We start from the raw sequence: 47,435 nt of genomic DNA, 5'->3' as shown, positions 1-47,435 counted from the left end.
CGCCTCCGGCGCCCTCGTCCAGCAGAACTCCTGCGACTCGGTCGCCACCAAACAGTGGACCCTCCAGCCCACCGGCTCCATCCCGAGCGGGACGCCCACCAGCACCCCGACCTCCACCCCCACGGGCGGCCCCACCACTCCGCCCACCACCGGGCTGGTCGGCTGGGCGACGCAGGGCGGCGGCACCAGCGGCGGTGCCGGCGGCCCGGCGACGACGGTCACCTCGCTGACCGCGCTCACCGCCGCCGTGAAGGGTGACACCGCGAAGACCGTCCAGATCAACGGCAACTTCACCTGCTCCGAGGACGTACGGGTGGGCGGCAACACCACCCTCGTCGGGGTCGGCGCGAACTCCGGGCTGACCGGCTGCGGCGTCAACATCCGCGACGTCTCCAACGTCATCGTGCGGAACCTGAAGATCTCCAAGGTCCCGGCCGGCAACGGCAACGGCGACGCGATCCACCTCGACAACGCCAAACGGGTGTGGCTCGACCACAACGACCTGTCGAGCGACACGAGCCACGGCACCGACTACTACGACGGCCTGCTCGACATCACGCACGGCTCCGACTACGTCACCGTGTCCTGGAACAAACTCCACGACCACGTCAAGTGCTCACTCGTCGGCCACAGCGACAGCAACGGCTCCGAGGACACCGGGCACCTGCGGGTGACATACCACCACAACGCGTTCCAGACCTGCGCCCAGCGCAACCCGAGAGTGCGCTTCGGCAACCCGGTCCACGTGTTCAGCAACTACTACTACAAGAACCCGTCGTACACGGACTACAGCTACGGCATCGCCTCCACCTGCGGCGCCGGGGTGCTCGTCGAGGGCAACTACTTCGAGAACGTCGCCGAGCCCACGCACACCTCCGAAGGCTCCTCGCCGGGCGGCTCGATCGTCGCCCGCAACAACTACCTCGTGAACTCCGGCACGCCGCAGACCTCCGGCAGCGTCGCCTCCATCCCGTACTCGTACACGGTCGACAACCCGAGCGGCGTGAAGGCGAACGTCCTCGCCAACGCCGGCACCGGCAGGATCTAGTTCCAGACGCGCAGGAGGCCGCGGCCACCCCGCCGCGACCTCCGTCACGCCTGTCCGCGCCCCACCGGCCGCTGGTGCTTCGAGGCCCGGTACGCCTCAACGGACTTGCGTGAGGGGCCTCCTCATGCCAGATGTCGTCCCAGCTCCTGGGCCTCCCGCGGGTTGGGCAAGCCGCCGAGCCGGTCGTTGAGTTCGGCGAGCGCCATGCCCAGACGTGCGTATACCGTGGTCCGGCTCGGCCTGCCTCTGCCCGCCACCTGGCAGCCTCTTCCATTTTGATAAGCCTCACCAGCAGCTAATTGAACTTATCAAGCCGCTACCCATTGCGGTGGCAGGGTTGCACAAAGTGACGAGCACCGGACTGGATCGTCGGCCCGTCGGCGCGGTCAGGGCGGCGGTAACGACCGGTCAGAGCTCCCCTAAGATCAACCGTCATGATTTCGGACAGGTTTTCTGTAAGCCGGAGGAACACCCTGCGCCTGCTGGCGGGCGGCGCCGCGGCGGGGCTCGCCGCCGGGCTGCCCGCGTCGCCGGCGGGCGCGGCGGCCCGCGTGTGGAGCGTCACCGGCCGCGGCGCGACGTCGCTGAAGCCCTTCGACGACACGCTGAAGCGCTTCATGCAGGCACGGACGATCCCGCACGCGTCCCTCGCCGTGGTCCGCAAGGGCAAGCTGGTGCTCGCCCGGGGCTACAACTGGACGGCGGACACCTCGTTCGCGGCCGGCCCCACCTCGCTGTTCCGCGTCGCGAGCCTGAGCAAGCCGATCACCGCCGCCGCGGTGCTGAAGCTGGCGCAGGACGGCAAGCTCAGCCTCTCGGCCAAGGTCGCGCCGCTGCTGAGGCTGAGCACGGCCGCCGATCCGCGCCTCGCCGCCGTGACCGTGACCCACCTGCTCCAGCACCTCGGCGGGTGGGACTCCGAGGTTTCGGGCGACCCGATGTTCAGGGACCGGGTCATCGCGGCGGCGCTCGGCGTCCCGCTGCCGATCACGCAGGCGCAGATCATCGCGCACACGTCCGGTCTCAAGCTCGACCACGCCCCCGGCACGACGTACGCGTACTCGAACTACGGATACGTCCTCCTTCAGAAGATCATCGAGAGGGTGAGCGGCGTCTCGTACGCGAGCTACGTCCAGAGCAAGGTGCTGACGCCCCTCAAGATCAAGCGGATGGCGCTGGGCAGGACCGCGAAGAGTCTCCGCAAGTCGGGCGAGGCACCGTATTTCTCGCAGTACACCGGCAAGAGCGTGATCGACACCTCGAACTCCGTGCTGCCCTTCCCCTACGGCGGGTTCAACCTGGAGAACATGGCCGCCCACGGCGGCTGGCTCGCCACGGCCGTCGACCTGGCCAAGTTCACCACCCTCTTCGACGCGGCCGGCGTGCTGACCTCGGCGTCGATCTCCAAGGCGTTCGCCAAGCCGTCGATCGGGGTCAACTCCGACGGCTGGTACTACGGCCTCGGCTGGCAGGTCCGCCCGGTCACCGGGGGCCGCAACACCTGGCACACGGGGTCGCTGGCCGGCACCTCCACGCTCATGGTCCGGCGCTACGACGGACTGAGCTGGGTGGTGCTGTTCGACCAGCGCGACGACGCCTCGGGACTGAACTACGGGGACATCGACGCCCTTCTCCACACCGCCGCGAACTCGGTGAAGTCGTGGCCCACCACCAGCCTCTTCTCCGCGTACGGTCTGTGAATGTGGACGACGTGTGGGACCTCGTGGTGGTGGGCGCCGGACCGGCGGGCTCCGCCGCCGCGCTGCGGGCCAGGCAGCTCGACCCCGGCTGCCGGGTGCTGCTGCTCGACCGGGCGGCCTTCCCGCGGGACAAGCCCTGCGGCGACGGCATCGCGGCGCACGCGCGGCAGGAGCTCGCGCTGCTCGGCCTGCCCGATCTCCTCTCCGACCACCGGCCCACACCGCGCCTGGCGGTGACGTCGCCCGGCGGGGTCCGGGTCTCGGCCGCGGTCGCGCGGCCCAACCACGTGGTTCCCCGCCGGGTCTTCGACGCCCGGCTGGTCGAGGCCGCCGCGGCGCGCGGCGTGGAGGTATGCCGCCACCGGGTGCGCACGCTGGCCGTCCGCGACGGGCTGGTCGTGCTCGACGGCGAGGTGGCGGCGCGGGTGGTCGTCGCCGCCGACGGCGCCAACTCGGCCGTACGGCGGCTGATCGGCGTCCCGCCGAGCCCGGACCGGCACACCGCCATCGCGGTGCGCGGGTACGCCGACGTGCCGCCGGACGACGACGTGCAGGTCATCGTCATGCGGAGCGAGGGCTGGCCGGCCTACGCCTGGTCGTTCCCGGTGGGCGACGGCACGGCCAACGTCGGCTACGGGCTGCTGCTGCCGATGCTGAGACAGACCGGCCGGCCGGGGCGCGAGATCCTGCACGGGCGGCTGGACCGGCTGCTGCCCCTGCTCGGCGAGATCAGGTCGCCCGTCCGCGACCTGCGGGCCCACCATCTGCCGCTGTCGAGCGGGCGGCCGGTGCCGGGGGCGGGCCGGGTGCTGCTGGCGGGCGACGCGGCGAGCCTTGTCAATCCGCTGACCGGCGAGGGCATCTACTACGCACTGCTGTCGGGGCGGCTCGCCGCCGAGGCCGCGACCGGCTCGCCGGCGGACCCGCTGCGGGCCTACCGGCGGGCCCTGCGCCGGGCGCTCGGGCGGCACCTGCGCACCACCGACGTGCTCTCCCTGGCCGCCCGCTCCCCCGGCTTCATCGACGCGGCGATCTCGGTGGCCGCCCGCCGCACCGAGGTGTTCGACCTGCTCGTGGACGTCGGGCTCGGCGCGGGCACGGTGCCGCCCCGCCTGGCCGGCGCGGTCGCCCTCCGCTGGCTTCGAGACCTCACCTGAGCCGGTTCGCTCAGGCGGACGCCCAGAGGTCCTTGTCCGCGTCACCGGCGGCCTGGGGACCCATGAGGCCGAGCCCTCCGTCCACGAAGACCGACGCGCCGGTGACGTACGACGAGGCCGGGCCGGCCAGGAAGGCGATCACCTGGGCGACCTCGCGGGCGTCACCGGGCCTGCCCAGTGGATAGCCGGGCCGGGTGCCGGGCCGAGGCGGCCGGTCCTCCTGGCCGGTCATCGGAGTCGCGATCTCTCCGGGGGCCACGGTGTTGACCGTGATGCCGTGCCTGGCCAGCTCCAGCGCGAGCGTGCGGCTGAGCATCCGCAGGCCGCCCTTCGCCGCGCAGTACGGCCCCGCTCCCAGGCGGGGATACTCCTCGTGGACGCTCGTCACATTGATGATCCGCCCGCCCGCGCCGCGCTCGATCATCCGGCGGGCGGCGCGCTGGGAGCACAGGAACGGCCCGTCCAGGTCGACCGCCACCACCTCTCGCCACCGGTCGTACCCGATGTCGAGCAGCGGCTCGGCCGTTCCGGTGCCCGCGTTGTTCACCAGCACGCCGAGGCCGCCTAGTTCGCCGGCGAGTTCGTCGATCACCTCGGCGGCGGTGACGGGGTCGGTGAGGTCGTGCCGCCGGACGGCCGCGCGGCGGCCCTGCTCCACCACCTGCCCGGCCGTCTCCCGCGCGCCCTTCTCGTCCTGGTGGTAGGTGACGCCGACGTCGAACCCGTGCGCGGCGAGCGCCACCGCGGTGGCCCGCCCGATCCCCGAGTCGGCTCCGGTGACGATCGCCACCTTGTCGTAGTCGAAGCGCGAGATCGGCGCCGTCGCCTCGCTCATGGGCCTCCCCCTCCGTGGGCGTACGGCGTACCCGGGAGGCCCTCCTTCACACGCCCCTTCAGCCGCGGCGGGCGCGGGCCAGGGCGGCCAGGCGCACCTTCTGCTCGGGGGTGAGCCGGGCCAGCCGCTCGCGCGGGACCGGCCGCCGCAGGATCTCGTCCGCGCCGATCAGGGCCTCCGCGTGGTCGGCGGCGACCCGTACGCCGTCCTCCGACGCGGCGTCGGCCGCGAGCGGGGCGATCCGCTCGCGGTACCCGTCGTCGGCGAGGGCACGGGCGAGCAGCCCGGCGGCGCGTTCCTCGTCCCAGTGGGAAACGGGCAGCCACTCCGCCACACCCGCGCGGTCGAGCCGCTCCGCGTTGTCGGGGCGGTCGACTCCGTGGGCGAGCAGCACCTGCGGGGTCGACGATGCCAGCGCCCGGGCGAGCGTGCCGATCCCGCCGTGGTGGACGACGGCCGCGACACGAGGCATGAACGAGGCGAACGGCGCCGAGGGCACCCACTCCACCCCGTCGGGCAGCGACTCCGGCTGGAACGTCGGGTGCCGGTTCACCAGCAGGGCCCGCCTCCCGATCCGCTGGCACGCGGCGGCCGCCACCTCGTAGAACCGGTCGTGCAGCACCTGGCCGGTGCCACCGGTGATCAGCACGGGCGGCTCGGCCCAGTCGGGGACCGGCCCCTCCGCCGTGTCGCCGAGCACGAACCCGCAGCGCACGGCGTTCGCGGGCGCCGGCTGGCCCGCGGCGTCGAACCACTCCGGCCACAGCACTAGCTGGACCGGGGCGTTGTTCAGGTAGGCGGCCCAGTCGCGGACCGGGCGCAGACCGAACGTCCGGTAGACCTCGTCGTACCCCTCACCGAGCACGTGCCGGAAGAGGTTGGCGAGGACCGGCAGCGAGACGTACTGGTGGGGCGTGACGGACGCCAGCGCCACCGGGACCCCGTGCAGCTCGGCGGCCATCAGCGCGGCGATGCCCGAGGTGTGCCGGGCCACCACCACCGTCTCCCCCGGCCGGTAGTGCGCCTCGATCATGCGCACCTCCTCGACCAGCAGCTCGAAGAGGCCGTTGCGCCGGTAGAGCCGGAGCACGCCGTCCGGGTCCTTCAGCGGGTCGAGCATGTAGCGCCGGGCGTCGTCCAGGTGCCGGTCGTAGCCCTCCGCGGTGTCGATCGGCAGGTGCCGCAGGCCCGCGGCCGCTATCCGGTCGGCGAACCAGGAGTGTGTGAGCACGGTGACCTCGTGGCCGCGCTCCGCCAGCTCACGCCCGATCCGTATGAAGGGGAGCACGTCGCCGTTCGTGCCGTGGGTGCTCAGCAGCATCGTGGCCATGCGGATCAGCCGTTCCCCGATTCGAGCCCTGATTCGAGCAGGGCGTCGATCTCCTCGTCCGACAGGCCCGCGAGCTCGTCGAGCAGCCCGGCCAGCTCCTCGTCGCCGGTCTCGGCGAGCTGCCGCTCCTCGATCACCTTGGCGACCTCGGCGATGGTGAACGAGGTGGTGTAGAGGGTGTCGAAGGGCAGCTCGACCCCGAACTCGGCGCGCACCCGCGCCATGAACTGCACGAGCCGCAACGAGTGGCCGCCCAGCTCGAAGAAGCCGTCGTTCACCGAGGTGGGCGGCTTGTCGAGCAGCTCCGCCCACCACCGCATGACGGTCGCCTCGACGGGCGTCGCCCCGGCCGCCTCGGTCGCCGGGCGCGCGGCCCGCATCGCGTCCAGGATCTCCTCGGGGCGGGTGAGCCGGGTCGCGATCCGCTCGACGGCCGCCCATCCGGCGGGTACGGCCGTCGGATCGATCCGGACGGGCCCCGCTGCCCTCTCCTCAGCAGGGTCCGATGGGTGGACAGGTGGGTGGACGGGTGAGTGGACGACGGCCGCGGCGTCGGCCGCGGCGAGGACGTACCACGCCGCCTCCTCGCCGTACGGCTCGGCGGTGGCGGGCAGGGCGGCGAGGAAGTCCCTGGCGGGCTGGTTGCGCTCGGTCGCCCGGAACGACAGCGCGACCCGGGCCAGCCCGCGGTCGCGCGCGAGCGCGCCCAGGTGGGCGAGCATGCGGTGCTCGACCCCGCGCCCGAGCGCGCGGCAGCTCAGCAGGAACGCGCCGGCGCGCAGCGTGTCCCCGTCCGTCCGCACGTCGGTGAGGCCGACGACGCCGTAGTCGCCGAACCGGTCGCTGACGTCCACGACGAACGTCTCGTCGCCGTCCAGACGCCGGGTTCCCGAGAGGTTGAACTGGTTGGTCCGCTCGGCGAGCTGGGCGGCCCGCGCCTCGTGTGCGGGGCCGGCCGGGGTGATCGTCACCCGCAGGTCGAGCGTGGCGAAGAAGTCGGCGAGGGACATCTCGCCCCTGGCCTGCTCGCGCCGCCGTTCCTCCTGGTAGCGCCGGGTGCGCTCGCGGTCGGCTTCGGTGACCGCGGCGAGGTCGAGCGGCCAGCAGTGCCGCAGGAAGGCCGCCGCCTCCGCGGCGCGGGGCGGCATCTGGAGGGTCAGCACCTCGGGGCAGCCGGCCCGGACCTCGGCGCACTCGACCGGGCTGTCGTCGAGGAAGACGAAGGAGTCGAGCCCGAGGTTCAGCTCGTCGGCCAGCGAGCGCAGGGCCTGCGACTTGGCCTCCCAGCCGACGCGCATCGCCGTGACGTCGTCCAGGCCGAACGGCAGCCCAGGATGCCGGGCGAAGACCTCGCGGACGTCCTTCTCCTCGTTCTTGCTGCACAGGCACAGCAGCCGGCCCGCCGCGACCTGCCGGGCCAGCTCCCGCCAGATCTCCTCGTGCTCGGGGCCGATCACGACGCCGTCCGGGCCGTCCTCGCCGACCACGCCGTCCCACAGCGTGCCGTCGCAGTCGGCGACGACGACCTTGGGACGCGGGGTGGTCACGGCCTGCAGGCGGCGCACGACCGCCGCGGCGAGCGCGGCGAAGTAGTGGTCGGTGTAGGGGACGTTGCCGGTCCGGTCGGCGAACGCGTCGTGGACGGCCTCCGGGTCCGCCGGCTCGTACGGCTCGGCCGAGGTGAGCACGGCGACCGCGCGGTCGTCCTCCAGCGTCTGGGCCAGCCTGGCGGTCAGGCGCGCGTGGGCGCCGGTCGAGCCGTGTTCGGGCGAGGCTGGGCAGACGGCGACGAGGTGGGGGGTGCCCGCCGCGGCCGCCGACGTCCGGAGCGCGGTGGCCAGGTCGTCCGCGGCGGCGTCGAGAGCGGCCCAGTCCCCGCCGGCCGCATCCGCCACGCCGGCCGTGAGGTCTTCGGCGCGGACGAGGACGACCACGGCGCCGGCCCGGCCGAGCACGCTGCCCGGGTCGAGCAGCGAGGGGAAGACCTGGTCGTACGGAGCGAAGGCGACGTCCCCCTCGGTCCCCAGCTCGGCGAGCCAGAATCTCAGGGCGTCCCCGAGCGGCTCGGCGGTGAAGGTCGCGGCGACCCCCAAAGCGATCTTGCTCACTGCGGATCCCCTCTCAGCCGGAGACGGCTTGGAAGTCGGAGACGGCTTTCGGTCGGCCGTGCTCTCAGTCGGACGGGGCGTTCAGTCGGACATGGCGACGAGGACGCGGCGGGAGCCGGTGAAGGGCCGGCGGCCGTGACCGACGAGCACGTTGTCGATCAGCAGCAGGTCGCCACTCCGCCAGTCGACGTCAACCGCGTTGTCCAGGCCCCGGTCGCGCGCCTGAATGACGTAGTCGCCGGGGATCGGCGCGCCGTCGGGGAACGTCACGGACTGCGGCAGCTCCTCCGGCGGCATGAGCTCGGCGAGCATCGCGGCGGTCTCGTCGCCGAGCGAGGCGGGGTGCCACTGGTCGGCCTGGTTGAACCACACCTCGGCCCCGGTCACGGGGTGCCGGGTGGTGGACGGCCTGATCTGCGAGACCCGCACGCCGCCGTCGGGCCGCCACTGCCAGTCGGCTCCGATGCCGTCGAGGAACTCGGCCACCTGGTCGCGGTCCTCGGTCTCGAACGTCTCCTGCCAGCTCTTGCCGAGCCCCCGGCCGGCGTGCAGGTTCTGGGTGTAGCGCACGCCCTTGGCGAAGGCCTCCCTGACCTCGTCGTCGAGCGACTCCAGCCAGCGCACGCCGTCCACCACCGGGGTGGCCCCACCGGTCTCGGCCGCCTTCTCGCAGAAGAACAGCAGCCGGGAGGGCCAGGTGGCGGAGTACGACAACTCGTTGTGCATCGAGATCGTGTACTCGGGCGGGTACTCGGTGGAGGTGTAGACGTTGCCGCCGACCTTGGTGCGGGGCGAGTTGCCGTGGACGTACGCCAGCCGGTTGGGCAGGAGCATGTCCATGACCGGGTCCAGAGTCTCGGGCGTGACGCCGAAACCCCGGAAGACGAGGGCCTTCTCCCGTACGAGCAGATCGCCCACGTCCAGCCCGCGCAGGCGCTCGACCAGCCCTTCGGGAGTGGCGGGGCCGTCCGGGTTTATCTCCAGGGGCGTCCAGCCGTCGTTCATGCGTCCTCCTGCTGAGCGATATCCGGCCGTGATCGGCCACGACGACAAGTCGAATTGAGGAGGCAGGCGGGCCCTCGAATAGGCGGCGCCCCTGCGGAAATTCATTCCGGCGGCCAACATAGAACCCCGATAGGGTGCCGCGCAAGAAACAAGTTCCAGGCCTTTTCCGACCACCTCAGTCAGGTTATTCGACACCTCGCTGTAGCACTCGGCAAGGCCTGTGCGGCCGAACCTTCCCTCGTCTGCGCATGATCACGGAAGGTCGATTTCCTCTTACCGAATGTGGCCAACGGCAGGTCAATGTAAGGCTTGCGTTACCAGGGTGTATCACGTATCGTAATAATCCTTTCGTGGGAGCGCTCCCATTCCTCCCGCCGCCAAAAGTGGCGAGATACGCGGCGACCCCTGCGGAATTCAACGTTCAAGCGTTTCTCGATCAACCACTTTTCCGTCTGGTCAGTTGGCGCCTGCGCATTTGTGCGCAGAGAGGAGAACGCTCGGTGACGATAACGCCGACGACTGACAACGAGCATCTAATAGCGTCGCTTTCCCCACGCAGGCAGGAGGCGCTGCGCCGGCTGCTCGCCGCCCGGGCGGCCGCCGCGGACGCGATCACGCCGCGCGGCGCGGGGCCCGCCCCCTGCTCCTACGAGCAGGCCCAGATGTGGCTCGGCGCCCGTTTCGCCGAAGGCGCCCCGGCGCCGAACGCCACGATCGGCCTGCGGCTCGCCGGCCCGCTCGACGTCCGGGCGCTGACCATCGCCCTGGACACCCTGGTCGAACGCCACGAGATCCTGCGTACGGTCTACGAGGGCGACGGGCCCGAACCCCGGCAGGTCGTCCTCGACCCCGGGCCCGCGCCTCTCGACGTCGTCGACCTGCGCGACCTGCCCGAGTCCGAACGGGAGGAGCGGGCCCACGAGATCACGTCCCGGGCCGCGGTCGAGCGCTTCGACCTGGAGACCGGACCGGTCCACCGCACGACGCTGGTCCAGTTGGGCGACGAGGACCACGTGCTGATGTTCGTCTGCCACCACATCGCCTGCGACGGGTGGTCGGTCGGCATCATCGTGGACGAGCTCACCACCGTGTACGCCGCCGCCCACGAGGGCCGCCCCGCCGGGGTCGCCCCTCCCCCGCTCCAGTACGCCGACTACGCGGCCTGGTCCCGGCGTGAGCTGACCGGTGAGCGGCGGGAACGGCGGCTCGCCTACTGGCGCGACCGGCTCGACGGCGCCGCCTCCGTCGAACTGCCGATCGCCAGAACCGACCAGGCCGTCCCCGAGGGCAGGCGGAGCGACTGCCACCTGTTCACGCTGCCGGAGGAGGTCCTGCGGGCGCTGCGTGAGGCGGGCGGCCCCGGGACCACGCCGTTCGTGGCCCTGCTCACGGTCTTCTCGATGGCGCTGGCCCGCTACACCGGCCAGGACGACCTGACGATCGCCACCGTCGACGGCGGGCGCCGCCGGGTGGAGCTGGAGCCCGTGCTCGGCTGCTTCGTCAACGCCCTCCCACTGCGCGCCGACCTGTCGGGCAACCCCTCCTTCCGCGAGGCCGCGGCGGGGGTGCGGCGCCGGCTCGGCGAGGCGCTCACCAACCACCTGCCGTTCTCCGAGCTGGCGGGGGCGCTGCGCGACCGGGACGCCCGCAACTTCTCGCTGTCGACCGTGGGCTTCTCGCTGCGGGTCTTCCGCGACCAGCGCGGGCGCTGGCCGGGGCTGGAGGCGTCGGTCTGGGCGCACGAGGTCGACGACTTCACCTACGACCTCGCGCTGCTGGTGCACCTGAACGGCGGCGGCGACCCCGAGCTCTACCTGACCTACCAGAAGGACCGGTTCGACGCGGACGCGGTCGCCCGGCTCGCCGGGCACTACCGCGCGCTGGCCGAGCGGATCGCCGCCGCCCCGGACACCCCGCTCGCCGACCTGGACCTGCTGACCGACGCCGAACGCGACCTCGCGCTGGGCGCCTGGAACGACTCGGCCCGGCCGTACCCGGACGTGGCCCTGCCCGAGCTGCTGGAGCGGCACGCGGACTCCGACGCGGTCGCGGTCGCGTTCGAGGACCGCACCACGACGTACGCCGAGCTGCACGCCCGCGCCAACCAGGTCGCCCACCTGCTGCGCGAGCGGGGCATCGGGCCCGAGGACACGGTGGGCGTGCTGCTCGACCGGAGCCCGGAGCTGATCGCCTGCCTGCTCGGCGTGTGGAAGGCCGGCGCGGCGTACCTGCCGATGGATCCCAAGTTCCCCGCGCAGCGCGTCTCGGACATGCTGTCGATCGCCGCGACCCCGCTGGTCCTGACCTCAGCGGGGTACGCGCACCTGTTCGACGGCGTCGACGCGCTGGACGACGTGGTCGACGTGGGGAGCGGCGTGCTCGACGGCCTGCCCGCGGACCCGGTGGGCGTGCCGTACGACATCGACCGGCTGGCGTACGTGATCTTCACCTCGGGGTCGACCGGGAAGCCGAAGGGCGTGCAGGTCACCCACCGCGGCCTGGTGAACCACGTGTGGTGGGCCGTGGAGGACCTGGCGAGTCAGGGCGACGGCGGGGCGCCGCTGTTCGGCTCGGTGGCGTTCGACCTCGTGGTCCCCAACCTGTGGGCGCCGCTCGTCACCGGCCAGCGGGTCACCGTGCTGGCCCAGGACTTCGACATGGGCGAGCTGGGCGCGCTGCTCGTCGCGGGCGGGCCGTACAGCTTCATCAAGTGCACGCCCGGGCATCTGGAGGTGCTCGGCCACCAGATCGACGCCCGGCAGGCCGAGGCGCTCGCCGGCACGATCGTCGTGGCGGGCGAGGCGCTGCCCGGGTCGATGGCCAACCGGTGGATGGAGATGCTCGGCCCGGGGCGGCTCGTCAACGAGTACGGCCCCACCGAGGCGTCGGTCGGCACCTGTATCTACCCGGTCCGGGACGCCCAGCTCGTGGAGGTCGTGCCGATCGGGCGTCCGCTGCCCAACATGCGGATGTACGTCCTCGGCCCGAACCGGCGGCTGCAGCCGGTCGGCGTGCCGGGTGAGCTGTACGTCGGCGGCGTGGGCGTCACCCGCGGCTACCTGAACCGGCCCGACCTCACCGAGGAGCGGTTCCTGGCCGATCCCTTCGTGCCGGGCGGGCGGATGTACCGCACCGGCGACCGGGTCGCCTGGGCCCGCGACGGGAACGTGGTCTTCCTCGGCCGCTTCGACGACCAGGTGAAGATCCGCGGCTACCGCATCGAGCTGGACGAGGTCAGGGCGGCGGTGCTCGACCACCCCGGCGTGCGGGACGCGGTCGTCGTCGTGCACGCGTTCACGCCCGAGGACAAGCGGCTCGTCGCCTACTACGTGCCCGAGGCGCAGGAGCCCGGAGACCTCGCGGACCACTGCGCGGCGCGGCTGCCGGAGTACATGGTCCCGTCGATGTTCGTGCCGCTGGAGAGCATCCCGCTCAACGCGAACGGCAAGGTGGACCGCAAGGCGCTGCCCGACCCGGTCGTCCGGGCGACGGAGGACCTGGCGGAGCCGGAGACCGAGACCGAGATCGTGGTGGCCGGGGTCTGGCGGGAGGTCCTCGGCATCGAGGCCATCTCGATCGACAGCGACTTCAACGCGCTGGGCGGCCACTCGCTGCTGCTCATCCGCATGGTCGCCAAGCTGCGCCAGGCGCTGCCCTCCGACGGCTACCAGGTGACCGTGCTCGACGCGATCGCCAACCGCACCGTACGGGAGCTGGCCGCACTGATCGACAGGGCCAACGGCACCCCGGAGGGCGCCGCGGGCGAGGGCGCGCGGGGGCTGCTGGTCGAGCTGACCCGGCCGGTGAAGACGCCGACGCTGTCGCTGGTCTGCATCCCGTACGGCGGGGCCAGCGCGATGGTCTACCAGCCGCTGGCCGACGCGCTGCCGGCCGGGCACTCGCTGTTCTCGGTCGCCCTGCCGGGCCACGAGCTCGGGGTCGAGGAGAGCCCGATCCCGTTCCACGAGGCCGCGCAGCGGGTCTGCGACGAGGTCGTCGAGCGGGTGCGCGGCCCGGTCGCGCTGTACGGCCACTGCGTCGGCAGCGCGCTGACCGCCGAGATCGCCCGCAGGCTGGAGGCGGCGGGGCGGCGCGTCGAGGCCGTCTACACGGGCGGCAGCTTCCCGTTCGCCACCCCCACGAAGGGCCTGAACGGCCTGCTCGGCCGGATCTTCCGCAGCAAGGCGCTGGACAACGCCAACGCGCACGCCAACTGGCTGCGCGCGATGGGCGCCGACCTGCAGGACCTCGACCCCGAGCAGGTCGACCACATCATCAGCACGATGCGGGTGGACGCGCGGGCCGGTGAGGACTATTTCAGCGAGCTGGTCGAGCAGCAGAGCCCGCAGCTACGCGCCCCGGTGATCTCCATCGTGGGCGACCGCGACGCGCTGACCGACTTCTACGAGGAGCGCTACCGCGACTGGCACTGCGTCTCCGAGACCACCGCGCTGGTCGTGATGGCCGAGGCCGGGCACTACTTCCTCCGGTACCGCACCGAGGAGCTGGCCGCGATCGTCACCACCGCGCACACCTCCGTGGACCGTCCCGAGGAGTGGCACGTCCCGGCGCCCGGTGACACGGCCACCTGGTGGCGGGAGGCCGTCTCGTCCGACCGGAAGGCCGTAACGGACGGGCCGCAGCCCAGCCTCGGCCGGTTCTTCACGGTGGCGACCGGCCAGATCGTCTCGATGATCGGCGCGGTGATGACCGAGTTCGCCGTGCCGATCTGGGCGTACCTGAAGAACGGCTCGCTGGTGCAGTTCGGCCTGTTCGCCATCGTCGGGCTGGTGCCGGGGCTGATCCTCGCCCCGCTGATCGGCGCGCTGGTCGACCGGTACGACCGCAAACGGGCGATGCTGGTGGCCGACGGCATGTCCCTCGCCGTACAGGCCGGGCTGCTCGCGCTGATGGTCTCCGACACCCTGAACATGCCGCTGCTGTACGGCCTGCTGGTGCTGCTCTCCATATCGGTGACCCTGCAACGGGTGGCCTGGCAGTCGGCGGGCCCGCAGCTCGCGCCCAAGGCCTACCTGCACCACGTGGGAGGGGTCGTCCAGCTCGGCAACGCCGTGGCCCAGCTGATGGTGCCGCTGTTCTCCGTCGCCGTGCTGGCGCTGATCGGCATCGAGGGCATCCTCACGGCCAACGTGGTCTGTTACGCGGCCGCGTTCACGGTGACCCTGCTGGTGCGCTTCCCGGCCAGCATGGCCTGGCGGCGCCGGGAGACCGTCTCCGCCGAGATCCGCAACGGCTTCCGCTACCTGCTCCGGCGGCGGGGCCTGCGGGCGATGGCCTTCACGATGTTCATCGTGAACTTCTTCCTGTTCACCGGGTTCATCATGATCCCGCCGCTGGTGCTGTCGGTCGGCGAGCTGGCCGACACCGGGCGGGTCGCGCTGCTCGCGGGCATCGGGGCGGTCTGCGGCGGCCTGGTCATCACGCTGTGGGGCGGCCCGCGCGACCGCCGGATGTTCGGCATGCTGGCCGCCGCCGGAGTGCTCGGGATCTTCTGCGCCATCGCCGGTCTGCGGCCGTCGCTCATCCTGATCACGCTCGGCGCGTTCGGCATGTCGCTGATGATGACGATCAGCGACGGCATCTGGCTGACGATCATCCACTCGAAGGTGCCGCAGCGTTACCACGCCCGCGTCATCTCGATCAACCGGATGCTCGCGCTGTCGACCCAGCCGGTCGGGCTGGCCGTACAGGCCTGGCTGGTGGGGCTGGTCTTCGAGCCGCTGATGCGGCCGGACGGCGCGCTGGCCGGCTCGGTCGGCAAGGTCCTCGGGGTCGGCGAGGGGCGTGGGATCGGCCTGCTGTACGTGGTCTGCGGGCTGGCCATCGCCCTCACGATCACGATCGCCCTGCGTCACCCGGCGCTGGCGCGGTTCGACCAGGAGACCCCGGACGCCGAGCCCGACGACCTGGTCGGCCTGGAGGCGCTGCGCACCCGCGCCGAGGCGCCGCCCGCGGCGGTCGAGGTCAAGGCCTGACGAAGAGGGGCTCGCCGGCCGCCGGTCGCGGCGGCCGGCGGCCCGCACGGTGGTTCACAGGTCGGCTCACAGGTCCGCGACGAGCAGCCGGTAGCCGGCGTCGTACTCCTCCAGGCCCAGCAGGTCGCGGTGCCGCTCGTGCCAGCGGCCCGACTCCAGGTCGGCCGCGAGCCGGTCGAGGGCCGGCCGTACGATCTCCGGGCCGAGCTGGCCGAACACCGACATGCCCGATTGGGCGACCGGGTCGAGATAGGCCCCCGGGCGGCGCCAGTAGGCGGCGCCGAACCCGTCGGCGCAGTCGTGCGGGACCGGCACGGCCTCCACCCTGGCGCCGCCGAGCATCCGGCCGAGCTCGGCGATCGAGGGGGTGCGGCCCTCGTCCAGCGCCACGCCCTCGGGCAGGTACTCGGCGAGGAACCAGTAGTCCCTGGTGACCTCCTGGTCCCAGGTGAGGATCACCACGCGGCGCCGGGCGACCCGGCGCATCTCGGCGATCCCGGCCGCGAGGTCCGACCAGTGGTGCACGGTCAGGATCGCCATCGCGGCGTCGGCCACGTCGTCGGCGAGGGGCAGGGCCTCGGCCCGGGCCCGCACCACGGGGGCCGCCCCCGGCGGCCGCTGCGCGATCATCACCACGCTCGGCTCGACCGCGAGCAGGGTCCGCGGCGGCTCGTACGACCCCGCGCCCGCTCCCACGTTGACGACCGTGGCGGCGTCCCCGATCGCGGCGGTGATCCTGGCCGCCACCCTCGGGTCCGGCCTGCGGACGGCGCTGTACGTCGTGCCGATCTCGTCGTAAAGCGTCATGATCCCAGTATCGGCATCCCCAGTATCGGCTTGGCGGTATCGGCCCTCGGCATCCGCCGCCGGCCACTCGGTCAGGCGAGCCAGTCCAGCCACTCGCCGTGCGGGCCGGTCATGGCGAGCGGGCGGCCGTCGAGCGCGGTCAGGAACGTCAGCCGGTCGCCCGGCAGGGCGGCCGTCAGCCCCGCGAGCACCGAGGGCAGCCGGGGCGCGCCCTCGTTGGAGATCCACCGCACCGGAAGGCCGTGGGCCCGCAGGCCGCGTACCAGTGCCACGAACCGGTTCCGCGCTCCGGCGTCGAGGTACGGCATCAGCGCGCTGTGGAAGACGACCACCGTCGCCCCGGCGGGGGCGGCGGCGACGAGATCGGGCAGGGCGGCCGAGGCGTCTCCTCGCACCAGGCGCGGCGGGTCCCGCCTCGCCATCCGCACCGCCCCGCGCAGCCGCGCCAGCCGGTCGTCCTGTCCCGGCCAGACCAGGCACTCCAGCCAGCGCACGGCCTCGTCGTCGCGTACGTCGACGGGGTCGAGGTCGATCCCGGCCCGCCACACGATCTCCGGCGGGTGGTCCGGCACCGGCACCCCGCCGTTCGTCCGGCAGGTGAGCAGGACCGGGCTCGCGGCCGGTCCGATCTCCCGCCCACGGCCGGCAGGGTCGTCGTAGCGGTAGCGGTAGCGGTCCGGGTAGAGGCACAGCCCCGCCGACGCGCCCACCTCGATGAGGGCCAGCGGCCGCGGCAGCGCCGCCAGCACGGGCAGCAGGCTCGCGCACCGGCCCGTCTCGTTGGTCTGCGTCCGCCGGGCGAGCACGGTCTCCCGCACGCGGTCCCAGTGCCGTACGGTCCAGGCACGGAAGCGGCCGAAGTCGTCGTACGGCCCGCCGAGGAAGCGCACCGCGGCGAGCAGCAGGTTGGGCTGCCGCTTCGGCTCCGGCAGGCCGTCGATCAGTTCGAGCAGCCCGGGGTCGGCGGCCACGGCGAGGCCCAGCGCCTCGTAGACCGGGCTGTGCCCCCTGGCCTCCCGCTCCGCGAAGTACCGGTACCACTCCGCCGTCTCCACGCCTGTCTCCTCCCGGCGACGCCGAGGACTCCATCGAACCAGGCCGGAGCGACCCGAGACTAGGCGGCCTTCGGCGGCTCGGGAGGACGGCGGATCACCCACAACGGGTAGGGACGTCCGGACAGCCGGTTGACGACGACGAGCACACCGCTCGTGGTGATCACCGCGGCCATGAGGACGAGCAACTGGCCGGGCGTGCGCAGCAACCCGAGCGCGACGATGAGCGTCGTCGCGCCGCCGGGCGGGTGCCACACGCCGGCGGACATCATGCCTGCCAAGGCCAGCAGCAGGGCCACCGCGACGGCGGCGACCCTGCGCCCGTCGGGATGGGAGAGATTCACCCCGGCACGCGTGAGACCGGTGACCGCCAGCGCGCCGTACCCGGCCGTCGCGCTCACCAGGTGACCCAGGACGGTGTTCCGGGGGCTCGCGGTGGGGGCGGAGGAGGCGGTCAGCGCCAGGAAGATCGTCGGTCCCAGGGAGGGGAAGACGAACGGCTCGCCGGTCAGGCACGCGATCACGGCGGGGACGGCGATGCACAGGGCGGCCTGGATCGCCGTGCCGGCCGCCTGCCGGGCGGCCTTCCACCGTTGCGACACGACGCGAGGCGAGGGCATGGCTCACCGCGCGACGCCGCGACCGGCGCCCACGCCGGCGGACGCGCCGCGTGATCGATAGACGATGTACGGCCGCACGAGGTAGCCCAGCGGAGCCGCGAAGGCGTGCACCAGCCGGCTGAACGGCCACAGCGCGAACAGCAGCATGCCGAGCGCGGTGTGGAACTGGAACGCGAACGGCGCGTGCGCCATGGCGGGCACGTCGGGGTCCAGCACGAACAGCGAGCGGAACCACACCGAGACCCCGAGGCGGTAGTCGTAGGAGCCGGTGGCCGCCCCGGCCAGGGTCGTCCACAGCCCAGCCAGCAGGACGGTCGCCAGCACCGGGTAGAGCAGGCGATCCCCGCGGCTGGTGGTCCGGCGCACCGCGGGCACCCGCAGCCGCCGCCACAGCAGGATCCCCAGTCCCGCGACGGCGGCCAGGCCGGCCGCGCCGCCGGCCACCAGCGCGTTCTCCCGGTAGACGGACTCGGGCAGCCGCAACGCGTTCGTCACGCTCTCGGGCACCAGCATCCCGACGACATGGCCGGCGACGACGAACAGCAGCCCGAAGTGGAAGACCGGGCCTCCGACGCCCAGCAGCCGGCTCTCGTGCAACTGGGTGGAGCGTGTCGTCAGCCCGAAACGGTCGTAGCGATAACGCCAGGCCGATCCCGCCACGAACAGGACCAGCACCAGGTAGGGCAGGACTCCCCACAGGGCGATCTGCAGGTGTTTCACCGGTGGCCTCCTCGCGGTCCGGCGGAGCGGACGTCCAGTCCCACGCGCTCGACCGGCGGGGCTGCCTCGGCGGTGGTCTCCCGAGCCCGGCGCCGCACGTGCGCCGGCTCGGGCAGAGTGGTCAGCACCGCCCCCACCACGTCGGCGTAGGGGCTGCGGAAGTCCTCCAGCGCCGACCTCAGCCGGTGGAGACCCGGGAGGTGCTCCCGGAGGAGCCCTTCTCCGGGCTCGGGGCAGCGGGCGGAGAACTCGAGCATAAGGGGCAGGAAATCCGGCAGCTCGGCGTCGTCGGGCCGCCAGCCGGCGGCCAGGTACACGGACTTGACCCGGGCGAGCGACATGCCCCGCCTGCGGGTGTCGCCGTCGGCGTAGTAGGTCATGTGCAGGGTGCGGCGGCGGCTGCGATCGAAGGTGGCCACATAGTCGGCGGCGAACCGGAGCGGGTCGGCCCCGGCGGCACCCGCGCAGAACCCGCCCAGCGCCTCGGCCGCCGGGCGGGGCAGCGAGCCGAGCGTCCGCTCCACCAGCGACAGCCGCCACGGCCAGTCGTCGCCGGGGTAGACGAGCAGCAGGGAGGCCGCCTGGCGTACGGCGGGCCGCGTCACCGCCCGCCCTCCGCGCGCGGCGGGAACAGGCCCGCGGGGAGCCCCTTACCGTCCCAGTTCAGCAGGTTGATCCGCCCGCGCAGCCGGTCGTCGGCGGCGGTGCCCGGCGGAGCGTGGAAGGCGGCGACCCCGGCACCCGTCTCCAGCATTCCGGGCCCTCCGGGCGCGTCCAGGCCGCACCCGGCGACGGCGTCGCCCGCGCCAGCCCCGGCGGCGTACGCCGTGGGTATGACGTATCGCTCGTCGTACTTGGCCAGCGCCAGCAGGCGGTACATCCGCTCGATCTGGGCCGGTTCCATGTCCACCCGCGCCGCGATGGCCGGGTCCGCGTCCTCGCCGAGGTTGAGTCTGCGCATGTGCGCCCGCATGGCCGCCAGCCTGCGCAGCGCCGCCTCCACCGGCGCGATGTCGCCCGCCGTGAACAGCCCGGCCAGATAGCCGAGCGGAATGCGCAGGGACTCGATCGCGCCGAACAGGTTCCCCACCTCCTCGCCGTCGTGGCCGGTCTCGGCCAGCGCGTCCACGATCGGCGACAGCGGCGGCACGTACCAGACCATCGGCATGGTCCGGTATTCCGGGTGCAGCGGCAGTGCGACGCGGTAGCGGGAGATGAGCGAGTACACCGGTGACCTGCGTGCCGCCTCCACCCAGTCGTGCGGTATGCCGGACGCCTCCGCGGCCGAGGCGACCGCCGGGTCGCCGGGGTCGAGGAAGCAGCCGAGCTGGGCCGGGTAGAGATCCTCCTCACGCGGCACCGAGGCCGCCTCGCCCACCCTGTCGGCGTCGTACAGCATGACGCCCAGGTAGCGCAGCCGGCCGACGCAGGTCTCCGAGCACACCGTCGGCTCCCCCGCCTCCACCCTCGGGTAGCACATCGTGCACTTCTCGGCCTTGCCGGTCTGGTGGTTGAAGTACACCTTCTTGTACGGGCACCCGGTCACGCACATGCGCCAGCCCCGGCACCGGTCCTGGTCGACCAGGACGATGCCGTCCTCCACCCGCTTGTACAGCGCGCCGGACGGGCAGGCGGCGACGCACGACGGGTTGAGGCAGTGCTCGCAGATGCGCGGGAGGTAGAACATGAAGGACTGTTCGTACTGCAGCCGCACATCGTCGCCGATCTTCCGCAGCACCGGGTCGCCCGCCAGATGCCCGGGCCCGCCGCCCAGATCGTCGTCCCAGTTCGGACCCCAGGTGACGGCCATCGGCCGCCCGTCCACCAGCGAGCGGGGCGGCGCGGTGGGCACGTCATCACCGAGCGGCGCGGTGGTCAGGTTGTCGTAGTCGTAGGTCCACGGCTGGTAGTAGTCGTCCAGCAGGGGAAGCTCGGGATTGGCGAACAGGCGGGCCAGCCGCCGGACTCTGCCCCCGGCCCGGGGCACCAACCGGCCGTGCGCGAGCCGCCAGCCGCCCTTCCATCTGTCCTGGTCCTCGTAGCCACGCGGATACCCCTGCCCCGGGCGAGTCTCGACGTTGTTGAACCAGACGTACTCGGTGCCCGCGCGGTTGGTCCAGGTCTGCTTGCAGGTCACCGAGCATGTGTGACAGCCGATGCACTTGTCCAGATTCATCACCATCGCGATCTGGGCCATCACCCGCATCAGTAGCTCACCTCCTGGGAGCGGCGGCGGACGACGGTCACCGCGTCACGCTGGTTGCCCGTCGGGCCGTAGTAGTTGGGGGCGAAGCACAGCTGGCCGTACCCCCCGATGAGATGGCTCGGCTTGATCAGCAGCTTGGTCAGCGCGTTGTGCACCCCGCCGCGCCGGCCGGTGGCCTGCGACTTCGGCACGTTCACCAGGCGCTCCTGCACGTGGTACATGAACACCGTGCCCTGGGGGATGCGGTGCGAGACCACCGCGCGGGCGACCACGACGCCGTTGACGTTGACCGCCTCGATCCAGTCGTTGTCCGCGACCCCGATCGCCTCGGCGTCCGGCACGCTGATCCAGATGACCGGGCCGCCGCGGGCCAGCGTCTGCATCAGCAGGTTCTCCTGATACTCGGAGTGGATGGACCACTTCGAGTGCGGCGTCAGGTAGCGGACCCGCACGGAACGCCCGTCGCCGGACGCGCCCTGCCCGGACTCGCCCAGCGCCGCCAGGTCCAGGGGCGGCCGGTAGACCGGCAGTTGCTCGCCGAGCTCGGCGATCCAGTCGTGATCGAGATAGAAGTGCTGACGCCCGGTCAGGGTGTGCCACGGCTTGCCGTGTTCCACGTTGATGGTGAACGGCGCGTACCGGCGGTCCGGCGCCTCCTTGCCCGACCACTCGAAGCTCGTCCCCGCGAACACCGGCCGGTCCTGCGTGTCAGAGAAGACCGTCCTGCGCTCCGCCACCGAGGCGCCCAGCTCCGCCAGCTTCGACGACGTTCCGCAGCGGTGGTCCAGCGCGGCGAGACCCTCCGCCGCGATGCGCCCGTTCGTGGTGCCCGACAACGCCAGGATCGCCTCGCAGAGCTTGACGTCGGTGTCGAGCAGCGGCCTGCCCGCGGCCGGTCCCGTCTCCGCCCGGCCGCACCGGGCGGCCAGCCAGGCCGCCTCCGGCCCCGGCCGGACGGTGACGCCCTTCACCGTCATGCCCAGCTTCTCCGCCAGCGGGCCGAACGTTCCCAGCTTGTCGGCGATCGCCGTGTAGTCCCGCTCCACGAGGGAGAACGCCGGAAGGTTGCGACCCGGCTCGGCCGGATGCCCGGCTTCCCGCCAGTCCGGCACCCGTCCGCCCGGCTGCGCCGTCTCGGCCGGGGTGTCGTGCTGCAGGGCCGTGGCGACCAGGTCGTAGGCGACGTCGAGGCGGCCCGCCGCCAGCTCGCCGAGCTTGCGGGCCAGCCCGTGGAAGATCTCGAAATCGGTGCGCGCCTGCCAGGGCGGGCTGATCGCCGGGGAGAAGGCGTGCACGTACGGATGCAGGTCCGTGCTCGACAGGTCGTGTTTCTCGTACCAGGTCGCCGCCGGGAGCACCAGATCGGCGAACAGCGTGGTCGAGGTCATCCGGAAATCCAGGGCGAGCAGCAGGTCGAGCTTTCCGGACGGCGCGTCGTCACGCCACGCGACGTCCCGCGGGCGCGCGTCCGGCGGGGCCTCCTGCGCGCTCGCGCCGTCCTGCGCCCCCAGCAGGTGCCGAAGGAAGTACTCGTTGCCCTTGGCCGACGACCCGATCAGGTTGGCCCGCCACACCGTCAGCACCCGCGGCCAGTTCCGCGGCGCGTCCGGGTCCTCGCACGCGAACCCCAGCCGGCCCGCCGCGACCTCGCCGGCCACCCACCGGGCGGGATCGCGGCCGCTCGCCCTGGCCCGTTCGCCCAGCGTCAGCGGGTTGGCGGAGAAGGTCGGATACGACGGCATCCAGCCCAGCCGGGCCGACTGCGCGAGCAGGTCGACGGTGTGCCTGCCGGAGAAGAGGCCGGGGCCCGCGGGGCTCGACAGCGCCCCGGCCGAGAAGCTCTCGTACCGCCACTGGCAGGTGTGCAGATACCAGTACGGCGTGCCGGCCATCTGCCGCGACGGCCGCACCCAGTCGGCCGCCGTCGCCATCTGCTGCCAGCCCGTGAACGGCCTGACCTTCTCCTGCCCGACGTAGTGCGCCCACCCACCGCCGTTGACTCCCTGGCAGCCGGTCAGCAGCAGCAGCGACAGGAACGACCGGTAGATCGTGTCGGAGTGGAACCAGTGGTTGGTTCCCGCCCCCATCACGATCATCGCCCTGCCGCCGGTCTTCTCCGCCGTCGTGGCGAACTCCCTGGCGATGCGGGTCACCTGCCGGGCGGGCACCGAGGTGATCTGCTCCTGCCAGGCGGGCGTGCACGGGAGGGACGGGTCGTCGTATCCCGCCGGCCACCGCCCCGGCAGCCCCGGCCGGGCCACGCCGTACTGCGCGAGCAGCAGGTCGAACACGGTGGTCACCACCTGTCCGGCCACCCGGCGGACCGGCACCCCGCGCCGGACCACGCCCGACGGGTCGTCGAAGCGCGGCAACACCACCTCGACGCTCTCGGCGTCCTCGCCGTACAGGCTGAGCAGCGGGTCGACGTCGCCGAGGTCCAGGGTCCAGCGGCCGGCGCGGTTCTCGTCCCACCGGTCGCCGAGGGTCCCGCCGGGGACGACGGGGACGTCCCGCCGCGCGTCCACGAGCACCGGCCGCCACGCGGCGCCCTCGTCCGCACCCTCGTCGGCGCCGAGCCCGGCGTCGGCCGCGGTGACGAACTTGCCCTGCGCGTAGCCGCCGTCCTCGCGCTCCCGCAGCGTCACGAGGAACGGCAGGTCGGTGAAGCGTTTGACGTAGTCGGCGAAGTACGGCACCCGCCTGCGGACGAAGCACTCCGTCAGGATCACGTGCCCCATCGCCATCGCCACCGCGGCGTCGGTCCCCGGGTGCGGGTGCAGCCACTCGTCGGCGAACTTCGTGGCGTCGGAGTAGTCCGGCGAGACGACGATCACCTTCTGCCCGCGATATCTGGCCTCGGCCATCCAGTGCGCGTCCGGCGTACGCGTCACCGGGACGTTGGACCCCCACAGCAGCAGGTAGGCCGCGTCCCACCAGTCGGCCGACTCCGGCACGTCCGTCTGGTCGCCGAACACCTGGGGAGACGCGATGGGCAGGTCGGCGTACCAGTCGTAGAACGACAGCATCGGGGCCCCGATGAGCGACATGAAGCGCGCGCCCACCGCGTGCGACGCCATCGACATCGCCGGGATCGGGGAGAAGCCGGCCACCCGGTCCGGCCCGTAGGTCCTGATCGTGTGGACGTGGGCCGCGGCCGCGATCTCCAGCGCCTCGTCCCATCCGATCCGCACCAGGCCCCCCTTGCCGCGGGCCGACTGGTACCGCCGCCGCTTCGCGGGATCGGTGGTGATCTCGGCCCACGCCGCCACGGGATCTCCCAGGCGCGTCCTGGCCTCGCGGTACATCTCCACCAGCACTCCCCTGGCGTGCGGGTACCGCACCCGGGTGGGCGAGTAGGTGTACCAGGAGAAGGCGGCTCCGCGAGGGCAGCCCCGCGGCTCGTACTCCGGCCGGTCGGGGCCCACGCTCGGGTAGTCGGTCTGCTGCGTCTCCCATGTGATCAGGCCGTCCTTGACGTACACCTTCCACGAGCACGACCCGGTGCAGTTCACGCCGTGGGTCGAGCGCACGACCCTGTCGTGCGCCCATCGCTCCCGGTAGGGAGCGTCGTTGACGCCCTGATCGGTCCGGTACAGAGCCCGCAGGTCCGGCGTCGTCTCCGCCCGATGCAGCAGCCTGCCCGCCTGCAGCAGCCGCTCGGCGGCGGTCGCCGCCGCCTGCTCGACGGGTCCCCGGAATCTGCGCTTGAACATGTCACGACCTCCCTGCGGGCGCCGGCCTTCGGAGATTCGAATAAGACGATCAATCCCGATAGTTAGATGATTACTGGCGCCGAGAGGCGTTTTATCACGGACGGTCTCCGCAGGAAATATCCCGACGCGCCAATTCATTTCCGCACCACCCGAAATATCCGCCCGCCAGGCCGCCGAAAAAACGCAGCGAGGTAATTCGGTGTGAAATGCGCCACTTCCGAAGGCGGATCGGCATGATCGGCCGCTCACAGGTCGTAGCGTCGGCGCGGCCCGCCCGGGAAGGCGTCACCATCGCACCCGACGCGGCCGCGCACCTCACAGGCCGATGCGTGAACACACGATGAAACGGCAGGGAACCGAATCGAATGCGGTGCCGGTTGCGAGCCGTAGCCACGAAAAGGTCACCGCCGGAAATGATCTTATGGACTTTTTACCGCGAATCGTGTCCGCGTGTCCGGGAGTTCCCGCGAACCCCGATGGGCATGTGTGGCGCCGGTCGCCGCACGGCGGGTGTTTGGACTTCTCCTGATCGGCAACGTGGTAGATCGTTGGTCAAGCGACGGGAGGTTCGCCGTGCGATTCCACGCCGACCTGCACATGCACTCCAGGTACGCCTACGCGTGCAGCAGGAACAGCGACCTGGAGCAGCTGACCTGGTGGGCGCGGCGCAAGGGCGTCACGCTGATGGGCACCGGCGACTTCACCCACCCGGCCTGGCTGGAGCGGCTGCGCACCGCTCTCGTACCGGCCGAGCCGGGGCTGTTCCGGCTCCGGGAGGACCTCGACCGGGAGGTCTCCCGCACCCTCCCCGGCAGCGTCGCGACCGCGCCCGTGCGGTACATGCTGACCGTGGAGGTCTCCACGGTCTACCGGCAGGGCGGCCGGTCCCGCAAGATCCACCATCTCGTCCACCTGCCCGGCTTCGAGCAGGTGGAGGCGTTCAACCGGGTCCTGGCCGGGATCGCCGACCTCGGCGTGGACGGACGGCCCACGGTGCGCATGAGCGCGCGGGACCTGCTGGAGACGACCCTGGCCCGGGGCGAGGGCGCCTACCTGGTGCCGGCGCACGTCTGGACGCCCTGGTTCGGCGTGTTCGGCTCGAAGTCGGGGTTCGACACGCTGGAGGAGTGCTTCGGCGACCTCACCGAGCACGTGTTCGCGCTGGAGACGGGGCTGTCAGCCGACCCCGGCATGATGTGGCAGGTCTCCGGGCTGGACGGCTATCGGCTGGTCAGCTACTCCGACGCCCACTCGCCGCCCATCGTCGGCCGCGAGACGACGGTGTTCGACACCGGCCTCGACTACTTCGCCGTACTGGAGGCCCTGCGCAGCGGTGACGGGCTGGCCGGCACGACGGAGTTCTTCCCCGAGGCGGGCAAGTACCACGTCGACGGTCACCGCAAGTGCGGCGTGCGGCTCGACCCGGAGGAGACCCGCAAGCTCGGCGGAATCTGCCCGGTCTGCGGCCGTACGCTCACGGTCGGCGTGCAGAGCAGGGTCGAGGACCTCGCCGACCGCCCGGCAGACCGGAGCCCGCGCGGCGCGGCGGGCTTCCGCAACCTCCTCCCGCTGCCGGACGTCGTGGCGGAGATCCTCGGCGTCGGCCCGAAGAGCAAGAAGGTGGCCGCCGAGACCGACCGGCTCGTGGCCGCGCTCGGCCCGGAACTCGCGATCCTGGGCGATCTCCCCCTCTCCGACATCGCCGCCGATTCACCGCGCCTCGCCGAGGCGGTCGGCCGCCTGCGGAACGGCGAGGTGACCAAGGACCCCGGCTACGACGGCGAGTTCGGCCGCATCCACACCCTCGACCCGGTGGCTTCCGAGCCGGGCGGGGGTCAGAGGTAGGTGACGCCGGTCAGGTCTTCGGCGGCGGTCCAGAGGCGGAGCCCGACGGTGGGGTCGGCCGCGTGCGCGCTGGGGCGGACCTCGACGACCCGGCCGCGCGTCTCGAAGAGGCCGGACGGCCCGAAGAACTGGCCGCCGCGCACGCCGGGCGCGGTCGCGGCGAAGAGCTGGGGCAGCGCCCCCCGCTCGGCCGGCTGCGTCACCAGCAGCCCGCCTCGGGCGAAGATCTGCCCGATCCGGCCGCGGTGCTCCCAGGCCCGGGGGGTGAGATTGCTTCTGGACAGCCCGGGATGGGCGACGACGCTGACGACCGGTGATCCGGCGGCGCGCAGGCGGCGGTCGAGTTCGAGGCCGAAGGCGGTGGTGGCGAGCTTGGAGCGGCCGTACGCGCGACTGGCGTTGAAGTCGCGCCGCGACATCAGGTCGTCGAAGTCGAGGCGGGCGTTCTTGTGGGTGATCGAGCTGAGGCTGACCACCCGTGCGGCGTCCGCCCGGCCGAGACCGCCGAGCAGCAGGCCGGTGAGGGCGAAGTGGCCCAGCATGTTGGTGCCGAGCTGGAGCTCGAACCCGTCGGCCGTCGTGCGGGCCGGGCCGAGGAGGACCAGACCGGCGTTGTTGACCAGCAGATCGATCGCCTCGAAGCCGGCGGTCATGCCCGTCGCGAACGCGCGCACCGATGCGAGCGAGGCCAGGTCGAGCTCCCGCACCTCGATCCCGGCCCGTGGCGCGGAGCGCCGGATCGCCTCGGCCGCCCGCTCGCCCGCGGCGACGTCGCGTACGGCCATCACGACGTGTGCCCCGTGACGGGCGAGTTCGGTCGCGGTGACCAGGCCGAGTCCCGAGTTCGCGCCGGTGACGACGGCGACCCGGCCGTGCTGGTCGGGGATGTGGCTGGCGTTCCATTCGGTCATGGCGACGACGCTAGGACGGGGTCGCCGGGACTCGGTCGTACGCGTTTCCCTGGGAACGCCGGACCTACCTTCGGCGCGGACCGCGGCGGCAGACTGTCGTCATGGCTGTCGACCACGCGTACGCCCGTGAGCTCGGTGACTTCCTGCGTGCCCGGCGCGGCCGGTTGCGCCCGCAGGACGTCGGCCTGGAGCCGGGGCCCCGGCGCAAGGTGGCCGGCCTGCGACGTGAGGAGGTCGCGCTGCTGGCCGGGCTGAGCACCGACTACTACCAGCGCATGGAGCAGGGCCGCGAGGTGCGGCCCTCCGACGAGGTGCTCGACGCCCTCGCCTCCGCGCTCGACCTCGACGACGAGGAACGCCGGCATCTGTTCACCCTCGCCCGGGCGGCACGGCGACCGGCGGCCGTCCGCACGCGCCGCGCGCCGGAGCGCGTGCCGGACGGCACAAGGCGACTGCTGCACGTCATGGGCACTCCCGCGGTCGTGCTCGGCCGCCACCTCGACGTGCTCGCGTGGAACACGCTCGCCGAGGCGCTGCTCGGCGATCCGGCCACCCTGCCGCCGGGGCGGCGGAACATGCTCACGGTGCTGTTCGAGGATCCCGGGACCCCTGCGCGCTGCCCCGACTGGGAGACCACCGCCCTGCAGTACATCGGCATGTTGCGGGCCGCCGTCGCGACCGATCCGACCCATCCGCGCGCCACGACGATCATCGGTGAGCTGAGCATCCGCAGCGCGGACTTCCGCCGGCTCTGGGCGCGGCACGAGGTGCGTGAGACGGTTCACGGGACGAAGCTGTTCCGGCACCCCCAGGTGGGCGAGCTCACCCTCGACTGGGACGTCTATCCCCTGCCCGGAAATCCCGGGCCGGTCCTGCTCGTCTACACGGCCGAGCCCGGCACCCCGGACGACGAACGCGTCCGCCTGCTCGCGTCCCTGCACGCCTCCCGGGATTCGCGGACGGCCCGACTGTCCGAAGCGGCGCGCCGGCGGGCACTCGAACCCCGGACTCCGTGACCCCCGCCGTCGAACCCCTCTATGTGCAGGTCTTCGTCTCCGGCGTGCAGAATTCGACCTCGGGGTAGCGCGCCGACGGCCTGTCCAGCAGGGGCTGTGGCCTACCGCTCAGGTGCAGGTCGAGGAAGGCTCGGACGTACCTGCGGGTGATGTCCACGGAGCGGCTTCCGCGGAGCTCACTGCCGAGGTCGACGCCGATCTGCTGAGCCAGCAGGTCGTAGTCGCTGAAGGACGGGTGCACCGCTCCGGCCACCACGAGCCAGCGCTTCCACCCGGTCAGATGTGCCCAGTCGCGGTCCCAGGTGGCATCCTCTCCCCCCGGGCTGTGCAGCGGCTGGCCCAGGAACAGGAACGGGCGCGCCACCCCGCTCGCGGGGATCGGGGCGAACATGAGGCCGTCCATGTTGATTCCGGCGCGCACCCGGGAGTCCTTCAGCATCGTCTCGGCGGCGCTCGCGCCTCCGAGGGACGTGCCCGCCATCGCGATCCGGGACGCGTCGATCAGCGAGGCGCCCGTCCACCTGGAGTGCGGACCGGTCAGCTGATCGATCACGAAGGAGACGTCGGCCGCCCGGTTCCTCACCGCTTTCGCACCGAAGTCGTCGACGCCTTCGAGTTCGCACGCGGCGCAGGTCGTCAGCCGCCCGTCCGGGAACGTGGTGGCGAAGGTCTCGTACGTGTGGTCGACGCCGGCCACCACGTAGCCTCTGCTCGCCAGTTCCTCGGCCAGGGCCGTGAGCGAGCTGCGGGGGTCGGTGAAGCCGGGAGAGAGCACGACAAGGGGCAGGGTGTGTCGGCGTCCCGCCGGTCCGGCGCCGCTGAACGCGTGGGTCCGCGTTCTGCTCAGCACGTCGGGCGGCACGCCCGTCACCCCTTTGCCCTTCAGGATGAGCTCCGACTCCCTGGGCGTCATGTAGGGCGCCCGCCGTCCGTTCCGGGACTTCGCCGGATACCAGAGGGAGACCATGAGCTCCCTCGACCTGGCCGCGGGGACCCAGGGGTCGGGGCGCGAGGTGTCCTCCAGACGCAGGGACGTCGTGCCGACCGGATGGGGACCGGTCGGCTCGGGCAGATACGGCCTGCCGCTCGGCGTGACCGAAGAGCCGGCGGAGGCGTGTGCGGGAGAGGCGGACGCCGGCGTCCAGGAGGCGGAGACCGTCAGGGTGAGCAGTCCGGCGACCGCGGCCAGGCCGGCCCGCAGGATCCGGTCGGTCAGAGCCGGACGGCTCTGGTCATGCCTGGTGAGGGCCTCGGCTCTCGGCGCGGCGTGCGGATCTTCGTATGGCATGGCTTGATCCTGCGAGGCCCGAACCCGGCGCGGTATCGGCCGAAGGTATGGTCGGCGCCGTCCGAGTAGCACTTCAGGCCGGTTCGGGGAGCGCGCCGGGCCGGGCCTACGGCATCCTCGCCCCGCACCACCGGCACCGGCCGCAAGGATAGCCAGACGACGAAAGCCCAGGCCGATGACGACCTGGGCTTCCGGGTTGGGTGCGCCGCCAGGGACTCGAACCCCGGACCCGCTGATTAAGAGTCAGCTGCTCTAACCAACTGAGCTAGCGGCGCAGAGCTCTTAGAGGTTATCGCACACCTCAGAGCGCTCAAAATCGGGCCGGAGCGGAGCGACGTCCGGCCCGGCGGCCCCGGTCGGCTCATGCGGCCCGGGTCAGCTCATGCGGCGCAGGATGCGGGCGGCCGTGCGCGCCAGCAGGTCGATCTGCTCCTCCGTGTACGCCGCCGACCCGTTGGAGCGGATCCAGCCCGCGACGCGGCGGGGATAGGCGACGGTCAGCCCCTCGCCGGTCAGGACGCCGCCCCAGGCCTTGATCTTTCCACCGTGCACGGCGAGCACCGGGGCGATCGTCACCGCGATCCCGGTCTCCTTGGTCAGCAGCGCGGCCATCGACTCGGCGGCGGAGATCAGGCCCTTGGCGACAGAGGTGCCGAACCTCTCGTCGAAGAAGAGCCGCTCGCCGTACCGCGCGATGAGGGTGTCGGGCGACCACGCCTCGTTGTCCACGATCCACACGCCGCCGGGGCCGATGACGAGGTGGTCGATCGACGCCTCTCCGGGGACGGCCCGGCCGTCCATGACCCGGTAGCCGCGACGGCGCAGCATGAGACGCAGCAGCCGCCCGGTGCGCACCTCGCCGCGGCGCTTGCCCCGCCACACCGCCGTGCGCTCGTACAGCCGCCAGGCGACGAACCAGTCCACGCCGCCCGCCAGGGCACCCAGCACGACTCCCGCGACGAACGGGTTCAGCCCGAGCCGCGAGCCCAGCAGGTTGCCGACGACGAAGCCCGCGACCGCGATGGCGGCCCGTATCCGGATCCGGTTCTTGCGCCCGGCGAACCAGAACGTCACGTACAGGTTCTGCGGCGATGCGCCGGTGAACTTCTCGTCTTTCGGCACATAGATGGAACCGTTTGGCACGCCAACCCCCACAGTCTGCATGCGGCTTTCTCCCGGGATACCCGAGCGGGAATCCCAACCCTCCTAAGGTGAGGGAAGTAATGCGATTCCGCCAGTCCTTGGATCACGCATTACCAGGCAGCGCAGTCCACCAGGCGGCGACCGACCAGTCGGTATGCTTGGGCCGGACGACGAAGGAGGTCGAGATGGCCCGGCGTGTATCGGATCGTTCCGCACCCGTCGGCGGCGCGCCCGTGGAGGAGCCCGTACGGCGGCGCCTGCTCGCCGAGGCGACCCGGCTGTTCGCCGAGAGGGGCTTCGAGAGCACTTCGGTCCAGGAGATCGTCGCGGCGGCCGGGGTCACCAAGGGCGCGATGTACCACTACTTCGGGTCCAAGGACGACCTGCTGCACGAGATCTACGCCCGGGTGCTGCGCCTGCAGATGGAGCGGCTCAACCGCTTCGCCGACGCCGGGGGCCCGGTGGCCGAGCGGCTCCACGCGGCGGCGACGGACGTCGTCGTGACCACGGTCGACAACCTGGACGACTCCAAGATCTTCTTCAGGTCGATGCACCAGCTCGCCCCCGAGACCTACAAGACCGTGCGGGCCGAGCGGCGCCGCTACCACGAGCGGTTCCGCGGCCTCGTCGCCGAGGGGCAGCGCGAGGGCGTCTTCCGCGACGACATCCCCGCCGAGATGGTGGTCGACTTCTTCTTCGGCTCGGTCCACCACCTCGGCACCTGGTATCACCCGGACGGCCCGCTGACCGGCGAGGAGGTCGGCCGCCACTTCGCCGACCTCCTGCTCGGCTCACTGCGCCCCTGAGAAACGCCTCCCTGGAAGCGGCTCTGAGCAGCGGTCCTGAGAGGTCAGACCGGCGCGGGGAGGTCCGCCGGACCGGCGAGGGCCTCGCGGTGGTCGCCCGGCGTGCCCAGGGCGATCTGGTCGGCCTTGGCCCGCTTGAGGTAGAGGTGCGCGGGGTGTTCCCAGGTCATCCCGATGCCGCCGTGAAGCTGCACGCACTCCTCGGCGGCGTGGACGGCGACCGCTCCGCAGTGCGCCTGGGCCACGGCGACGGCCACCGTGACGGCCACCGCCGCGTCGTCGCCGGGCGGTCCCGCGACCGGCGCCTCCGCCAGCCGAGCGGCCGCGTTCCGGGCCGCCGCCCTGGCTCCCGCGATCTCCAGCCACAGGTCGGCCAGCCGGTGCTTGACCGCCTGGAACGACCCCACCGGCCGGGCGAACTGCCTGCGCTCCCTGACGTACGCGACCGTGGTGGCGAGGCACCACTCGGCGATCCCGAGCTGTTCGGAGGCGAGCAGCCCCGCGCCGCGCAGCAGGGCCTCCCGCACCCACGGCGTCTCCGGGCCGCCGGCGGTGGCGAGGACGCGCGCGGGGGCCGAGGCGAACGACACGGTCGCGATCGGCCGGGTCAGGTCGAGCGAGGTGGCCGGGGCCACCCGTTCGGTCCCTCCGGCGGATCCGGCCGGGGACGCCTCCACCGCGCACAGGGCGGTGCCCCGCGTCAGCCGTACCGGGACGAGTAGCACGTCGGCGATCTCGGCGCCGATCACGCCGCCGACGGTGCCCGTCACCGTGCCGTCCTCGCCGAGGGCCGCCGCGGGGGCCGGAGGAGCGTACGGCGAGGCGGCGAACGGCACCGCGAGCGCGGCCGTCGCCTCCCCGGCCGCCAGGCGGCCCAGCAGCTCGCCGGCCGCCTCTCCCCCCGCCGTCAGGAGCGCCTGGGTCGCGAGGACGGCACTGGCGAGGAACGGCACCGGCGCCACGGCGCGTCCCAGCTCCTCCAGCACGACGGCGGCCTCGCGGGCCGACGCCCCGGCGCCCCCGAGTTCCTCGGGCACCAGCAGCCCGGCCACGCCGATCTCGCGGGCCAGCGTCTTCCACAGCTCCGCGTCGTACGGCGTGCCGGACTCGACGCGCCCGAGCACGGCGGACGGGGAGCACCTGTCGGCGAGCAGGTCGCGCACGGCGGCCCGCAGCTCCTCCTCCACCTCCGTGTACAGCAGAGTCATCGGGGGAGGTCCTTCCACGCGACGTCCTTGTCGGCACGCGGCTCGGCGGGCAGCCCGAGCACGCGTTCGGCGATGATGTTCCGCAGGATCTCCGAGGTGCCGCCCTCGATCGAGTTGCCCTTGGCCCGCAGGTAGCGGTAGCCCGCCTCCCGGCCGAGGAAGTCGACCGTCTCGGGGCGGCGGAAGGTCCAGTCGTCGTAGCCGAGGCCGTCCTCGCGCAGCAGCTCGACCTCCAGGCCGGAGAGCTCCTGGTGCAGCCGGGCGAAGGCGAGCTTCATGCCCGAGCCCTCCGGTCCCGGGTGCCCGGCGGCGAGCTGCTCGCGCAGCCGCGCGGCCGTCAGGCGCATGACCTCCGACTCCACCCAGAGCCGCAGCAGCCGCTGGTGCAGGTCGTGGGTGCGCAGCTCGGGCCGGGAGCGCCAGGTGTCGGCGACGACCTCCATCATGGTGCGGCGGACGGGCATGCCGCCGATGGCGACCCGCTCGTTCATCAGCGTGGCCTGCGCGACCCGCCAGCCGTCGCCGGTCTCGCCCAGCCGCAGCGCGCCGGGCAGGCGGACCCCGGTGAGGAAGACCTCGTTGAACTCGGCCTCACCGGTGATCTGGCGCAGCGGACGCACCTCGACGCCGGGCGCGCGCATGTCGCAGACGAAGTAGGTCAGCCCGCGGTGCTTGGGCACGCCGGGGTCGGTGCGGGCCAGCAGGAGGCCCCAGCGGGCGGTGTGCGCGCTCGACGTCCACACCTTCTGGCCGTCCACCACCCACTCGTCGCCCTCGCGTACGGCGCGGGTGGCCAGGGTGGCGAGGTCGGAACCGGCGCCGGGCTCGCTGAACAGCTGGCACCACACCTCCTCGCCGGTCCAGAGGGGGCGCAGGAAACGCCTCTTCTGCTCGTCGGTGCCGAAGGCGAGGATCGTCGGGGCGGCCATGCCGAGGCCGATGCCGATGCGGCCGGGCTGGTTGTCGGGCGTGCCCCTCAGCTCCCGGTCGGCCACGGCCTGCAGCTCCCGGGGGGCGCCGAGGCCGCCGAGGCCCTCGGGGAAGTGCACCCAGGCGAGCCCGGCGTCGAACCGGGCGCGCAGGAACTCCAGGCGGTTCATGGCCGCCGGGTCGTGCGCCGCGAGGAAGGCCGCGGCACGCTCGGCGACCGACGCCTCATCCCATGTCACCAGAAGATCACCCCATGTGTCTCTTGAGCTCGCGGCGGGCCAGCGACCGCTTGTGGACCTCGTCGGGACCGTCGGCGAAGCGCAGGGCCCGGGCCCCCGCCCACAGCGCGGCGAGGGGATAATCCTGGCTCAGCCCGGCGGCGCCGTGTGCCTGGATGGCCTTGTCCAGGATCCACTCCACGGTCGCGGGCGCGGCGATCTTGATGGCCTGGATCTCGGTGTGCGCGCCCCGGTTGCCTGCGGTGTCCATCAGCCAGGCCGTCTTGAGCACCAGCAGGCGCAGTTGCTCGATGCGCACCCGCGACTCGGCGATCCAGTCCTGGATCACCCCCTGCCGGGCCAGCGGCCCGCCGAACGCCTCGCGCGACAGCACCCGGCGGCACGTCAGCTCCACCGCCCGCTCGGCCATGCCGACGAGCCGCATGCAGTGGTGGATCCGTCCCGGTCCGAGCCGCGCCTGGGCGATGGCGAAGCCGCCGCCCTCCTCGCCGACCAGGTTGCCCACGGGCACGCGTACGTCCTCGAACAGCACCTCGGCGTGGCCGCCGTGGTCGGCGTCGTCGTACCCGAAGACGGTCATGCCGCGCCGTACGGTGAGACCGGGGGTGTCGCGCGGCACGAGCACCATGCTCTGCTGCCGGTGCCGGGGCGCGTCGGGGTCGGTCTTGCCCATCACGACGAAGACCCGGCAGTTCGGGTTCATCGCGCCGGTGATGTACCACTTGCGGCCGTTGACGACGTACTCGTCGCCGTCCCTCGTGATCGAGGTCGCGATGTTCGTCGCGTCGGAGGAGGCCGCCTCGGGCTCGGTCATCGCGAACGCCGACCTGATCTCCCCGGCCAGCAGCGGCTCCAGGTACTCCGCCCGCTGCCGCTCACTGCCGAACTCCGCCAGCAGTTCCATGTTGCCGGTGTCGGGGGCGGCGCAGTTGGTCGCGGGCGGGGCGATGGCCGGCGACCCGCCCATGATCTCGGCGAGCGGGGCGTACTGGAGGTTGGTCAGCCCCGCGCCCCGCTCTCCTGGAAGGAAGAGGTTCCACAGGCCGCGCGAGCGGGCCTCGGCCTTGAGGTCCTCCAGCAGCGGCGGCGGGCCCCAGCCGCCGGCCGCCCGGACCTGGGCCGCCTGCTCGTGGAAGGCGCGCTCGGCCGGATGGACGCACTCGTCCATGAAGGCGAGCAACCGGGCCCGCAGCTCCTCCGTCCTGTCGTCGAACGCGAAGTGCATTCAGACCTCCATGAGCCCGCGGGCGACGAGCGGGGCGACCTGCTCGCCGATCCCGGCGAAGCCCTCCCCCACCGTGAGGCCCATCATGTGGCGGAAGTGGATGCCCTCGGCGATCACCGCGAGCTTGAAGCAGGCGAGGCCGGCGTACCAGCCGAACCGGGACAGGTCGCGGCCGGACGCCTCGCCGTACCGCGCGGCGAGGTCCGCCCCCGTTTCGATCGGCAGGGGCGGCGCCTCGTCGCCCGCCTCACCCGTCGCGCCGACCGCGCGGCCAGCGGCGGGGTCGAGCGCGGAGACCTCGCCGTACAGGAGGAACAGCGCCAGGTCGGTGAGCGGGTCGCCGAGCGTGGACATCTCCCAGTCGAGCACGGCCCGCACCTCGCCGTCGGCGACCAGCGTGTTGCCGAGCTTGAAGTCCCCGTGCAGGATCGCCGGAGCCCCCGATTCGGCGGGCACGTCGCGGGCGAGGCGTTCGTACAGGTCGTCGAAGCCGGGGACGTCCCGGCTGCGGGAGGCGTCGAGCTGCCGCTTCCACCGGGCGACCTGCCGCTCCAGGAAGCCCTCGGGCCTGCCGAAGTCGCCGAGCCCCACGCTCCCGGGAGTGATCGAGTGGAGCGCGGCCAGCACGTCCACCAGCGCGTGGGCGAGGGCGGGGGTGAGCGGCGGCTGCCCGCCCTCGACGTGCTCCATCACGTAGAAGGGCGCGCCGATCACCTCCGCGTCCCGGCACAGATGGAACATGCGCGGCACGGGGACCGGCGTGTCCCGCAGGGCGCTCATCACCCGGTGCTCCCGGGCCATGTCGTGGGCCGTGGCCAGAACGTGCCCGAGCGGCGGCCGGCGCACCACGTAGGTCCGCGCGGCGTCGCGGACGACGTACGTCAGGTTGGACCGTCCGCCCACGATCAGCTCGGCGGTGAGCGGCCCCTCGGTCAGGCCCGCGCGCTGGAGGTGCCCGGCGAGGCGGGCGAGATCGAGGCCGGGCGGGTCGGCGTCCACCCCGTGAGCGTACCGACCAGCCGGTATGCGTGTCGACACGGCTTCGCACAAGTGGTCCTCGGCGACGCCTCCGAAGTGGCCGTTCTCCGCGCCGTGCGCTCTCGGTAGCGTCGGCCGCATGACCGCGAAGATGCCCGCGCCCGTCGTGCTCGACGGCCGCGTCGTACGGCTGGAGCCCCTCACCCTCGGCCACGTCCCCGACCTGTACGCGGCCGGCCGGGACGACGAGGAGGTGTGGCGGTTCAGTCCGCGGATCTTCCCCACCTCGGAGGAGGGGATGCGCCGCCATGTGGCGGGCCTCCTCGCCAGGCCGCTGACCGTCCAGTTCGCCGTGATCCTCAAGGCGACCGGGCGGGCGATCGGCTCGACCGCCTACTGGGACGTCGGCGGCTTCGACGAGAGCGTGGAGGTGGGGTCCACCTGGTACGCCAGGGCCCACTGGCGTACGGGCGTGAACACCGACTGCAAGATCATGCTGCTCGACCACGCCTTCGCTCTCGGGTTCACCCGCGTCGTGTTGCGGACCGACGTCCGCAACCTGCGATCGCAGGCCGCCATCGAGCGCATCGGCGGTGTGCGGGAGGGCGTGCTCCGCCGGCAGCTGCGCCGCCCCGACGGGACCTGGCGCGACAGCCCGCTGTACTCCATCCTGGACGACGAGTGGCCGGCCCATCGCGCCCGCCTGGAAGGCCGGATGGAGGCGCTGCTCAGCCGCGGAGGAACAGGCTCATGAGGTCCTCGCAGGCGGCCCGCAGGTCCTCGGGAGAGGGGACGCCGCCCGCACCCGCCACCGCGTCGAACAGCAGGCCGTCGACGTAGGCCACCATCTGCCCGCCCCGCCGCACCGGGTCGGGCGAGCCCGCGGCGGCCAGCATGGCGACGGCGGGCTCACGGATTCGGCGGCCCAGCTCGTCGTACAGCCTGCGCAGCTCCGGCCGGCGGCTCGCCTCCAGCGCCAGCTCGTACCGGGCGACGGTGGTCTCCCGGTGTTCGGTCATCGCGGCGTACGCGAAGGCGGCGAGCAGCTCCGTCAGGTCGGCGGCGCCCCCCTCGCCGAAGGGGAGGGCCGACACGACCGTGGAGAGCGCCGCCGCCTCGCGCTCGGACAGCCGGGCCAGCGTCAGCTCCAGCAGCGCCGCACGCGTGCGGGCGCAGTTCGACGTGGACCCCGGAGGGAGGCCGGCGGCCTCGTCGACCGCCCGATGAGTCAGCCCCCGCATGCCGCGCTCGGCCAGGATCGCGATGGCCGCGTCCGCGACGAGGACCGCCCGCTGACTGTTCACGGCCCCCATCGTACGGGCGCACTACAGGCGTAGTAGCGTATGACTACACCTGTAGTGAAGGAGGCCGGGCATGGCACACGCGGTGGTGGCCGGGGCGGGCATCGGCGGGCTGACGGCGGCGCTGGCCCTGGCGCGGAACGGCTGGCAGGTGACCGTGCTGGAACAGGCGGCCTCGATCGAGCCGGTCGGCGCGGGCCTCGCGGTCGCGCCCAACGCGCTGCGGGCCCTCGACATGATCGGCCTCGGGGACGAGGTCAGGAAGCTCTCGGCGATCCAGGGCGAGGCGGGCCTCCGGCGGCCGTCCGGCCGCTGGCTGTCGCGGACCACCGCCGAGGACGCCGCCGCGCGGTACGGCGACTCGATCGTGCTGCTCACCCGGTCGGCGCTGGTCGGCATCCTGGCCGCGTGCCTGCCGCGAGGCGCCCTGCGCCTGGGCACAAGGGCCGAGTCGGCCGACCCCCGGACGGGCCTGGTCACCCTCGCCACCCCGGCGGGCGGCACGGAGACGATTCAGGCCGATCTCGTCGTGGCGGCGGACGGCATCCGGTCGCGGACCCGCGCGGCGCTGTTCCCCGGCCACCCTGAGCCCGGTTACGCGGGCGTGACGAGCTGGCGGGCGCTCGTCCCCTTCCCCGGACCGGTCGGCGCGTCGGAGACCTGGGGGGCGGGCCTGGTGTTCGGGGTGATGCCGCTGGCGGGCGGCCAGGTCTACTGCTACGCCACCGCGCCGGTCCCCGCCGGCCTGCGCGCGGAGAGCGAGAAGGACGAGCTGATCCGCCTGTTCGGCCGCTGGCACGACCCGATCCCCGCGCTGCTGGCCGCCGCCGAGCCCGGCGCGGTGCTGCGCCACGACATCTACTCCCTCGACACCCCGCTGCCCGCGCTCCACTCCGGGCGGATCGCGCTGCTGGGCGACGCGGCGCATCCCATGACGCCCAACCTCGGGCAGGGCGCCTGCCAGGCGATCGAGGACGCCGTCGTGCTCGCCCGGCACGTCTCACCGGGCGGCGGCCCCGCCGCAGAGCCGGCCGCGGACCTCGCGGCGGGGCTCGCCGCGTACAGCCGGGAGCGGCTGGCCCGTACGACGCCGATCGTGCGGCGGTCGCGGCTGGTCGGGCGGCTCAGCGGCTGGCGCGACCCGCTGGCGGTCGCCCTGCGCGACGGCGCGCTGCGCGCGGCGGGCATGCTCGGGCCCGCCGTCGCGGTGCGCCAGTTCGACGACGTCTTCCGCTGGCCGGCCTGAGCGCCGCCGACACCGGGCGGCCGAGGGGTCAGGCCGCCTCGGGCGTCGCCGCGTTCACCGGCTCCTCGCGCGGGCCGGGCTCGCCGCGTACTACAGCGGGCTTGGAGTGGTCGGGGGCCAGGCGGCCCAGGGTGACCGTACCCGCGATCAGCAGGGCGGCGGCCAGCAGCGCGGGCACCACCTTTTCGGGCCCGGTGGGCAGCGACTCGCCCAGCAGCACGGCCCCGGCCGTCACCGACGTGAGGGGATCGACGACCTGGACTCCGGCGTAGGCGATCCCGAAGTAGCCGACGGCGTACGACTTCTGCAGCAGCACGATGGCGCAGACCAGCAGCACCGGGATGGCCAGGGTGAACCAGTGGAGCAGCCGGCCGAGGTCTCCGTTGAGCCCGCCGCCGACGACCCGGACGAACGTGGACACGGTCGCGGTCACCGCTCCGGCGCCGACCGACATCAGCAGCGCCTTGAGCGGCCCCCGCAGCAGGCGCGCGGCGCCGAAGGTGACGGCGGCGACCAGGGCGACGCAGCCGATCAGCGCGAGGGCACCTCCGTCCGACAGCACGGGGGTCACGTTGTGCGCCGGGACCAGCAGCATCAGGCCGAGCAGTCCCACCGCCACCGCGATCGACCCGGCGATCTCGGCCCGCCGGGGGCGCCTGCCGTGCAGCGTGGCGGCGAGCGGCACCGCGAAGACCAGCGTCGCCACGCTCACCGGCTGGACGACGACGAGCGGGGCCACGCTGAGCGCCACGGCGTGCAGGGACGCGCCGGCGAAGCCGATCACCCCGCCGATCAGCCAGCGGGGCCTGCGCACGAGCGCGAGCGTGGCCCCGTCGCGCACGGCTTCGAACTGCTGCAGCGCCGCGCCCAGCGCGTACCCGAGCGCCCCGACGAGGGCGATCGCCACTCCCGCCCAGATCATGGGCGCCGGCCGGGGTGCCGGGAGCCGGCGGTGTGTCCAGAAATCACCACGCAAGTTTAGGGGGAGTGGGTCCGCGCCACGGGAACCCGCGGCTCTCAGGACCTTCCCGGGCCCACTCCCCACGTCGAACACGCGGCTCCCGGGACCCGAGGATCCCGGGACCCGCGGTGTCCGATCAGTCGGTGCCGCTGGACAGGGCGATGCCGACGACCCCGGCGTTCTCGGTCACCCAGGCGTCGGACAACCCGCCCTCCTTGACCAGGGCCTCGCCGGTGACCCTGAGCACGCCGATCCGCTTGCCCGCGAGCGCGAGTTCGAGGACGTCCACGTGCTCGGTCACCCAGGTGGCCGACAGGCCCCCCTCCTTCACCAGCGCCGCGCCGCCGCCCCGGACGACCCCGATGCGGTCGCCGGCCAGGACGAGCTGCTTCACCGCCGTGTTCTCGGTCACCCAGGTGGCGGACAGCCCGCCCGCCTTGACCAGCGCGACGCCGTCCGCCCGGACCACGCCGATGCGGTCGCCGGCCAGCGCGAGCTGCTTGACGCCGTTGTACTCCAGCACCCAGCTCGCCGACAGACCGCCCTCCTTCACCCAGGCCCTGCCGTCGGTCGTCAGCACCCCGATGCGGTCACCCGAAAGCGCGAGCTGCTTGACGCCGTCGTGCTCCAGCACCCAGCTCGCCGACAGACCGCCCTCCTTCACCCAGGCCCTGCCGTCCCCCGTGATGACGCCGATCCGGTCGCCGGCCAGCGCGAGCTGCTTGACGCCGCCGTCGTGCTCCAGCACCCAGTTGGTGGACAGGCCCCCCTGCTTCACCCAGGCCCTGCCGTCCCCGGTGAGGACGCCGATCCGGTCACCCGCGAGCGCGATCTGGACGACCCCGTCGTGCTCCAGCACCCAGCTCGCCGACAGACCGCCCTCCTTGACCAGGGCGTCGCCGCCGACCTTGAGCACGCCGATCCGGGGCGGGGCGACGGCCGCCCGCGACTGCGCGCTCGCCGCGGTCGTGCCCGGTCCGGCCGGTAGCAGGCCCGCCGTGCAGGCGAGAGTCGCCGCGAGGAGAACCAGGCCGGGACGGGCCGCTGATCGAGTCGTCATGAATGCCTCCGCATCGCATCGGGCGGGCCCCCTGCCCGCGGGAATCGATCACGGAGAGACTAGATTCGATCACGTGATGTAATCACGCTTCCTGCATCGTCAGGAGAGTCGGCCACACTGTGCCCGATTCAGGACCTCTCCGGACAGACGCAGAAAAGGTGACCCTCCGGGTCGGCGAGCACGACCCAGTCGCCCGGCTGGAACTCCGGCTTGGTCGCCCCGAGCGCGACGTACTCCTCCACGGCCTTGGCCACGTCGGGCACCCGGAAGTCCAGGTGGAACTGCTTGTCCGCGCCGGGCCAGGACGGCGCCCTCCGCTCGGGCACCCGCTGGAAGTAGATGGTCGTCGTGTCGTCGCCGATGCCGGCGTACTCCTCTTCGGCATACTGCACCGGCAGCCCGGTGATCTGGGAGTAGAAGTCGGCGAGCCTCTTCGGCTCGGCACAGTCGATGGTCACGGCGATGAGCTTCGCGATCGTTGTCATACGGCCATGCTGCCGTCCGTACCTGTCAGGGAGTGTCAGGTACGCTCACCTGTCGCACCTCCCAGATAGTGGGACCATGAACCGGGCATGTGGAACCAGTCGGACCCAAGAGTCGTTGGAGCGGATGTGACGCGGGTAGGTCGATGGATCAAGCGGTTCCTGGAGAAGCCGGGAAGCGTCGATCTCGCCCCCTTCCAGCGGGTCGCGGCGGAGGCGGCCGGGCGCGCGGCCGAGGCCGGCCGGCGCGACGAGCTTCGCCCCGCCCTCGTCGACCCGGCCTGGGTCGGCAGCGCCGACTTCTGCGCGGTGATGCGGGAGGCGGCCGTCCGAGCGCTCGGCCAGCGGCCGTACGACGTGCAGCTCGCGGGCATGCTGGCGCTGCTGGAGGGCCACGTCGCGCAGATGGCCACCGGCGAGGGCAAGACGCTCGTGGGGGCCATGGCGGCCGCCGGGTACGCGCTGCGCGGGGCCCGGGTCCACGTGGTCTCGGTGAACGACTACCTCGCCCGCCGCGACGCCGAGTGGATGGGCCCGCTGTACGAGACGCTTGGCCTGACGGCCGGATGGATCGCCGAGACCTCCACGCCGGAGGAACGCAGGAAGGCGTACGCGTGCGACGTCACGTACGCGGCGGTGAGCGAGCTCGGCTTCGACGTGCTGCGCGACCGGCTGTGCACCGACCCGGCCGAGCTGGTCGTGCCGGCCCCGGAGGTCGCGCTCGTCGACGAGGCCGACTCGGTGCTGGTGGACGAGGCCCGGGTGCCCCTGGTGCTGGCCGGCGCGGCCGACGCGGGGACGGCCCTCCCCGAGATGGCGGCCCTCGTACGGCGGCTGTCGCGCGGCTACCACTACACGATCGACGAGGAGGGCCGGGCCGTCTTCCTCACCCCCAAGGGCACCGACACGGTCGAGAAGGCCCTCGGCGTCGACCTCTACGAGCACCCCGGCGTGGTGACGCAGGTCAACCTCGCGCTGCACGCGCACACGCTGCTCACCCGGGACGTCGACTACATCGTCAGGGACGGCAAGGTCGAGCTCGTCAACACCTCGCGCGGCCGGGTCGCGGCGCTGCAGCGCTGGCCGGACGGGCTGCAGGCCGCCGTGGAGGCCAAGGAGCACCTGCAGGCGTCGGAGACGGGCGAGATCCTCGATTCGATCACCGTGCAGGGTCTCATCCACCGCTACCCCCGCGTGTGCGGCATGACCGGCACCGCCGTCGCCGTGGGCGAGCAGCTCCGCGAGTTCTACGACCTCTCCGTCGTGGTCGTCCCGCCCAACCGCCCCTGTGTACGGGTGGACGAGCCCGACCGGATCTTCGCGACCGTGGAGGACAAGGAGGGGGCGCTGCTGGACGAGATCGAGACCCGGCACGCCACCGGGCAGCCGATCCTCGTCGGCACGCTCGACGTCGCCGAGTCCGAGCGCCTGGCCGGGGCCCTTGAGGCCAGAGGGCTCGCCGCGACCGTCCTCAACGCGAAGAACGACGCCGAGGAGGCGCAGATCATCGCGCGGGCCGGACGGCGCGGGGCCCTCACGGTCTCCACCCAGATGGCCGGGCGCGGCACCGACATCCGGCTCGGCGCGGGCGACCCCGGCGAGGAGGACGAGGTCGCCTCGCTCGGCGGGCTCTACGTCATCGGCACCGGCAGGCACGACAGCAGCAGGCTGGACGACCAGCTCCGGGGCCGGGCCGGGCGGCAGGGCGACCCGGGCGGCTCGGTGTTCTTCGTCAGTGGGCAGGACCCGCTCCTGACGGTCTACGCGCCGGACCAGTCGCTGCCGCCCGCCGACGCCGACGGCGCCGTACGGAAACCCGACGCGCACGCGCTCGTGGCGCACGCCCAGCGGGTGGCCGAGGGCGTGAACCTGGAGATCCACCGCAACACCTGGCGGTACACCCGGCTGCTGGAGCGGCAGCGGGCCGAGGTGCTCGAACAGCGCGACCGGGTGCTGAACGGCGACACCGGGGCGCGGGCGCTGGAGTCGGCCTGCCCGGAGCGCTACCGCGAGCTGTGCGAGACGGCGGGCGAGGAGGCGGTCGAGCGGGCGGCCCGGCAGATCGTGCTGTACCACCTCGACCAGTGCTGGACCGAGCACCTCGGCTTCCTGTCCGACCTGCGCGAGGGCATCCACCTGCGCGCGCTCGGGCGGCTCAACCCGCTGGACGAGTTCAACCGGGAGGCCGTGCCCGCCTACCGGGCGATGCTGGACGAGGTCGAACGGCGCTCCCGGGAGACCTTCGAGAAGGCCGACGTCACCCGCGATCTGGCGGACCAGGGCCTCAAGCGGCCCACGGCGACCTGGACCTACCTGGTGCAGGACAACCCGTTCGGCTCCGAGTGGGACCGGGTGTTCAACCGGGTGGCGGGAGCGCTGCGGGGCCGCAGGAGGTAGCCCCGCCTCTCCCGCGCGCCCCTACTGGGCCTCTTCGCCGCTCGGCCGGCGGGTGACCCTGCTGTGCACCGCCTTCGCGCCCACCGCGACGAGCGCGCACACCACGATCGCGGCGGAGACGGCGGGAGCCGCGTCGTCGCCGCCGGACGGGTCGCCGGTGGCGGACACGGGGGTGACGGCCTGGACCGACGCCGTACCGGTCGTGGCGGCCGGTGTGGTCCCGGCGCCGCCCGCCGGCGCCGCCGGGGACGCGCCGCCCGCCGCGTCCTGCCCGCCGGCGAAGGGGGCCATGGCCGCAGCGGCGGCCTGGGCCTGGTCGGCGGGAGCGGAAGAGGCCGGCGTGAGCGGCTGCGCCGGGGCCGCCTTCGCGGCCGCTTCGGGGGCCGCCTTGGCAGCCGGCGTGGAGGCGGTGGTCTGCGACTCCTCGGAGGGGGCGGGGGCCGCGGTCGGGCAGGGCGGCGGAGGCTCGGCCTGGTCCCGCACGCCGTACGCGCCGGTGGAGAACGGCTTGGGCGCGCCCGTCTTGCCGCGCCCCTTGCCCCACTCGGTGATCACGTACTTCACCGGGATGTGGCCGAGCCCGCCCGCGCCCTCGACGGTGAGCGAGTCGCTGTCCCAGGTGCCGCCGGTGAGCTCGGCGAACGTCTTGCCGTCGAGATCGAGCATGACCCCGCTGCTGGAGGGAACGCCCGGGCCGCGGTCGCCGACGAAGAACTCGGCCTTCTTGCCCTGGTAGATCACATAGCCCTTGGTGCCCATGGGCCAGCTCGGGCTGGCCGCCAGGCCCTTCTGCATCGGCTCGCCCGACGCGGGGGCTCCGGTGTCGCCGTTGACGCCCGATCCGTCGTCCCAGAAGTAGGACGCGGTCGTCTTGCCGGCGTAGAGCACCGTCTGGCCGTCGGCCGTGGGACAGCCGACCTCGGGAACGGCCGGGGTCTCGGCCGCCTCGGCGGCGTCTGCGGGGAGGGAGGCCGCCGCGAGGGAGAGGGCGGTCACGTGCTGCTCATGGGGGTCCGCGTAGCTGGAAATGGGGGATCTCCTGACTGGTCACGGTTGGGTAACCGGACACTAAACCAAGAAGACCCCAAATCTCGACATTGCGGACGAAAGTTTTACTTTCTGGACGAACACCCCATCGCGTGTCAAAGTCAGATGTGGACGCGCCCTCCTCCCAGGGGGGCGGAGCGGGAGGAGGGCACGCTCCCCCATGACGCACGGGAGGCCGACACCTGCCGACGGCGAGCACACTCGACAGGAGGGCACAGCCGGCACCGATGAGTGAGCCGCCGCCGGCTCGGCCCTGACATGCCATGACGCGTGACCGCCAGACAGGAGCACACCCGTGACAGACACGACCTCCGTCCTGCTCGAACGCCTGCACGCGGCCGGTCTGACCGACGTCGTCGCGGTCGAGCCGGCCGCCGGAGGCCTCGCCGCGATCGCGGGGCTCGCGCGCCGCGGTGACGGCACGCCGGTGTTCGTCAAGGCGTTCGGCGAGCCGCCGTCGGACGACGCCTTCGCCGCGGAGGCCGAGGGGCTCACCGTGCTCCGCGAGACGGGCGGCGTCGCCACACCCGAGATCATCCTCGCGGACCGCGACCTGCTCGTACTGTCCGTGCTGCGGCCCCGGCCGGGCACCGGGGCCTTCTGGGAGCAGCTCGCGCATGCGCTCGCCCACCTGCACACCACCACGCGGCACCCCCGGTTCGGGTGGCACCGGGACAACTGGCTGGGCCGTCGCCGGCAGGTCAACAACTGGGACGACGACGGGTACGAGTTCTTCGCCCAGCACCGTCTGCTGCGCTGGCTCGGCGAGCGTCGCGTCCGGGAGGCGCTCGACGTCGCGGACCGAGCGGCGCTGGAGCGGCTGTGCGACCGGCTGCCCGAGCTGCTGCCCGTCCGGCCCGCGTGCCTGACGCACGGCGACCTGTGGGCGCTGAACGTCATGGCCACCCCTGACGGGCGGCCCGCACTGATCGACCCGGCCGTGTCGTACACGTGGGCCGAGGTCGACCTGGCCCACCTGTGGACGACGGCGCCGCCGCCCGAGGCGCACGTGTTCTTCGAGCTGTACGCCGAGCTGACCGGGCTCGACCGCGACTGGCGCGAACGGATGCCGATCCTCCAGCTACGCCAGCACCTGGCCGTGATCGCTCAGTTCGACCCCGACTGGGGCGCCGCCGATCTCGTGCGCGCCACGCTCGCCCCGTTCCGGCGACGGCCCTGAGACGAGCTCCGAAGACGACCCCCGAAGGATCTGTGGAGCCGGCCGCCAAGGGGCGCCGCTCAGGCGTCGCCCCCGCGCAGAACGGCGGCCGGGACCGGGATCGCCGGGAACGGGTTGTCCGGCAGGAGGATCAGACGGCGCGGGCCGCCCTGCGCCACACCTCCCGCCGCGGCCGAGGCGGCGTCCCGGGCGGCGTCCTCGGTGGCGGCGAGGTGCAGCAGCGCGGTCCCGATCCCCGCGGCGCCCACCATGTAGCCGGTGTCGGCCGTGAACTCCTCCGGCCGCAGCCGGCGGTACGCCTGGTACCAGCGGAAGCCGTCCTCCTCGTCCCCGGCCGCGCGTCCGATGAGATCGGCGGCGAGGGTGCGGGCGAAGGCGAGGTACGGCTCCCGCCCGGTGGCCGCGTACAGGCCGGTGAACAGTTCCAGCAGCCCGGCCGTGCCGCAGCACAGGCAGGCCACGTCCCAGTGGCCGGGCGGGGCGTGCTCCGGCAGCCCGCTCTGCACGATCCCGTGGGCGAGGCGCTCCACCCAGTCCAGGTCGCCGGGGTCTCCGGTGACGCGGTGCAGTTCGTGGAACATCCGGGCCACCCCGGCCGCGCCGGAGCAGAAGCCGAGGTAGTGGAGGCGGCGCCCCTGCGGCAGGTGGTGCGGGACGCGGGCGCACCTGTCGGTGACCACGCTGACCGTGCGGACGAAGTCGGCCCCCCGGCGGGCCGCCGCGAGGAACCGCGCGTCGCGGGTCACGCCGTGCAGCCGGGCGAGCAGGAACGCGGTGCCCGCCGTACCCGACAGGAACCCCGGCGTGACGGCGTCCACGGGCAGGTCGGGGCAGGCCTTTCCGCCGAAGCGGTGGCCGGGCACGGCGAGGGCCGCGATGCGCCCGCCCGCCTCGACGGCCACCTCCTCGTACGCCGACACCCCGAGGAGGCCCGAGGCGTGCAGCAGCGCGAGCACGATCCCCCCGTCGCCGCGCAGCGCCGGGTCCCCGGTCCAGCCGACGCCGTCGTCGAACCGGCGGACGTCGCGCACCAGGCCGTCGGCGGCGGCGCGGGCCGCCTCGTGGACCTCCTCGTCGCCGGTCGCCCAGCCGGTCTCGGCCATCGCGAAGAGCATCCCCGCCCGGCCGTGGTAGAAGGTCGGATCGCGCTGCTCCCGCCACGTCGCGGCGAGCCGCCGCGCCCCCGCGAGCGCGTCGTCCTGATACGTCTGGTCGCCGGTGGCGGCGGCGGCCTCCAGGAAGAACAGCACGACGCCGGCCGCCCCCGCGTACACGGAGGAGGCGTTCCCCGCGCCGGCCGACCGGCCCCGGGGATCGGGATTGGCCAGCCAGTGCCGTCCGAGGGCGTCGTCGACGGCCGCCGACCTCACCCAGCGCGCGGCCATGACGGCGGCGGTGGTCGGCGTCTCACATGGCCAGGTACTCATCGCCCGATTCTCCCACGAATCCGGTAGGAAATTAAGGCTACCGTCTCCCAGTAGAAGCCTACGGCGAGGTGAGACCCGGATCACACTCATCCTGGTCAGGTGGGATGAGGGGTGAAGGATCGGGGATCGCGCCGCAGCGGATGTCCCTCGGGGATCTCGACGAGCACGATCGGCAGGCCGTCGGGGTCCTCGATCCACATCTCCACGAGGCCCCAGGGTTCCAGCCGGGGCGGGTGCGACACCCGCACCCCCGCCCCGGCCAGCCGTTCGTGCTCCCGCCGGACGTCGCGGACCTGGAGCCACAGCGCCGGGCTCTCCCGCGCGCCGCCACCGTGCGAGGAGACCTCCAGGAATCCGGCCCCGAGGAAGAACACGACCCCGGGGTCCTCGGCCGGTCCGAACTCCCGGCTCACCGCCAGGCCCAGGACGTCCCGGTAGAAGCGGCGGC

General features: G+C 72.9%; 36 protein-coding genes and 1 tRNA gene (1 of these 37 running past the window's edge). 11 read left to right on the top strand and 26 right to left on the bottom strand.

Features of this window, described 5'->3' with window-relative positions; genetic code table 11:
- From FED44_RS31485 to FED44_RS31470, 3 genes are all read left to right on the top strand, one after another.
- On the top strand, positions 1 to 1,048 hold a 1,048-nt coding region (locus FED44_RS31485; RefSeq protein WP_208759276.1), incomplete at its 5' end, for a pectate lyase family protein.
- A 434-nt stretch (positions 1,049 to 1,482) separates the two neighbouring features.
- Entirely contained in the window at positions 1,483 to 2,748 is a 1,266-nt protein-coding gene (locus FED44_RS31475; protein WP_138462944.1) for a serine hydrolase domain-containing protein, read from the top strand.
- 2 nt (positions 2,749 to 2,750) lie between these two features.
- A complete protein-coding gene (locus FED44_RS31470) occupies positions 2,751 to 3,905 on the top strand; it encodes an NAD(P)/FAD-dependent oxidoreductase (protein ID WP_244302437.1) in 1,155 nt (384 codons plus the stop codon).
- A 10-nt stretch (positions 3,906 to 3,915) separates the two neighbouring features.
- Here FED44_RS31470 and FED44_RS31465 read toward each other — a convergent pair whose 3' ends face one another.
- The 4 genes from FED44_RS31465 to FED44_RS31450 form a co-directional block, all read right to left on the bottom strand.
- Complete coding sequence (locus FED44_RS31465; RefSeq protein ID WP_138462943.1) at positions 3,916 to 4,740, bottom strand: SDR family oxidoreductase; 825 nt, start codon at positions 4,738 to 4,740, stop codon at positions 3,916 to 3,918.
- A gap of 58 nt (positions 4,741 to 4,798) precedes the next feature.
- The gene (locus FED44_RS31460; protein ID WP_111699261.1) at positions 4,799 to 6,070 is read right to left on the bottom strand and encodes a glycosyltransferase; all 1,272 of its coding nucleotides are present in this window, start codon (positions 6,068 to 6,070) and stop codon (positions 4,799 to 4,801) included.
- A 5-nt stretch (positions 6,071 to 6,075) separates the two neighbouring features.
- On the bottom strand, positions 6,076 to 8,178 hold the full coding sequence (locus tag FED44_RS31455) for an HAD-IIIC family phosphatase (protein WP_138462942.1): 2,103 nt from the start codon (positions 8,176 to 8,178) through the stop codon (positions 6,076 to 6,078).
- Positions 8,179 to 8,259: 81 nt separating this feature from the next.
- A complete protein-coding gene (locus tag FED44_RS31450) occupies positions 8,260 to 9,183 on the bottom strand; it encodes a TauD/TfdA family dioxygenase (protein ID WP_111699263.1) in 924 nt (307 codons plus the stop codon).
- A gap of 500 nt (positions 9,184 to 9,683) precedes the next feature.
- Here FED44_RS31450 and FED44_RS31445 point away from each other — a divergent pair, with 500 nt between their 5' ends.
- Positions 9,684 to 15,179 (top strand): non-ribosomal peptide synthetase/MFS transporter, encoded by a 5,496-nt coding sequence (locus FED44_RS31445; protein WP_167521641.1) that lies wholly within the window; start codon positions 9,684 to 9,686, stop codon positions 15,177 to 15,179.
- 66 nt (positions 15,180 to 15,245) lie between these two features.
- Here the strand turns inward: FED44_RS31445 and FED44_RS31440 are convergent, their stop codons facing one another.
- The 7 genes from FED44_RS31440 to FED44_RS31410 form a co-directional block, all read right to left on the bottom strand.
- Positions 15,246 to 15,986, bottom strand: a complete 741-nt coding sequence (locus FED44_RS31440) for a methyltransferase domain-containing protein (RefSeq protein WP_138462940.1) — start codon at positions 15,984 to 15,986, stop codon at positions 15,246 to 15,248.
- 71 nt (positions 15,987 to 16,057) lie between these two features.
- Positions 16,058 to 17,041 carry a DUF2332 domain-containing protein gene (locus FED44_RS31435; RefSeq protein ID WP_138462939.1) on the bottom strand — a complete coding sequence of 328 codons (984 nt, stop codon included), beginning with the start codon at positions 17,039 to 17,041 and terminating at the stop codon, positions 16,058 to 16,060.
- 59 nt (positions 17,042 to 17,100) lie between these two features.
- Positions 17,101 to 17,640, bottom strand: coding sequence for an HPP family protein (locus FED44_RS31430; RefSeq protein WP_165900539.1), 540 nt, complete (start codon positions 17,638 to 17,640; stop codon positions 17,101 to 17,103).
- A 21-nt stretch (positions 17,641 to 17,661) separates the two neighbouring features.
- Positions 17,662 to 18,378, bottom strand: a complete 717-nt coding sequence (gene narI, locus FED44_RS31425; protein WP_111699268.1) for a respiratory nitrate reductase subunit gamma — start codon at positions 18,376 to 18,378, stop codon at positions 17,662 to 17,664.
- On the bottom strand, positions 18,375 to 18,983 hold the full coding sequence (gene narJ / locus FED44_RS31420) for a nitrate reductase molybdenum cofactor assembly chaperone (protein ID WP_138462938.1): 609 nt from the start codon (positions 18,981 to 18,983) through the stop codon (positions 18,375 to 18,377). Before narJ ends, narI begins: the two co-directional genes overlap by 4 nt.
- On the bottom strand, positions 18,980 to 20,584 hold the full coding sequence (gene narH / locus FED44_RS31415) for a nitrate reductase subunit beta (RefSeq protein WP_165900540.1): 1,605 nt from the start codon (positions 20,582 to 20,584) through the stop codon (positions 18,980 to 18,982). Before narH ends, narJ begins: the two co-directional genes overlap by 4 nt.
- Positions 20,584 to 24,297, bottom strand: coding sequence for a nitrate reductase subunit alpha (locus FED44_RS31410; RefSeq protein ID WP_138462937.1), 3,714 nt, complete (start codon positions 24,295 to 24,297; stop codon positions 20,584 to 20,586). The genes narH and FED44_RS31410 overlap by 1 nt, the downstream gene beginning before the upstream one ends.
- Before the next feature lie 573 nt (positions 24,298 to 24,870).
- On the opposite strand from FED44_RS31410, the gene FED44_RS31405 reads away from it, so the two are divergent.
- On the top strand, positions 24,871 to 26,142 hold the full coding sequence (locus tag FED44_RS31405; protein ID WP_138462936.1) for an endonuclease Q family protein: 1,272 nt from the start codon (positions 24,871 to 24,873) through the stop codon (positions 26,140 to 26,142).
- Here FED44_RS31405 and FED44_RS31400 read toward each other — a convergent pair.
- A complete protein-coding gene (locus tag FED44_RS31400; protein ID WP_138462935.1) occupies positions 26,133 to 27,053 on the bottom strand; it encodes an oxidoreductase in 921 nt (306 codons plus the stop codon). The two genes, FED44_RS31405 and FED44_RS31400, sit on opposite strands and share 10 nt — an antisense overlap.
- Positions 27,054 to 27,154: 101 nt before the next feature.
- Between FED44_RS31400 and FED44_RS31395 the strand changes: the two genes are divergently transcribed.
- Positions 27,155 to 28,069 carry a helix-turn-helix transcriptional regulator gene (locus FED44_RS31395; RefSeq protein ID WP_138462934.1) on the top strand — a complete coding sequence of 305 codons (915 nt, stop codon included), beginning with the start codon at positions 27,155 to 27,157 and terminating at the stop codon, positions 28,067 to 28,069.
- A gap of 19 nt (positions 28,070 to 28,088) precedes the next feature.
- Here FED44_RS31395 and FED44_RS31390 read toward each other — a convergent pair whose 3' ends face one another.
- The 3 genes from FED44_RS31390 to FED44_RS31380 form a co-directional block, all read right to left on the bottom strand.
- Positions 28,089 to 29,357, bottom strand: coding sequence for an alpha/beta hydrolase family protein (locus FED44_RS31390; protein WP_138462933.1), 1,269 nt, complete (start codon positions 29,355 to 29,357; stop codon positions 28,089 to 28,091).
- Between the two features lie 201 nt (positions 29,358 to 29,558).
- Positions 29,559 to 29,632: transfer RNA gene (locus tag FED44_RS31385), tRNA-Lys, on the bottom strand.
- Positions 29,633 to 29,732: 100 nt separating this feature from the next.
- Positions 29,733 to 30,479 carry an NERD domain-containing protein gene (locus tag FED44_RS31380; RefSeq protein WP_244302436.1) on the bottom strand — a complete coding sequence of 249 codons (747 nt, stop codon included), beginning with the start codon at positions 30,477 to 30,479 and terminating at the stop codon, positions 29,733 to 29,735.
- A gap of 206 nt (positions 30,480 to 30,685) precedes the next feature.
- On the opposite strand from FED44_RS31380, the gene FED44_RS31375 reads away from it, so the two are divergent.
- Positions 30,686 to 31,306, top strand: a complete 621-nt coding sequence (locus FED44_RS31375) for a TetR/AcrR family transcriptional regulator (protein ID WP_138462932.1) — start codon at positions 30,686 to 30,688, stop codon at positions 31,304 to 31,306.
- Positions 31,307 to 31,350: 44 nt separating this feature from the next.
- Here the strand turns inward: FED44_RS31375 and FED44_RS31370 are convergent, their stop codons facing one another.
- Genes FED44_RS31370 through FED44_RS31355 form a run of 4 tightly spaced genes read right to left on the bottom strand, consistent with a single transcriptional unit; the run spans position 31,351 to position 35,907 of the window.
- Positions 31,351 to 32,514, bottom strand: coding sequence for an acyl-CoA dehydrogenase family protein (locus tag FED44_RS31370; protein WP_138462931.1), 1,164 nt, complete (start codon positions 32,512 to 32,514; stop codon positions 31,351 to 31,353).
- Entirely contained in the window at positions 32,511 to 33,683 is a 1,173-nt protein-coding gene (locus FED44_RS31365; RefSeq protein WP_138462930.1) for an acyl-CoA dehydrogenase family protein, read from the bottom strand. Before FED44_RS31365 ends, FED44_RS31370 begins: the two co-directional genes overlap by 4 nt.
- A gap of 7 nt (positions 33,684 to 33,690) precedes the next feature.
- Positions 33,691 to 34,908, bottom strand: coding sequence for an acyl-CoA dehydrogenase family protein (locus tag FED44_RS31360; protein ID WP_138462929.1), 1,218 nt, complete (start codon positions 34,906 to 34,908; stop codon positions 33,691 to 33,693).
- Entirely contained in the window at positions 34,909 to 35,907 is a 999-nt protein-coding gene (locus tag FED44_RS31355; RefSeq protein WP_138462928.1) for a phosphotransferase family protein, read from the bottom strand.
- A gap of 118 nt (positions 35,908 to 36,025) precedes the next feature.
- Between FED44_RS31355 and FED44_RS31350 the strand changes: the two genes are divergently transcribed.
- Positions 36,026 to 36,640, top strand: coding sequence for a GNAT family N-acetyltransferase (locus tag FED44_RS31350; RefSeq protein ID WP_138462927.1), 615 nt, complete (start codon positions 36,026 to 36,028; stop codon positions 36,638 to 36,640).
- Here the strand turns inward: FED44_RS31350 and FED44_RS31345 are convergent.
- Positions 36,615 to 37,190 carry a TetR/AcrR family transcriptional regulator gene (locus FED44_RS31345; RefSeq protein ID WP_244302434.1) on the bottom strand — a complete coding sequence of 192 codons (576 nt, stop codon included), beginning with the start codon at positions 37,188 to 37,190 and terminating at the stop codon, positions 36,615 to 36,617. The genes FED44_RS31350 and FED44_RS31345 overlap by 26 nt on opposite strands.
- 70 nt (positions 37,191 to 37,260) lie before the next feature.
- Here FED44_RS31345 and FED44_RS31340 point away from each other — a divergent pair, with 70 nt between their 5' ends.
- Positions 37,261 to 38,433, top strand: coding sequence for an FAD-dependent monooxygenase (locus tag FED44_RS31340; RefSeq protein WP_138462926.1), 1,173 nt, complete (start codon positions 37,261 to 37,263; stop codon positions 38,431 to 38,433).
- Between the two features lie 28 nt (positions 38,434 to 38,461).
- Here FED44_RS31340 and FED44_RS31335 read toward each other — a convergent pair whose 3' ends face one another.
- The 3 genes from FED44_RS31335 to FED44_RS31325 form a co-directional block, all read right to left on the bottom strand.
- Positions 38,462 to 39,355 carry a DMT family transporter gene (locus tag FED44_RS31335; RefSeq protein WP_138462925.1) on the bottom strand — a complete coding sequence of 298 codons (894 nt, stop codon included), beginning with the start codon at positions 39,353 to 39,355 and terminating at the stop codon, positions 38,462 to 38,464.
- A 175-nt stretch (positions 39,356 to 39,530) separates the two neighbouring features.
- A complete protein-coding gene (locus FED44_RS31330) occupies positions 39,531 to 40,454 on the bottom strand; it encodes a peptidase S1 (protein ID WP_111699285.1) in 924 nt (307 codons plus the stop codon).
- 128 nt (positions 40,455 to 40,582) lie between these two features.
- Complete coding sequence (locus FED44_RS31325; protein ID WP_111699286.1) at positions 40,583 to 40,939, bottom strand: VOC family protein; 357 nt, start codon at positions 40,937 to 40,939, stop codon at positions 40,583 to 40,585.
- Positions 40,940 to 41,065: 126 nt separating this feature from the next.
- Here FED44_RS31325 and secA2 point away from each other — a divergent pair, with 126 nt between their 5' ends.
- On the top strand, positions 41,066 to 43,333 hold the full coding sequence (gene secA2 / locus FED44_RS31320; RefSeq protein WP_244302433.1) for an accessory Sec system translocase SecA2: 2,268 nt from the start codon (positions 41,066 to 41,068) through the stop codon (positions 43,331 to 43,333).
- A 21-nt stretch (positions 43,334 to 43,354) separates the two neighbouring features.
- Here the strand turns inward: secA2 and FED44_RS31315 are convergent, their stop codons facing one another.
- Positions 43,355 to 44,329, bottom strand: coding sequence for a hypothetical protein (locus FED44_RS31315; protein WP_396698246.1), 975 nt, complete (start codon positions 44,327 to 44,329; stop codon positions 43,355 to 43,357).
- A 346-nt stretch (positions 44,330 to 44,675) separates the two neighbouring features.
- Here FED44_RS31315 and FED44_RS31310 point away from each other — a divergent pair, with 346 nt between their 5' ends.
- Positions 44,676 to 45,560, top strand: coding sequence for a fructosamine kinase family protein (locus FED44_RS31310; RefSeq protein WP_138462923.1), 885 nt, complete (start codon positions 44,676 to 44,678; stop codon positions 45,558 to 45,560).
- A 59-nt stretch (positions 45,561 to 45,619) separates the two neighbouring features.
- Here the strand turns inward: FED44_RS31310 and FED44_RS31305 are convergent, their stop codons facing one another.
- Both FED44_RS31305 and FED44_RS31300 read right to left on the bottom strand, forming a co-directional pair.
- Positions 45,620 to 46,987, bottom strand: coding sequence for a lanthionine synthetase LanC family protein (locus tag FED44_RS31305; protein WP_138462922.1), 1,368 nt, complete (start codon positions 46,985 to 46,987; stop codon positions 45,620 to 45,622).
- 95 nt (positions 46,988 to 47,082) lie between these two features.
- On the bottom strand, positions 47,083 to 47,435 hold the 3' portion of the coding sequence (locus tag FED44_RS31300; protein ID WP_117408489.1) for a VOC family protein. It continues 52 nt past the right edge of the window; only the last 353 of its 405 coding nucleotides appear in the window; its start codon lies off the right edge, out of view; the stop codon is at positions 47,083 to 47,085.

Source organism: Microbispora triticiradicis (assembly GCF_005864065.1).
In the GTDB taxonomy this organism is placed as follows: domain Bacteria; phylum Actinomycetota; class Actinomycetes; order Streptosporangiales; family Streptosporangiaceae; genus Microbispora; species Microbispora triticiradicis.
Note: the sequence above shows the minus strand (reverse complement) of the source record. Positions and strands in the feature narration are given on the sequence as shown.

Excerpts from the sequence above, each read along its gene's own strand:
- FED44_RS31475 (WP_138462944.1), top strand. The coding sequence starts at position 1,483 with ATGATTTCGGACAGGTTTTCTGTAAGCCGGAGGAACACCCTGCGCCTG.
- FED44_RS31465 (WP_138462943.1), bottom strand. The coding sequence starts at position 4,740 with ATGAGCGAGGCGACGGCGCCGATCTCGCGCTTCGACTACGACAAGGTG.
- FED44_RS31460 (WP_111699261.1), bottom strand. The coding sequence starts at position 6,070 with ATGGCCACGATGCTGCTGAGCACCCACGGCACGAACGGCGACGTGCTC.
- FED44_RS31450 (WP_111699263.1), bottom strand. The coding sequence starts at position 9,183 with ATGAACGACGGCTGGACGCCCCTGGAGATAAACCCGGACGGCCCCGCC.
- FED44_RS31440 (WP_138462940.1), bottom strand. The coding sequence starts at position 15,986 with ATGACGCTTTACGACGAGATCGGCACGACGTACAGCGCCGTCCGCAGG.
- narH (WP_165900540.1), bottom strand. The coding sequence starts at position 20,584 with ATGCGGGTGATGGCCCAGATCGCGATGGTGATGAATCTGGACAAGTGC.
- FED44_RS31410 (WP_138462937.1), bottom strand. The coding sequence starts at position 24,297 with ATGTTCAAGCGCAGATTCCGGGGACCCGTCGAGCAGGCGGCGGCGACC.
- FED44_RS31400 (WP_138462935.1), bottom strand. The coding sequence starts at position 27,053 with ATGACCGAATGGAACGCCAGCCACATCCCCGACCAGCACGGCCGGGTC.
- FED44_RS31395 (WP_138462934.1), top strand. The coding sequence starts at position 27,155 with ATGGCTGTCGACCACGCGTACGCCCGTGAGCTCGGTGACTTCCTGCGT.
- FED44_RS31390 (WP_138462933.1), bottom strand. The coding sequence starts at position 29,357 with ATGCCATACGAAGATCCGCACGCCGCGCCGAGAGCCGAGGCCCTCACC.
- FED44_RS31375 (WP_138462932.1), top strand. The coding sequence starts at position 30,686 with ATGGCCCGGCGTGTATCGGATCGTTCCGCACCCGTCGGCGGCGCGCCC.
- FED44_RS31370 (WP_138462931.1), bottom strand. The coding sequence starts at position 32,514 with ATGACTCTGCTGTACACGGAGGTGGAGGAGGAGCTGCGGGCCGCCGTG.
- FED44_RS31360 (WP_138462929.1), bottom strand. The coding sequence starts at position 34,908 with ATGCACTTCGCGTTCGACGACAGGACGGAGGAGCTGCGGGCCCGGTTG.
- FED44_RS31350 (WP_138462927.1), top strand. The coding sequence starts at position 36,026 with ATGACCGCGAAGATGCCCGCGCCCGTCGTGCTCGACGGCCGCGTCGTA.
- FED44_RS31340 (WP_138462926.1), top strand. The coding sequence starts at position 37,261 with ATGGCACACGCGGTGGTGGCCGGGGCGGGCATCGGCGGGCTGACGGCG.
- FED44_RS31335 (WP_138462925.1), bottom strand. The coding sequence starts at position 39,355 with ATGATCTGGGCGGGAGTGGCGATCGCCCTCGTCGGGGCGCTCGGGTAC.
- FED44_RS31330 (WP_111699285.1), bottom strand. The coding sequence starts at position 40,454 with ATGACGACTCGATCAGCGGCCCGTCCCGGCCTGGTTCTCCTCGCGGCG.
- FED44_RS31325 (WP_111699286.1), bottom strand. The coding sequence starts at position 40,939 with ATGACAACGATCGCGAAGCTCATCGCCGTGACCATCGACTGTGCCGAG.
- FED44_RS31305 (WP_138462922.1), bottom strand. The coding sequence starts at position 46,987 with ATGAGTACCTGGCCATGTGAGACGCCGACCACCGCCGCCGTCATGGCC.